This window comes from Bacteroides sp. D55t1_190419_B8, assembly GCF_015558905.1.
GTDB classification, from domain to species: Bacteria; Bacteroidota; Bacteroidia; order Bacteroidales; family Bacteroidaceae; genus Bacteroides; species Bacteroides vicugnae.
Map to the genome: position 1 here is coordinate 1 of NZ_JADMOU010000029.1, position 57,671 is coordinate 57,671.

55 protein-coding genes, 1 tRNA gene and 1 pseudogene (1 of these 57 running past the window's edge) are annotated in these 57,671 nt (G+C 39.6%); 37 read left to right on the forward strand and 20 right to left on the reverse strand.

Annotated elements, in window-relative coordinates; genetic code table 11:
• Positions 1 to 92 precede the first annotated feature (92 nt).
• Positions 93 to 854, forward strand: a complete 762-nt coding sequence (locus I2I13_RS19555) for a DUF4396 domain-containing protein (RefSeq protein WP_195650278.1) — start codon at positions 93 to 95, stop codon at positions 852 to 854.
• Between the two features lie 110 nt (positions 855 to 964).
• Here the strand turns inward: I2I13_RS19555 and sucD are convergent, their stop codons facing one another.
• The 4 genes from sucD to thiD form a co-directional block, all read right to left on the reverse strand.
• Positions 965 to 1,825 carry a succinate--CoA ligase subunit alpha gene (gene sucD, locus I2I13_RS19560; protein WP_195650279.1) on the reverse strand — a complete coding sequence of 287 codons (861 nt, stop codon included), beginning with the start codon at positions 1,823 to 1,825 and terminating at the stop codon, positions 965 to 967.
• 33 nt (positions 1,826 to 1,858) lie between these two features.
• Entirely contained in the window at positions 1,859 to 2,989 is a 1,131-nt protein-coding gene (gene sucC / locus I2I13_RS19565) for an ADP-forming succinate--CoA ligase subunit beta (RefSeq protein WP_195650280.1), read from the reverse strand.
• Positions 2,990 to 3,188: 199 nt separating this feature from the next.
• On the reverse strand, positions 3,189 to 4,076 hold the full coding sequence (gene fabD / locus I2I13_RS19570) for an ACP S-malonyltransferase (protein WP_148366631.1): 888 nt from the start codon (positions 4,074 to 4,076) through the stop codon (positions 3,189 to 3,191).
• A 50-nt stretch (positions 4,077 to 4,126) separates the two neighbouring features.
• Positions 4,127 to 4,963 carry a bifunctional hydroxymethylpyrimidine kinase/phosphomethylpyrimidine kinase gene (thiD, locus tag I2I13_RS19575; RefSeq protein ID WP_004295872.1) on the reverse strand — a complete coding sequence of 279 codons (837 nt, stop codon included), beginning with the start codon at positions 4,961 to 4,963 and terminating at the stop codon, positions 4,127 to 4,129.
• 341 nt (positions 4,964 to 5,304) lie between these two features.
• On the opposite strand from thiD, the gene I2I13_RS19580 reads away from it, so the two are divergent.
• From I2I13_RS19580 to I2I13_RS19615, 8 genes are all read left to right on the forward strand, one after another.
• Entirely contained in the window at positions 5,305 to 6,036 is a 732-nt protein-coding gene (locus tag I2I13_RS19580; RefSeq protein WP_117513002.1) for an NUDIX domain-containing protein, read from the forward strand.
• A 126-nt stretch (positions 6,037 to 6,162) separates the two neighbouring features.
• The gene (locus tag I2I13_RS19585) at positions 6,163 to 7,686 is read left to right on the forward strand and encodes a xylulokinase (protein ID WP_148366632.1); all 1,524 of its coding nucleotides are present in this window, start codon (positions 6,163 to 6,165) and stop codon (positions 7,684 to 7,686) included.
• Between the two features lie 40 nt (positions 7,687 to 7,726).
• Positions 7,727 to 9,043 carry a xylose isomerase gene (gene xylA / locus I2I13_RS19590; RefSeq protein WP_148366633.1) on the forward strand — a complete coding sequence of 439 codons (1,317 nt, stop codon included), beginning with the start codon at positions 7,727 to 7,729 and terminating at the stop codon, positions 9,041 to 9,043.
• 136 nt (positions 9,044 to 9,179) lie between these two features.
• On the forward strand, positions 9,180 to 10,634 hold the full coding sequence (gene xylE / locus I2I13_RS19595) for a D-xylose transporter XylE (protein WP_148366634.1): 1,455 nt from the start codon (positions 9,180 to 9,182) through the stop codon (positions 10,632 to 10,634).
• Between the two features lie 242 nt (positions 10,635 to 10,876).
• Positions 10,877 to 11,773, forward strand: coding sequence for an agmatine deiminase family protein (locus I2I13_RS19600; RefSeq protein WP_195650281.1), 897 nt, complete (start codon positions 10,877 to 10,879; stop codon positions 11,771 to 11,773).
• A 150-nt stretch (positions 11,774 to 11,923) separates the two neighbouring features.
• Entirely contained in the window at positions 11,924 to 12,307 is a 384-nt protein-coding gene (locus tag I2I13_RS19605; protein WP_195650282.1) for a hypothetical protein, read from the forward strand.
• Positions 12,308 to 12,312: 5 nt separating this feature from the next.
• Positions 12,313 to 12,783 carry a hypothetical protein gene (locus tag I2I13_RS19610; protein WP_195359008.1) on the forward strand — a complete coding sequence of 157 codons (471 nt, stop codon included), beginning with the start codon at positions 12,313 to 12,315 and terminating at the stop codon, positions 12,781 to 12,783.
• An 84-nt stretch (positions 12,784 to 12,867) separates the two neighbouring features.
• The gene (locus I2I13_RS19615) at positions 12,868 to 13,605 is read left to right on the forward strand and encodes a hypothetical protein (protein WP_195650283.1); all 738 of its coding nucleotides are present in this window, start codon (positions 12,868 to 12,870) and stop codon (positions 13,603 to 13,605) included.
• Between the two features lie 46 nt (positions 13,606 to 13,651).
• On the opposite strand, the gene I2I13_RS19620 is transcribed toward I2I13_RS19615, so the two are convergent.
• Positions 13,652 to 14,482 carry a GyrI-like domain-containing protein gene (locus I2I13_RS19620; RefSeq protein ID WP_229128674.1) on the reverse strand — a complete coding sequence of 277 codons (831 nt, stop codon included), beginning with the start codon at positions 14,480 to 14,482 and terminating at the stop codon, positions 13,652 to 13,654.
• A 603-nt stretch (positions 14,483 to 15,085) separates the two neighbouring features.
• On the opposite strand from I2I13_RS19620, the gene I2I13_RS19625 reads away from it, so the two are divergent.
• Positions 15,086 to 16,624 (forward strand): carbon-nitrogen hydrolase family protein, encoded by a 1,539-nt coding sequence (locus I2I13_RS19625; RefSeq protein ID WP_195650285.1) that lies wholly within the window; start codon positions 15,086 to 15,088, stop codon positions 16,622 to 16,624.
• Between the two features lie 96 nt (positions 16,625 to 16,720).
• On the opposite strand, the gene I2I13_RS19630 is transcribed toward I2I13_RS19625, so the two are convergent.
• Entirely contained in the window at positions 16,721 to 17,770 is a 1,050-nt protein-coding gene (locus I2I13_RS19630; protein ID WP_195650286.1) for a DUF2776 domain-containing protein, read from the reverse strand.
• A 209-nt stretch (positions 17,771 to 17,979) separates the two neighbouring features.
• Between I2I13_RS19630 and ileS the strand changes: the two genes are divergently transcribed.
• From ileS to I2I13_RS19655, 5 genes are all read left to right on the forward strand, one after another.
• Positions 17,980 to 21,468, forward strand: a complete 3,489-nt coding sequence (gene ileS / locus I2I13_RS19635; RefSeq protein ID WP_195650287.1) for an isoleucine--tRNA ligase — start codon at positions 17,980 to 17,982, stop codon at positions 21,466 to 21,468.
• 35 nt (positions 21,469 to 21,503) lie between these two features.
• Positions 21,504 to 21,884, forward strand: coding sequence for a TraR/DksA C4-type zinc finger protein (locus I2I13_RS19640; protein ID WP_004295883.1), 381 nt, complete (start codon positions 21,504 to 21,506; stop codon positions 21,882 to 21,884).
• A 96-nt stretch (positions 21,885 to 21,980) separates the two neighbouring features.
• Positions 21,981 to 22,637 carry a lipoprotein signal peptidase gene (locus tag I2I13_RS19645; RefSeq protein ID WP_148366639.1) on the forward strand — a complete coding sequence of 219 codons (657 nt, stop codon included), beginning with the start codon at positions 21,981 to 21,983 and terminating at the stop codon, positions 22,635 to 22,637.
• Positions 22,627 to 23,703 (forward strand): DUF4296 domain-containing protein, encoded by a 1,077-nt coding sequence (locus tag I2I13_RS19650; protein ID WP_148366640.1) that lies wholly within the window; start codon positions 22,627 to 22,629, stop codon positions 23,701 to 23,703. The genes I2I13_RS19645 and I2I13_RS19650 overlap by 11 nt, the downstream gene beginning before the upstream one ends.
• A gap of 5 nt (positions 23,704 to 23,708) precedes the next feature.
• Complete coding sequence (locus I2I13_RS19655; RefSeq protein ID WP_148366641.1) at positions 23,709 to 24,095, forward strand: hypothetical protein; 387 nt, start codon at positions 23,709 to 23,711, stop codon at positions 24,093 to 24,095.
• On the opposite strand, the gene I2I13_RS19660 is transcribed toward I2I13_RS19655, so the two are convergent.
• Positions 24,046 to 24,810 (reverse strand): RNA methyltransferase, encoded by a 765-nt coding sequence (locus I2I13_RS19660; protein ID WP_148366642.1) that lies wholly within the window; start codon positions 24,808 to 24,810, stop codon positions 24,046 to 24,048. The two genes, I2I13_RS19655 and I2I13_RS19660, sit on opposite strands and share 50 nt — an antisense overlap.
• A gap of 142 nt (positions 24,811 to 24,952) precedes the next feature.
• Between I2I13_RS19660 and I2I13_RS19665 the strand changes: the two genes are divergently transcribed.
• Positions 24,953 to 27,262, forward strand: a complete 2,310-nt coding sequence (locus I2I13_RS19665) for a BamA/TamA family outer membrane protein (RefSeq protein WP_148366643.1) — start codon at positions 24,953 to 24,955, stop codon at positions 27,260 to 27,262.
• Here the strand turns inward: I2I13_RS19665 and I2I13_RS19670 are convergent.
• The 4 genes from I2I13_RS19670 to I2I13_RS19685 form a co-directional block, all read right to left on the reverse strand.
• Entirely contained in the window at positions 27,216 to 27,668 is a 453-nt protein-coding gene (locus I2I13_RS19670; RefSeq protein ID WP_195650288.1) for a hypothetical protein, read from the reverse strand. The genes I2I13_RS19665 and I2I13_RS19670 overlap by 47 nt on opposite strands.
• 93 nt (positions 27,669 to 27,761) lie before the next feature.
• Positions 27,762 to 28,313: a DUF3332 domain-containing protein gene (locus I2I13_RS19675; protein WP_195650289.1), complete on the reverse strand. Its 552-nt coding sequence runs from the start codon at positions 28,311 to 28,313 to the stop codon at positions 27,762 to 27,764.
• A 93-nt stretch (positions 28,314 to 28,406) separates the two neighbouring features.
• The gene (locus I2I13_RS19680; protein WP_004303298.1) at positions 28,407 to 28,856 is read right to left on the reverse strand and encodes a DoxX family protein; all 450 of its coding nucleotides are present in this window, start codon (positions 28,854 to 28,856) and stop codon (positions 28,407 to 28,409) included.
• Between the two features lie 90 nt (positions 28,857 to 28,946).
• On the reverse strand, positions 28,947 to 29,381 hold the full coding sequence (locus tag I2I13_RS19685) for a copper resistance protein NlpE (protein ID WP_148366646.1): 435 nt from the start codon (positions 29,379 to 29,381) through the stop codon (positions 28,947 to 28,949).
• Positions 29,382 to 29,525: 144 nt separating this feature from the next.
• Here I2I13_RS19685 and I2I13_RS19690 point away from each other — a divergent pair, with 144 nt between their 5' ends.
• Positions 29,526 to 29,774, forward strand: a complete 249-nt coding sequence (locus I2I13_RS19690) for a hypothetical protein (RefSeq protein WP_004295894.1) — start codon at positions 29,526 to 29,528, stop codon at positions 29,772 to 29,774.
• 111 nt (positions 29,775 to 29,885) lie between these two features.
• Here I2I13_RS19690 and I2I13_RS19695 read toward each other — a convergent pair whose 3' ends face one another.
• Entirely contained in the window at positions 29,886 to 30,308 is a 423-nt protein-coding gene (locus tag I2I13_RS19695; RefSeq protein ID WP_195650290.1) for a BT0820 family HAD-type phosphatase, read from the reverse strand.
• A gap of 96 nt (positions 30,309 to 30,404) precedes the next feature.
• On the opposite strand from I2I13_RS19695, the gene I2I13_RS19700 reads away from it, so the two are divergent.
• The 3 genes from I2I13_RS19700 (at position 30,405) to I2I13_RS19710 (ending at position 32,841) form a co-directional block, all read left to right on the forward strand.
• Positions 30,405 to 31,793: a peptide MFS transporter gene (locus I2I13_RS19700; protein ID WP_004295896.1), complete on the forward strand. Its 1,389-nt coding sequence runs from the start codon at positions 30,405 to 30,407 to the stop codon at positions 31,791 to 31,793.
• A gap of 82 nt (positions 31,794 to 31,875) precedes the next feature.
• Complete coding sequence (locus tag I2I13_RS19705; RefSeq protein WP_148366649.1) at positions 31,876 to 32,679, forward strand: MBL fold metallo-hydrolase; 804 nt, start codon at positions 31,876 to 31,878, stop codon at positions 32,677 to 32,679.
• Positions 32,680 to 32,768: 89 nt separating this feature from the next.
• Positions 32,769 to 32,841: transfer RNA gene (locus I2I13_RS19710), tRNA-Lys, on the forward strand.
• Between the two features lie 174 nt (positions 32,842 to 33,015).
• On the opposite strand, the gene uxaC is transcribed toward I2I13_RS19710, so the two are convergent.
• Entirely contained in the window at positions 33,016 to 34,422 is a 1,407-nt protein-coding gene (uxaC, locus tag I2I13_RS19715; protein WP_148366650.1) for a glucuronate isomerase, read from the reverse strand.
• A gap of 198 nt (positions 34,423 to 34,620) precedes the next feature.
• Between uxaC and I2I13_RS19720 the strand changes: the two genes are divergently transcribed.
• The 12 genes and pseudogenes from I2I13_RS19720 (at position 34,621) to I2I13_RS19775 (ending at position 45,384) form a co-directional block, all read left to right on the forward strand.
• Entirely contained in the window at positions 34,621 to 35,688 is a 1,068-nt protein-coding gene (locus tag I2I13_RS19720; RefSeq protein ID WP_195650291.1) for a substrate-binding domain-containing protein, read from the forward strand.
• 26 nt (positions 35,689 to 35,714) lie between these two features.
• Positions 35,715 to 37,154, forward strand: a complete 1,440-nt coding sequence (locus tag I2I13_RS19725; protein WP_122137190.1) for a tagaturonate reductase — start codon at positions 35,715 to 35,717, stop codon at positions 37,152 to 37,154.
• 453 nt (positions 37,155 to 37,607) lie between these two features.
• The gene (locus tag I2I13_RS19730; protein ID WP_004316197.1) at positions 37,608 to 38,093 is read left to right on the forward strand and encodes an HU family DNA-binding protein; all 486 of its coding nucleotides are present in this window, start codon (positions 37,608 to 37,610) and stop codon (positions 38,091 to 38,093) included.
• Positions 38,094 to 38,742: 649 nt separating this feature from the next.
• The gene (locus I2I13_RS19735) at positions 38,743 to 39,156 is read left to right on the forward strand and encodes a hypothetical protein (protein ID WP_195650292.1); all 414 of its coding nucleotides are present in this window, start codon (positions 38,743 to 38,745) and stop codon (positions 39,154 to 39,156) included.
• Positions 39,108 to 40,145 carry a hypothetical protein gene (locus I2I13_RS19740; RefSeq protein ID WP_195650293.1) on the forward strand — a complete coding sequence of 346 codons (1,038 nt, stop codon included), beginning with the start codon at positions 39,108 to 39,110 and terminating at the stop codon, positions 40,143 to 40,145. Before I2I13_RS19735 ends, I2I13_RS19740 begins: the two co-directional genes overlap by 49 nt.
• A gap of 47 nt (positions 40,146 to 40,192) precedes the next feature.
• Positions 40,193 to 40,396, forward strand: a complete 204-nt coding sequence (locus I2I13_RS19745) for a TM2 domain-containing protein (protein ID WP_229128675.1) — start codon at positions 40,193 to 40,195, stop codon at positions 40,394 to 40,396.
• A 29-nt stretch (positions 40,397 to 40,425) separates the two neighbouring features.
• Positions 40,426 to 42,645 (forward strand): hypothetical protein, encoded by a 2,220-nt coding sequence (locus I2I13_RS19750; protein ID WP_195650294.1) that lies wholly within the window; start codon positions 40,426 to 40,428, stop codon positions 42,643 to 42,645.
• Positions 42,642 to 43,013, forward strand: coding sequence for a hypothetical protein (locus I2I13_RS19755; protein WP_229128676.1), 372 nt, complete (start codon positions 42,642 to 42,644; stop codon positions 43,011 to 43,013). Before I2I13_RS19750 ends, I2I13_RS19755 begins: the two co-directional genes overlap by 4 nt.
• A 267-nt stretch (positions 43,014 to 43,280) precedes the next feature.
• Complete coding sequence (locus I2I13_RS19760) at positions 43,281 to 44,450, forward strand: hypothetical protein (RefSeq protein WP_195650295.1); 1,170 nt, start codon at positions 43,281 to 43,283, stop codon at positions 44,448 to 44,450.
• A gap of 14 nt (positions 44,451 to 44,464) precedes the next feature.
• On the forward strand, positions 44,465 to 44,746 hold the full coding sequence (locus tag I2I13_RS19765; RefSeq protein WP_148366656.1) for an SHOCT domain-containing protein: 282 nt from the start codon (positions 44,465 to 44,467) through the stop codon (positions 44,744 to 44,746).
• A gap of 172 nt (positions 44,747 to 44,918) precedes the next feature.
• Positions 44,919 to 45,158, forward strand: a pseudogene (locus tag I2I13_RS19770) (DUF3990 domain-containing protein); the annotation flags it as partial.
• Positions 45,133 to 45,384 (forward strand): hypothetical protein, encoded by a 252-nt coding sequence (locus I2I13_RS19775; RefSeq protein WP_195650296.1) that lies wholly within the window; start codon positions 45,133 to 45,135, stop codon positions 45,382 to 45,384. The pseudogene I2I13_RS19770 and the gene I2I13_RS19775, both read left to right, overlap by 26 nt.
• A 2-nt stretch (positions 45,385 to 45,386) precedes the next feature.
• Here the strand turns inward: I2I13_RS19775 and I2I13_RS19780 are convergent, their stop codons facing one another.
• Positions 45,387 to 45,914, reverse strand: coding sequence for an FHA domain-containing protein (locus I2I13_RS19780; protein WP_117937916.1), 528 nt, complete (start codon positions 45,912 to 45,914; stop codon positions 45,387 to 45,389).
• An 18-nt stretch (positions 45,915 to 45,932) separates the two neighbouring features.
• Positions 45,933 to 47,027: an SPOR domain-containing protein gene (locus tag I2I13_RS19785; RefSeq protein ID WP_195650297.1), complete on the reverse strand. Its 1,095-nt coding sequence runs from the start codon at positions 47,025 to 47,027 to the stop codon at positions 45,933 to 45,935.
• A gap of 90 nt (positions 47,028 to 47,117) precedes the next feature.
• Between I2I13_RS19785 and rfbC the strand changes: the two genes are divergently transcribed.
• Genes rfbC through I2I13_RS19800 form a run of 3 tightly spaced genes read left to right on the forward strand, consistent with a single transcriptional unit; the run spans position 47,118 to position 49,839 of the window.
• Positions 47,118 to 47,666 (forward strand): dTDP-4-dehydrorhamnose 3,5-epimerase, encoded by a 549-nt coding sequence (rfbC, locus tag I2I13_RS19790; RefSeq protein WP_004303149.1) that lies wholly within the window; start codon positions 47,118 to 47,120, stop codon positions 47,664 to 47,666.
• A gap of 26 nt (positions 47,667 to 47,692) precedes the next feature.
• Entirely contained in the window at positions 47,693 to 49,006 is a 1,314-nt protein-coding gene (locus I2I13_RS19795; protein ID WP_148366658.1) for a UDP-glucose/GDP-mannose dehydrogenase family protein, read from the forward strand.
• A gap of 35 nt (positions 49,007 to 49,041) precedes the next feature.
• The gene (locus tag I2I13_RS19800; protein ID WP_148366659.1) at positions 49,042 to 49,839 is read left to right on the forward strand and encodes a DUF4738 domain-containing protein; all 798 of its coding nucleotides are present in this window, start codon (positions 49,042 to 49,044) and stop codon (positions 49,837 to 49,839) included.
• Between the two features lie 51 nt (positions 49,840 to 49,890).
• On the opposite strand, the gene I2I13_RS19805 is transcribed toward I2I13_RS19800, so the two are convergent.
• Positions 49,891 to 51,159, reverse strand: coding sequence for a DEAD/DEAH box helicase (locus I2I13_RS19805; RefSeq protein ID WP_195650298.1), 1,269 nt, complete (start codon positions 51,157 to 51,159; stop codon positions 49,891 to 49,893).
• 46 nt (positions 51,160 to 51,205) lie between these two features.
• Positions 51,206 to 52,435 carry a phosphoserine phosphatase SerB gene (gene serB / locus I2I13_RS19810; RefSeq protein WP_004311666.1) on the reverse strand — a complete coding sequence of 410 codons (1,230 nt, stop codon included), beginning with the start codon at positions 52,433 to 52,435 and terminating at the stop codon, positions 51,206 to 51,208.
• 266 nt (positions 52,436 to 52,701) lie between these two features.
• Between serB and I2I13_RS19815 the strand changes: the two genes are divergently transcribed.
• Together I2I13_RS19815 and I2I13_RS19820 are read left to right on the forward strand one after the other, a co-directional pair.
• On the forward strand, positions 52,702 to 53,205 hold the full coding sequence (locus I2I13_RS19815; protein ID WP_148366661.1) for a thioredoxin-like domain-containing protein: 504 nt from the start codon (positions 52,702 to 52,704) through the stop codon (positions 53,203 to 53,205).
• Positions 53,206 to 53,623: 418 nt separating this feature from the next.
• A complete protein-coding gene (locus I2I13_RS19820) occupies positions 53,624 to 54,226 on the forward strand; it encodes a sugar O-acetyltransferase (RefSeq protein ID WP_195650299.1) in 603 nt (200 codons plus the stop codon).
• Positions 54,227 to 54,308: 82 nt separating this feature from the next.
• On the opposite strand, the gene I2I13_RS19825 is transcribed toward I2I13_RS19820, so the two are convergent.
• The 3 genes in view from I2I13_RS19825 to lon are tightly spaced (at most 3 nt apart) and all read right to left on the reverse strand, a layout consistent with a single transcriptional unit that may run on beyond the window.
• Positions 54,309 to 55,406 (reverse strand): LptF/LptG family permease, encoded by a 1,098-nt coding sequence (locus I2I13_RS19825; protein WP_195650300.1) that lies wholly within the window; start codon positions 55,404 to 55,406, stop codon positions 54,309 to 54,311.
• A 3-nt stretch (positions 55,407 to 55,409) separates the two neighbouring features.
• Complete coding sequence (gene tgt / locus I2I13_RS19830) at positions 55,410 to 56,540, reverse strand: tRNA guanosine(34) transglycosylase Tgt (RefSeq protein WP_004295910.1); 1,131 nt, start codon at positions 56,538 to 56,540, stop codon at positions 55,410 to 55,412.
• Positions 56,537 to 57,671: the final stretch of an endopeptidase La gene (gene lon, locus I2I13_RS19835; protein WP_195650301.1), read on the reverse strand. Its footprint extends 1,331 nt past the window's final position; only the last 1,135 of its 2,466 coding nucleotides appear in the window; its start codon lies off the right edge, out of view — the gene reads right to left on this strand; the stop codon is at positions 56,537 to 56,539. Before lon ends, tgt begins: the two co-directional genes overlap by 4 nt.

The window sequence follows — 57,671 nt, forward strand, 5'->3', positions numbered from 1 at the left end:
TGTTGTCGATTTTTAAGTTCGACACAAAGGTAAAAGAGATTAGAGGTTGGGACAAGAGCCATACAGTGAGTGCTTACAAAAAACATACAGTCATGCTCAATTTAATAGCCGTTTTCTTAGTATGTTCAGGTATCGGAATTGCAGTACATATTGCCATAGACCTGACACATCGTCCGCAATCAATGAAGATAATGAATGCAGTCTGGATATTATCTGCATTATGGGGAAGTTATTTAGCTTTATGGGCGTATAATAAGTTTGGACGGAGTGGTTCGATGAAAGTTGAGGATGATGGGATGAAAATGGATATGTCTGATATGAAGGGAATGGATATGTCCGGTATGAAAGATAATATGGCGATGGATATGGCCATGCCGGGAGAAATGTCGATGCAAGGAATGCAACGTCCTTATTGGCAATCGGTAGCTTTGTCAGCGCTTCATTGTGGTGCAGGATGTACATTGGCAGATATCATAGGAGAGTGGTTTACAAACTATGTTCCTGTAACTGTGGCAGGAAGTCAGCTCTTTGGTAATTGGGTACTTGACTTTATCCTGGCTTTGATGATTGGTGTTTATTTCCAATTCTATGCTATTAGGGAGATGGAAAAAATATCGGTAGGTAATGCCTTGGCTCGTGCTTTCAAAGCGGATTTCTTTTCTCTTTTATCCTGGCAGGTCGGAATGTATGGCTGGATGGCGATTGTCTATTTTGTATTGTTCATCAATGAACCGTTACCCAAAGACACATGGATGTTCTGGTTTATGATGCAGTTAGCTATGCTTTTCGGCTTCTTCTGTGCATATCCTATGAATGCTCTTCTTATAAAATTAGGTATAAAGAAAGGTATGTAAAATAAATGCAGATTTACTCTAAACGATAAGTATGTAATTACTTATTTGAGGGAGTGAATCTGCATCTATTATGATATGACTACTTTTGTCTTTTATTTCTCTTTTGGATTTTATCTTTTCAATAGCTTCGGTATATCCGAAGGCTCTTGTGCCACCCGGATACCGGCAGCTTTTAAAGATTCAATCTTCTCTTTTGCCGAACCGGAACTTCCTGAAATGATAGCTCCTGCATGTCCCATCTGCTTCCCCGGAGGAGCTGATTGCCCCGCAATAAATGCCACTACAGGTTTGGTTACATTATTGCGGATATATTCAGCCGCTTGTTCTTCTGCGTTTCCTCCAATCTCTCCAATCAGGACGATCGCTTCTGTTTCCGAATCATTTTGAAACATCTCCAGCAGTTGACGGAAATGAAGACCTACAACAGGATCACCTCCGATGCCGATAGCAGTGGATTGTCCCATGCCATTCGCCGTTAAGTGATACACAATTTCGTAAGTAAGTGTTCCGCTACGGCTGATAACTCCGACATTTCCTTCTAAAAAGACCTGTTCCGGTAAAATGCCTATCATGCTTTTTCCCGGAGAGATCAGTCCCGGACAGTTGGGGCCGATCAGCATAGCACCTTTTTGTTCGACAAACTGGTGCGCCTTAATCACATCCAGCGTGGGGATTCCTTCAGCAATGCAGGCAATTAACCGGATGCCCGCATCTGCTGCCTCCATAATGGCATCTGCCGCAAAACGTGCCGGAACAAAAATGATAGAAGTATTGGCTTTCGTTTGTTCAACCGCGTTATACATAGTGTTGAATACGGGGATGCCGTCTACATCTGTTCCTCCTTTGCCCGGAGAAGTTCCTCCAACAACATGGGTTCCGTATTCTTTCATCTTCTTGGCATGGAAAAGTCCGTCTCTCCCAGTAATTCCCTGTACAATCAGGCGGGTGGATTTATCTATTAATATGCTCATAATTGCTTTATTTATTAATGATTTGGGTACTTATTACGCTTTCAGAGCCATAAGGGCAGCTTCTTTCATCGTTGTGGCTATTTGGAAACGGCTGTAATTCCGTAACAGTTCCCGTCCGATATGCTCATTAGTGCCTGTAAGCCGTACGATAACAGGTACATTACTGTTTATCTGCTCGAATGCTTGAAGAAGCCCCATTGCTACATCATCACAGCGGGTGATTCCTCCGAAAATATTAATCAGGACCACTTTCACTTTTTCATCCTGCAATAAAAGTTTCATGGCTTCAATTACCTTGACAGGATTGGAACTACCACCAATGTCGAGAAAATTGGCTGGCTGACCTCCATAAAGTTTAATCATGTCCATAGTAGCCATAGCGAGTCCGGCACCATTTACCATACAGCCGATGTTACCATCCATGTGGACATAGCTGAATCCTTTATCCTTAGCGTCTGCTTCTATTTTTTCTTCCTCCGTCGGATCAAATAAAGCATGTACCTCCGGATGGCGATAGAGCGCATTGTCATCAAAAACAATCTTTGCGTCAATAGCCATCAACGTACCTTTCTTGGTTAGTGCCAGCGGATTTACTTCTACTAATGATGCATCATTTTCCATGAAGATCTTATAAAGTTCCTGAAGGATGGCCGCCATTTTACCCGCCTGCTCCATTTGAGGAAAGAGGGAGAAAGCAAAACGCCTTGCCAGATAGTCGGGAAGACCAATAAATGGATGGATTGAATATCGGATGATTTTTTCCGGTGTTTGACGGGCTACCTCTTCGATATCCATACCACCGGATGCACTCATCATCAGAACGACAGAACGTGTATTCCGGTCGATGGTGTAACTGACATAATATTCGGCAGCAATATCTACCGCCTCACTAACCAGTACTTGATTGACCGGAAGACCTTTAATACTCATTCCGAGAATATTCTTAGCTTCCTGATAAGCGTCTTCCGTATTATTTACCAGTTTCACTCCTCCGGCTTTTCCCCGTCCTCCGGTTAATACCTGTGCTTTTATAACCACTCTGTCTGTTCCCATCCTCCGGTAAGCGGCTATGACACCTGCGGCTGTACGGCATAAAGTGTGCCTCTCGACAGGTATTCCGTACTTGGAGAAAATCTCTTTCGCTTGATATTCATGTATTTTCATGGCTCATAAATTTGAGTAAATGATTCCTGTAATAAAAACAATAGCAAGATACGGAAAGTTTGCCGGAAAAGAAAAGTAACGGGGTGTTATACAACATGTTAGTCCGTATGCTATGAATAGGCTTAATATAAAAAAGCGTGTTGGCAATAGTTACCAACACGCTTCATATATTTAAAGATAAACTCTTTCTTACGGATGCTTATGCAATACCGTGAGCGTTGACAGTACCGTCAATTTTCTTAATCAGTCCTTGAAGTACTGCACCCGGGCCACATTCTGTAAAATCAGTAGCACCGTCGGCAACCATATTCTTAACAGACTGTGTCCAGCGTACGGAAGCAGTCAGCTGGGCAACCAGGTTCTTTTTGATTTCTGCAGGATCAGTGTGAGGAAGTGCGTCTACATTCTGATATACCGGACATTTAGGAGTATGAATTTCCGTAGCCTTGATAGCAGCTTCCAACTCAACTTTAGCAGGGTCCATCAATGGAGAATGGAAAGCACCACCTACTTTCAGCGGAAGGGCACGTTTAGCTCCGGCAGCTTTCATCAGTTCGCAAGCTTTTTCGATACCTGGTACAGAACCGGAGATAACGATTTGTCCCGGGCAGTTGTAGTTAGCCGGTACGCAAACTTCACCTTCGGCATTTACTGCTGCGCAGATTTCTTCTACTTTCTCATCAGGTAATGCAATAATGGCGGCCATTGTGGAAGGAGTAACTTCACAAGCTTTCTGCATAGCCATTGCACGAGCATAAACAAGTTTCAGTCCATCTTCAAAACTCAATGCACCGGCAGCTACCAATGCAGAGAACTCACCGAGTGAGTGGCCGGCTGTCATTTCCGGTTTGAAATCATCGCCCATGCAAAGAGCGGAGATAACAGAATGAAGGAATACGGCAGGTTGGGTAACCTTTGTCTGACGGAGGTCTTCATCTGTGCCATCGAACATGATATCTGTAATGCGATATCCGAGGATATCATTTGCTTTTTCAAACAATTCTTTTGCTAAAGCTGAGTTTTCATACAGGTCTTTACCCATTCCTACAAATTGAGCGCCTTGACCGGGAAATACAAATGCTTTCATATTTTTATTATTTAATTGATTTTTAATTGCGGGTGCAAAGTTACGTATTTTTATGATACAACCGCACAAAATGTACACATTTGTGCAACGGAGTCCGGAAAATGCCATAAAGGGCCGTTGCCGTGTCCGACATTCAATTCTTTTCCTGCGATAATAGCTTGCGTGATATACGTTTTAGCGTGCTGGATGGATTCTCTCATGGGGTATCCTTTGGCCAGGTAAGTAGCAATGGCAGAGGAGAGGGTACACCCCGTTCCATGCAGGTTATGGCTTTCTATCTTTTTCTCCTCATATATATGGTAGATAGATTCGGACGTGTGCAAAAGGTCGCACATATTGTCTCCCTCCAGATGTCCGCCTTTTAACAAGATGCTAGTATGATAATCGTCCGTTAGCATTTTGGCAGCCGCCTGCATGTCCTGAATGTTGTGAATACTTTTGCCTGTAAGCACCTTCGCTTCGTCGATGTTGGGAGTGATTAATGTCACAAGCGGCAAAAGTTCTTTTTTTATTTCTTCTATAGCTTCATCTGTCATGAGTTTCTTTCCGCTGGTAGACACCATTACTGGATCGTAGACGACGTATGCAGGTGAATATTTTTGTAAACAGTCGGAAATCACACGAACAATCTGAATATCATTTACCATTCCTATTTTGATGGCAACCGGTTGCAGGTCGTCCATCACTGCTTCTATTTGTCCACGAACAATATCAGGGGCGATAGACTGTACGGCACGTACTCCCAGTGTATTTTGTATGGTGATGGCAGTAATAGCCGATGCCGCATAGCCACCTAGAGCGGAGATTGTTTTTATGTCTGCCTGAATACCTGCGCCTCCCGAACAATCGGAGCCGGCAATGGATAAAATGACTGGATGACGTTCCATTTTAGTTTTTTTAATATATACCCGACAAAGATAGAATAAAAAACGATAAGGTACAAAATGACATATCGTTTAAAATACAATAAGTACCTTTGCCGGTATCTGATGAAGATGATATGAAAAGTACTGATAATAAAGCGTCCATCTAGTTTTTGTACTTTGTACAATTACTCACTCGCGGAAATACTAAAATACATATTGTAATTCGTAAGATAACACTAACTATTCATATTGTAGAATGTATGATATGTATTTATGTGAAAAACAATGTTTTATAGCATGGTTCTTATTATTGTTTTGATGAGTTTTAGCCTCTATATTTGCACCGTATTAAAGAAATGGATATGCAAAATTTACAGAAAAATACACCTTTAGCAAACAATCATATATCAGTGGACTGTGTAGTGATTGGTTTTGACGGAGAACAACTGAAAGTGTTGCTTGTAAAACGTGCAGGTGAAGATAATGGAGAAGTATATCACGATATGAAACTTCCCGGAAGTCTTATATATATGGATGAAGACCTGGATGAAGCAGCGCAACGAGTTTTGTATGAACTGACAGGACTTAAAAATGTGAATCTGATGCAGTTTAAAGCATTCGGTTCTAAAAACAGGACAAGTAATCCGAAAGATGTACGTTGGCTGGAAAGAGCTATGCAGTCAAGAGTGGAACGCATTGTAACTATTGCGTATCTGTCGATGGTGAAGATTGACCGCACACTGGATAAGAATCTGGACGATCATCAGGCTTGTTGGATTGCTTTGAAAGATGTGAAAACATTGGCTTTCGACCATAATCTGATTATTAAGGAAGCTATGACTTATATTCGTCAGTTTGTAGAATTTAATCCTTCCATGTTGTTCGAACTGCTTCCGCGCAAATTTACAGCTGCACAATTAAGAACCCTTTTTGAATTAGTATACGACAAAGCTGTGGATGTACGCAACTTCCATAAGAAAATAGCCATGATGGAATATGTAGTTCCTCTGGAAGAAAAACAACAAGGAGTGGCTCACCGTGCTGCCCGTTATTATAAATTTGATAAGAAGATATATAATAAGGTGAGAAGGTAGACCTTATTCAAGTATTAAGTATCAAGTATTAGGTATTAAGTATTAGGCGTTGAATGTTATAGCATTAATTATCGGACATTGAGCGTTAAATCGTAAATAGTAAATCGTTTAATCGTAAATAAAATTATGTTTCTATTAGGTTATGACATAGGTAGCTCGTCTGTAAAAGCGAGTTTGGTGAATGCTGAAACAGGCAAATGTGTATCATCGGCATTTTTTCCGAAAACAGAAGCGAATATTATTGCAGTGAATCCCGGATGGGCGGAACAAGATCCGGAAAGTTGGTGGGAAAACTTAAAGTTGGCTACACAGGCTATTATGACCGAATCCGGAGTGAGTGCTGCTGAAATAAAAGCCATCGGTATCTCTTATCAGATGCACGGATTGGTATGTGTCGATAAGAGTCAGCGTGTATTGCGTCCTGCTATTATCTGGTGTGACTCCCGTGCTGTGCCATACGGTCAGAAAGCATTTGAAACAATCGGAGAGGAGAGATGTCTTTCTCATTTGTTGAACTCACCGGGAAACTTTACAGCTTCCAAGTTGGCATGGATTAAAGAAAACGAACCTGCCATCTATGAGCAGATTTACAAGATAATGTTGCCGGGTGATTATATTGCCATGAAGTTGAGTGGAGAGATTTGCACAACCGTTTCCGGACTTTCGGAAGGTATGTTCTGGGATTTTAAGAACAACCGGGTGGCTGATTTTCTGATGGATTATTACGGATTCGACTCTTCTTTGATTGCAGATATTAAACCGACTTTCGCAGAACAAGGACGCGTCAGTGCAATGACTGCCAAAGAACTTGGATTGAAAGAAGGAACACCCATTACTTATCGTGCAGGTGACCAGCCTAACAATGCTCTCTCTCTGAACGTGTTCAACCCGGGCGAAATTGCTTCTACGGCGGGAACATCAGGAGTGGTTTATGGTGTGAACGGTGAAGTGAACTATGATCCGCAGTCACGTGTCAATACCTTTGCCCATGTCAATCATACAATAGACCAGACACGTCTGGGAGTATTGCTTTGCATCAACGGAACAGGTATTCTTAATTCATGGGTAAAACGCAACATTGCTCCCGAAGGAATATCTTATAATGAAATGAATGTGTTGGCTTCCAAAGCTCCTATCGGTAGTGCGGGAATCAGTATTCTACCTTTTGGTAACGGTGCCGAACGCATGCTGAACAATAAAGAAATCGGTTGCAGCATCCGTGGACTGGACTTCAATGCACATGGCAAACACCACATAATTCGTGCCGCTCAAGAAGGTATCGTATTCTCTTTTAAATATGGCATTGATATCATGGAGCAGATGGGAATTCCCGTAAAGATGATCCATGCCGGACACGCTAATATGTTCTTGAGTTCTATCTTCCGCGATACGTTGGCGGGAGTTACAGGAGCCACTATCGAGCTTTATGATACAGACGGTTCAGTAGGAGCCGCGAAAGGTGCAGGTATCGGTGCAGGCATCTATAAAGATAACAATGAAGCATTTGCTACGCTTGACAAACTGGATGTGATCGAGCCTAATGTGGCGAAACGTCAGGAATATGCTGATGCCTATGCAAAATGGAAATACCGCCTTGAAAAGTCGATGACTGGTAACATACCGGCTCCGGCTCTTTCTTCAGATAAATAATTAACAATCTAAATAATAACCATTTAAAAATAAAAGAATTATGGCAACAAAAGAATTTTTCCCGGGAATTGAAAAGATTAAGTTCGAAGGTAAAGATAGTAAGAATCCGATGGCATTCCGTTACTACGATGCTGAAAAGGTAATCAACGGTAAGAAGATGAAAGATTGGTTGAGATTTTCTATGGCATGGTGGCATACTTTGTGTGCTGAAGGCGGTGACCAATTCGGTGGCGGAACAAAACAATTCCCTTGGAATAGTAATGCTGACGCTATACAAGCTGCAAAAGATAAAATGGATGCAGGTTTCGAATTCATGCAGAAAATGGGTATCGAGTACTACTGTTTCCACGATGTAGACTTGGTTTCTGAAGGTGCAAGCATCGAAGAATACGAAGCTAATCTGAAAGAAATCGTAGCTTATGCAAAACAGAAACAAGCTGAAACAGGCATCAAACTGTTGTGGGGTACTGCCAACGTATTTGGTCATGCACGTTATATGAACGGTGCTGCTACTAATCCTGATTTTGACGTAGTAGCTCGTGCTGCTGTTCAGATCAAGAATGCAATCGACGCAACGATCGAACTGGGTGGCCAGAACTATGTATTCTGGGGTGGCCGTGAAGGCTATATGTCTCTTCTGAATACAGATCAGAAACGTGAAAAAGAACACTTGGCAAAAATGCTGACTATGGCTCGTGATTATGCTCGTGCTCGTGGCTTCAAAGGTACTTTCCTGATCGAACCGAAACCGATGGAACCAACTAAACACCAGTATGATGTAGATACAGAAACTGTAATCGGCTTCCTGAAAGCTCATGGCTTGGATAAAGATTTCAAAGTGAATATTGAAGTAAACCATGCAACCTTGGCTGGCCATACTTTCGAACACGAATTGGCAGTAGCAGTAGACAACGGTATGTTGGGCTCTATCGACGCTAACCGTGGTGATTATCAGAATGGTTGGGATACAGACCAGTTCCCGATTGATAACTACGAACTGACACAAGCTATGATGCAAATTATCCGTAATGGTGGCTTGGGTAACGGTGGAACAAACTTCGACGCTAAAACTCGTCGTAACTCTACTGACCTGGAAGATATCTTCATCGCTCATATCGCAGGTATGGATGCTATGGCTCGTGCATTGGAAAGTGCAGCTGCTCTGTTGAACGAATCTCCATATAAGAAAATGTTGTCTGACCGTTACGCTTCATTCGATGCTGGTAAAGGTAAGGAATTTGAAGATGGCAAGTTGACTTTGGAAGACGTAGTTGCTTATGCTAAAGCAAACGGCGAACCGAAGCAGACTAGCGGTAAACAAGAACTTTATGAAGCAATTCTGAATATGTATTGCTAATAATTAATTCACCACAGAGTAGCACAGGGTCTCGCAGAGTTCATTTTCATTTAATATTGTATTTCTCTGTGAAACTCTGTGTCACTCTGTGGTGAGATTTCCAACTACTACAACACTACTTTATCTACTTATAACCATGATTAATACAACGAACGAGGGTAGTAAACTCTACCTATATTCGATCACCTCTGTCGCCATTTTGGGAGGACTGCTTTTCGGATACGATACAGCCGTTATTTCGGGCGCAGAGAAAGGTTTGGAGGCATTTTTCCTTTCGGCCTCTGATTTTCAATATAATAAAGTAATGCATGGAATCACTTCTTCCAGTGCATTAATTGGCTGTGTACTGGGTGGTGCGATCTCCGGTATATTTGCTTCCCGTTTGGGACGTCGTAATTCCTTAAGGCTTGCTGCCGTACTCTTTTTCCTTTCAGCATTAGGTTCCTATTATCCGGAATTCTTATTTTTCGAATATGGAAAGCCGAACATGGATTTGCTGATTGCTTTTAATCTGTATCGTGTTTTGGGTGGTATCGGAGTAGGACTGGCTTCTGCCGTCTGTCCGATGTATATTGCTGAAATAGCCCCTTCCAATATTCGTGGAACGCTTGTATCATGTAACCAGTTTGCTATCATCTTTGGTATGTTGGTAGTGTACTTCGTGAATTTCCTGATTATGGGCGGTCATCAGAATCCTGTTATTTTGAAAGATGCGGCCGGTGTACTGTCTGTTAGTTCTGAATCTGATATGTGGACTGTGTATGAAGGATGGCGTTACATGTTTGGTTCGGAAGCTTTCCCTGCCGCTTTCTTTGGCCTGTTGTTGTTCTTTGTTCCGAAGACCCCACGTTATCTTGTATTGATACAGCAGGATGAAAAGGCTTACTCAATTCTGGAAAAGATCAATGGTAAGACAAAAGCACAGGAAATCCTTAATGATATTAAAGCTACTGCTCATGAGAAGACGGAGAAAATCTTTACTTATGGAGTGGCAGTAATTGTGATCGGTATTTTGCTTTCTGTATTCCAGCAAGCTATCGGTATTAATGCGGTACTATATTATGCTCCTCGTATTTTTGAAAATGCAGGTGCAGAAGGAGGTGGCATGATGCAAACTGTGATTATGGGTATTGTAAACATTATCTTTACACTGGTTGCTATCTTCACTGTAGACCGTTTCGGACGTAAACCGTTGTTGATAATCGGTTCTATTGGTATGGCTGTTGGTGCATTTGCAGTAGCAATGTGTGACAGCATGGCAATAAAGGGTATCCTTCCGGTACTTTCAGTGATTGTATATGCAGCATTTTTCATGATGTCCTGGGGACCGATTTGCTGGGTGTTGATCTCGGAAATCTTCCCAAATACCATCCGTGGTAAAGCAGTGGCAATCGCCGTAGCTTTCCAATGGATATTCAACTATATTGTATCTTCTACTTTCCCGGCATTGTACGATTTCAGCCCGATGTTTGCGTATAGTTTATATGGCATTATCTGCGTAGCTGCTGCCATCTTCGTTTGGCGTTGGGTACCTGAAACGAAGGGCAAGACACTGGAAGATATGAGCAAACTTTGGAAGAAAGACAAATAAATTAGGTTAGTGTAATTTCATCATGTCATTATGACTTCGGCCTCCTGACATGATTCTGTTGAGATTATGACATCGTACCAATGGTATGGTGTCATAATTGTTTATATACATATCATTCAGTAAATCAATCTTTTATTTTGCATTAATTGTTTTATCGTTGGTGTTACAATTAATGTTTTTGCATTTTTGAGTAAATATGTTCTCCAATGATACGCTTATCTTTGCGTTATAAAAATTGAAGTATGATAACAGAGCAATATAAAGATACCGTTTATTTCTCGAACCTTTTTGTACGTCACTACCCTAAAGTTTATGAAGAATTATCTAATATTCTTTCTCGCCATCATATAGCACATAGGACTTTGATGCACACTAAAGATTATTGGTGCCGAGATTATATGCCAATACAGTGGGGAGCTAATACTTATATTCAATTCCGCTATGAACCTGATTATTTGACGGATAAACCACAGTATAAAACTAATATTGTTCCCGTACTTAAAACCATGAGTAGCAAGATGGATATTATTCAATCGCCACTTATAGTTGATGGAGGGAATGTTGTTGTGTGTGAGGGAAATTCTAAGTGGATGGGATCATGTATAAGAAAGCGGAAACCAATTATTATCATGACAGAAAAAGTGTTCCAAGAAAATTCGCAGATCGATCAGGGAGAAGTACTGGCAATATTAAAGGCAAACTTTCATGGAGCAGATATTATATTTCTACCATGGGATAGATACGATATCTGTGGTCATACAGATGGGATTGTTCACAATATTGGCGATGGTAAGATTTTGGTCAACTTGAAAGTATATCCTCAAAAGATAGAACGGGAGATGAGACGTAGATTGAATGACATTTTTGTAGTTGTGGATTTAAAACTTAGTAAGTATTATGAGAATAGTTGGGCATACATAAATATGCTTCAGACACGTGATATAATCATTGTCCCCGGACTTGGATTACCTACAGATGGAGAGGCTTTAGAACAGATAAAAAAGTTATATCCTTTCTATGAGGGACGAATTTACCAAGTTAATATAGCTCCGATTGTAGAGAGATGGGGAGGTGCGTTGAATTGTTTGTCTTGGACTATGAGTAATTATGTATCTAGTTTATTTTCAAATATAATTTAAAAAGTAGAAAAATATGGAATTAATTATTGGGTTTGTAATATTATTTTAGATTGGTGTAAAGCTTAACCGATGGATAAATGGTAGCAGTAAAATTACGAGTAATCAAAAAAAGATCATTGAAGAATTAAGAAAGCAAAATCAAGTAAAGAAATGAGTATGATTAATCCTTATCCTAGCTTTGTGATATATATAGAGGAATCTCTTTTAGTGAAGGCTTTGGAAACAAGAGAAAATAGAATTCGAGATTTATTAAATTCTAGCTGCTTCGATTTTAGAGATTTATCATCAGGCTATTGGGAATGGAATGGACGCTTATTGCAGAAAGAAAATAATGAATGCATTGGAATATATGAGGTTAATCTAATTGTTTTTGGTACAAAACGATTTCCGAATTGGTTGTCTATTAGGCGCTATTTATTTAGTTTGCGAGGTGAATGGTATTCTAATTACCAATATACTAAAGAACCTGCTTTTTTTATCTGTTCAAAAGAATGGCTATTATTGCAAAAAAAATCATTTAATCCAAAATTTTAAATATTATGATATCAACATTATCGACTTCCAAACCTATCCTTTATATTGATATGGATAATGTTCTAGTTGATTTTCAATCAGGTATTAACAAGTTGAGTGAATACGAAAAGAGAGAATATGAAGGACGATATGATGAGGTACCTGATATTTTTGCAAGAATGGGTCCGTATGAAGGAGCAATTAATGCCTACCATCATTTAGCACGTTTTTATGATGTATATATTCTTTCCACGGCACCTTGGAATAATCCTTCTGCCTGGTCAGATAAACTAATATGGGTGAGAAAATGGTTAGGTACTGATGGTTATAAACGATTAATTCTTAGTCATCATAAAAATTTGAACAAAGGAGACTTTTTGATAGATGATCGCCTCAAAAATGGTGCTGAAAATTTTAGTGGTGAATTAATCTTATTTGGCTCGGAACAGTATCCGAATTGGGACTCTGTTGTTGACTATTTGATATCATCTAAGTGAGAAGTAAAAAAGTTGATATATTCGGTACAACTCTTTACTAAAAAGATTATCTTTACTCAAAGAAATATTAATATGATAATAATTATGGATACTTTGAAAAAGGAAATTGCAGTTTTAATGCAATGCAGTGATTTTAACGAGATAGAGAAACAGCTTCAAGTAATTAATAAGTTAATAGTCACAAACTATATGTTTGAACTAAGTAATGGGCTACGGATTTACCCTATTGAAGTAGAAGCTTATTTTAAAGATGCAAAATTTAATGATGAGTTTGTGCATGGAAATGAACTGCAAAAAAAAAATTATGGAAGATTTTATGTTCATCGCACAGGTATAACAAAGAATTCAAAATTTAAAGGTGGAACAAGAGGAGGCATTGATATTTGTTTATCTGATAATGCTAATGCATATTATGGTATTCTAATTAGAAGCGCTAAGTTTGATGATGGCACAATTAAATTTGGACCGAATAACGTTTTAAAATTTATTGTTGAGGATAAGAATGTAGATTATGATACTTTGGAAAAAGAATCTGTTTTAAAAGAAGCTGTTGAAGATTGCCGTGATAGAGAAAATAGATCAACCATCTTGCATTCTACACGTGTTGGTCTAAGTGACAAGCAAAGTGACGATTTTAAAAACTTGCAATTACGAACGATCGTAGGGCCGCTGCTTTCATCTTATGCATATAAAGAAAAGGAAAATGTATTTAGGAACTATATCGTTAATGATAACATCTCAAAAGAAGAAGCCGAGAAAATTTCTATTGACATCCTCGGATATTGTCCTAAGTCTTTGATAGAAAGTGTATATCAGGTATGATAGCTACTAGTTTTGTATAAGGGTGAAATATCGCCCTTATACAAAATTATTTAACGATTGGAATCCAAACTTCAGTAAGAAGCTCTTTCACATCTGTGTCGGTGGGAGAGTTCAAGTAATGTTCCAGGATTGGAGTTTCTCCTAAGCTATAAAATTGCGGTAATTGTTTCAATATTGTCTCATAAAAGGCATCTAACAATGCATAATCTCCTTGATGGACATAAACTGCGTATGTACCTTGAGGTAAATCCATGTGTTTTATTGGACTAGTAAGAGGGGGATTGGATCCTATTCCTTTTTGAATAGCTATACAAGCGTAGAAACGGCATTTTTCTAATGAGGTAATGTCCGTGTCATCATAAGCTATCCCCCAATAATCTTCCTTATCAGGTAATAAAGAGTTTTCTTGTGCATATTCATATAGGCAATCCCAAGTGTATGTCTCAAAAGCAACTGTGCTACAAGTGTCATAATTGCCAATATAAGATAAAAATAAAACAGGTATTGTTTCTGATTTCACTATGCGGTAAGGAGAAATATATGAAGGATAAGTATGACTTGTTTCCAATAATTTTTTTTGTAGTTCTCGAGGAGTGAGATTGTATTTTTTTTGAAGTGTATTATTTAAAGCTGACTGGTTAGCAAATCCAATATATTCATATATTTCAGCTATACTTTTTTTATTATCTTTGAGTAATTGCTGGGCATATTCCATGCGTGTACGAATGATATATTGATGTAATGTTTCGCTAGTGTAAGCTTTAAACATCAGCTGAAGATTACGAACAGACATGCATGCCATTTTAGCTAATTCAGGTATAGATATCAAGCGATTGAACTCATCGGCAGTTTTGCCTGTCCAATTCTTTTGTATCATGGAATTTAGATAATGAAGAATTGTCTTGATTTGTCCTTGATAGGAGAGTTTGTTGGAATTCATATCTTTTCTTTACCTTTTGGGGTACTCTTTTATTTATGATTGATATTCGCAAAGATAGTATTTATATACGCATCCTATATGAAAATGATTCAAAAGTTGATTCCAAGACTTCTCATATCCGTTTCTAGCTTGAAAAAATCCTTTGGAAAATCTAATTGTTTTGTCTTTAGAATTTTCCAGACTAGAGAGAAGAGGATAGAAGAAGCAGAATCAAATAAAAGCAGCTCTTTTCCGCAGCTAAAGCATTGCTCTAGCCTACTTAAAGCGCCGCTTTCCTTCTCTTAAAACACTGCTTTTTTCTCTTTCTGTTTAAGCAGCATTCTCTATATATAAGAAACATTTTTTTATCTACCCCTTCATCTTTCTTCTGAATTACCTGTGAATAAGAATTTTGTGGGTGAAGGAGTGCTTTTTCACATTTGGAATTTGCAGAAAAAGAGTGCATAAAATAGATAGTATTGTTAATTATTTCTTGGTTTGAAAACACAATTAAAGGAATAGCTATACCTTTGCACTATCTTTTATAAAACACATATTGTTATGGAACAACATCCGATAAAAATTAATAAAGTGCAGATACGCAATCTGCAAATAGAAGATTATGTACAGTTATCTCAGTCGTTTACCCGCGTTTATTCAGATGGTAGCGATGTGTTTTGGACCCGTGAGCAGATCCAGAAGTTAATTAAGATTTTTCCGGAAGGTCAGATTGTTACAGTAGTCGATGATAAAATAGTTGGTTGTGCTCTTTCTATCATTGTTGATTATGATAAAGTAAAGAACGATCATACGTATGCACAAGTGACAGGGAAGGAAACATTCAATACGCATAATCCCAAAGGAAATATCTTGTATGGCATTGAAGTATTCATCCACCCGAGCTATCGTGGTTTGCGTCTCGCACGTCGTATGTATGAATATCGTAAGGAGCTTTGCGAAACATTGAACCTGAAAGCTATCATGTTTGGCGGACGTATCCCGAATTATCATAAATATGCTGACAAAATGCGTCCGAAAGAATATATCGAGCGAGTGCGTCAACGCGAGATTTATGATCCGGTACTAACTTTCCAGCTATCGAATGATTTTCACGTGCGAAAGGTGATGACCAATTATCTGCCGAATGACGAAGAATCGAAACATTACGCCTGTTTGCTTCAATGGGATAATATCTATTATCAGCCACCTACGCAAGAATATATCAGTCCTAAAACTACGGTTCGTGTAGGATTAGTGCAATGGCAGATGCGTAGCTATAAAACGTTGGACGACCTGTTCGAACAAGTAGAATTCTTCGTGGACGCAGTATCCGATTATAAAAGTGATTTTGTTCTTTTCCCGGAATATTTCAATGCTCCTTTGATGTCGAAGTATAATGATAAAGGAGAATCACAGGCTATTCGCGGATTGGCAAAGTATACCGATGAGATTCGGGAACGGTTTATGAATCTGGCTATTAGCTATAATATCAACATTATAACCGGAAGTATGCCATACGTAAAAGAGGACGGACTGCTTTATAATGTAGGTTTCCTTTGCCGACGGGATGGAACCTATGAAATGTACGAGAAATTGCACGTCACCCCCGATGAAATAAAAAGCTGGGGACTGAACGGTGGTAAACTTCTGAACACTTTTGATACGGATTGTGCAAAGATCGGAGTTTTAATCTGCTATGATGTGGAATTCCCCGAACTTTCCCGCCTGATGGCAGATCAGGGAATGCAGATATTATTTGTTCCTTTCCTGACAGATACCCAGAATGCCTACTCCCGTGTTCGTGTTTGTGCGCAGGCGCGTGCTATTGAGAATGAATGTTTTGTAGTCATTGCCGGAAGTGTCGGAAACCTTCCCCGTGTGCACAATATGGATATTCAATATGCTCAATCGGGTGTGTTTACCCCATGCGATTTTGCTTTTCCAACGGACGGAAAGAGGGCGGAGGCAACTCCTAACACAGAAATGATTTTGGTATCGGATGTTGATCTGGATTTGCTGAACGAACTGCATACGTATGGTAGTGTACGTAACTTGAAAGACCGCAGGAATGACCTGTATGAGGTTAGATTCAAAAAATAAAAGAGTGACGCTATACTGTCAAGATAGCGTCACTATGTGCCCTGGATAGCGTCACTATCCGGGGCATATAGTGACGCCCTTTTTATAGAATATTTTTTATTTGGAAGACGTGCCGCTCTCCAATATACTAACGATAGAAAACAGCGTAAAGCATATCGCTCCAAGCCCTGATAAAACACGTGCCGGAATGAAGTAATCTGTATTTACAGTGGCAAGCTCGAATACAAAAGCCGCCAAAAACAGACAAGCCAATGCTGTGAATACCGGAATTAAAGGAATACGGTTGGCGAGTTTGAACTCATGCCGCCAAATTTTAGCCAAAAGAATGACTTTACTGGAAATACTGTAACAGACTAAACCTAGTCCAAGCATGATATATCCGGTAGTACCGTTGGCACTGCCTGAATCGGCTAAGATTATAAAAAATCCCCAGATAAAAGAAATGGATCCCATCAATAAAACGAGTTTGGGCCATTGTGAACGTTCTTTTTCCGAATATACATTGCGTATCTGACGGGCTATGGTAGCTACCAATGCGATCAGACTGGTACAAATGCAGGCAAGCCCTGCCATTACATGACCAGCTACAAAATATGCCGGATGCACATGACTGTTAGCCAATAAAACAAACGCCCATATCCATGCGATAAGAGAAATGAGAATGACAATGATTTCCAATGCCCGTTCCTGACCTAAAGTAAATGCTCCTTCAGGAACTTCATTACCCGTGCCTCTGGAGTTTCCCGGAATCAAAGAAAAACGGGTAGAGGAGGTGGCAGCAGTGGCTACACAACCTGTAATAAAACCTACGCCGGTTATTACATGGCCTGCCACAAAAGCTGAAGTACCGTCTGCATTACTGAAAACACAGATACCTCCGATTATAGTCACTATAGCTGCCAGATAGCCGAGTATTGGTAAACCGTACTTCACAGCTTGATTATATGTATGTATGATTTGCCGGATAATAGTGGCAGCCGTGCAGAACAGCGCAATGCATATCATACCTAATGAGAATATCACAGGGCCTGCTACAACACGACCGCCGGCATCTCCATAATCATAAATGAACGCTCCGTATCCGAAGCAAAAAACAGCCATCAACAAAGGGATTGCCCTGAATAAAATACTAATTCCATAATTCATAAGTTAAGTGTTTTTAGGTTTCCCACTAAAACAAGGAGATACCTGTTTTGTTTAGGCTGTAGGTGGTTTATAATCGTTAACTTCACACGAATCCGATTAAAAGTCTTAGCTTTTTGCTCAACTAAACAAATGTTTTTGTAAATTTGCACCCTTAAAAATGGGGATACCCCTCAAATTGTAAATTGTAAATAGTAAAATCGTAGACAGCTATGGGTAAGAGATTTACTGAATATTCGCAGTTTGACCTTTCGCAGGTGAACAAAGATGTGCTGAAGAAATGGGACGAGAACCAGGTTTTCGCCAAGAGTATGACAGAACGTGATGGCTGTCCTTCGTTCGTGTTTTTCGAAGGACCTCCCTCGGCTAATGGTATGCCGGGCATTCACCATGTAATGGCTCGTACCATTAAGGACATTTTCTGCCGCTACAAAACGATGAAGGGTTATCAGGTGAAGCGTAAAGCCGGATGGGATACGCACGGACTGCCTGTGGAACTAAGTGTAGAAAAAGCATTAGGTATCACAAAAGAAGATATTGGTAAGAAAATCTCTGTTGCCGACTACAATGCGGCTTGCCGGAAGGACGTGATGAAATATACCAAGGAGTGGGAAGACCTGACTCATCAGATGGGATATTGGGTGGACATGAAGCATCCTTATATCACGTATGACAATCGTTATATTGAAACACTGTGGTGGCTATTGAAGCAACTGCATAAAAAGGGATTATTATATAAAGGATATACGATCCAACCGTATTCACCGGCTGCAGGAACAGGATTGAGCTCACACGAGTTGAATCAGCCGGGCTGTTACCGAGATGTAAAAGATACAACGGCCGTTGCCCAATTTAAAATGAAGAATCCTAAACCGGAAATGACGGAATGGGGAACTCCTTATTTTATTGCCTGGACAACTACTCCGTGGACATTGCCCTCAAATACGGCACTCTGCGTAGGACCGAAGATCGATTATGTGGCTGTACAGTCTTACAACGCCTATACCGGAGAACCTATTACTGTTGTTCTGGCTAAAGCTTTATTGAATGTACACTTCAATGCAAAAGCGGCGGATTTGAAGTTGGAGGATTATAAAGCCGGAGATAAACTTGTGCCGTTTAAAGTGATTGCCGAATATAAAGGCACTGATCTTATCGGTATGGAATATGAGCAGTTGATTCCTTGGGTAAAACCTGTCGAAGTATCTGAAGACGGTACTTGGAAAGCTAGTGATAAAGCTTTCCGTATAATACCGGGTGATTATGTAACTACAGAAGATGGTACGGGTATCGTTCACATTGCACCGACATTTGGTGCGGACGATGCGAATGTGGCACGTGCTGCAGGAATTCCGTCACTATTCATGATCAATAAGAAAGGTGAAACTCGTCCGATGGTGGACCTGACCGGTAAATTCTATCTGTTGGATGAGCTGGATGCTACTTTCGTAAAAGAATGTGTGGATGTAGACAAATACAAGGACTATCAGGGCGCATGGGTGAAAAATGCCTATGATCCTCAATTCATGGTAGATGGAAAATATGATGAGAAAGCTGCGCAGGCTGCCGAATCTTTGGATATTGTCATTGCCATGATGATGAAAGCAGACAACAAGGCTTTCAAAATAGAGAAACATGTCCACAACTACCCACATTGCTGGCGTACAGACAAACCGGTACTTTATTATCCGTTGGATAGCTGGTTTATCCGTTCTACCGCTTGTAAGGAACGTATGATAGAACTGAACAAGACTATCAACTGGAAACCGGAATCTACCGGAACCGGCCGTTTCGGTAAGTGGCTGGAAAATCTGAATGACTGGAACCTTAGCCGTTCCCGTTATTGGGGTACTCCGTTGCCTATCTGGCGTACGGAAGATAATACGGATGAGATATGTATCGAATCTGTAGAAGAGCTTTATAATGAAATCGAGAAATCGGTAGCTGCCGGATTTATGAAATCCAATCCATACAAGGATAAAGGTTTCGTTCCGGGCGAATACACCGAAGGAAATTATGATAAGATTGATCTTCACCGTCCTTATGTAGACGACATCATATTGGTATCAAAAGATGGTCAGCCGATGAAGCGTGAATCAGACTTGATTGATGTATGGTTCGATTCGGGTGCTATGCCTTATGCGCAGATACATTATCCGTTCGAAAATAAGGAACTGTTGGATAGCCGTCAGGTATATCCGGCCGACTTTATCGCAGAAGGGGTAGACCAGACACGTGGTTGGTTCTTTACCTTACATGCTATCGCTACGATGGTATTTGACAGTGTGTCATACAAAGCTGTTATTTCTAACGGTTTGGTGCTCGATAAGAACGGTAACAAGATGTCTAAACGTCTGAATAATGCTGTCGATCCGTTTACTACGATTGAAAAGTATGGTTCCGACCCGTTGCGTTGGTACATGATAACCAATTCTTCTCCGTGGGATAACCTGAAATTTGACGTTGAAGGAGTGGAAGAAGTTCGTCGTAAATTCTTCGGCACTTTATATAATACGTATTCATTCTTTGCACTTTATGCAAATGTAGACGGATTTGAATATAAAGAAGCGGATGTGCCGATGGCAGAACGTCCGGAGATTGACCGTTGGATCTTATCTGTATTGAATACATTGATAAAAGAGGTAGATACTTGCTATAATGAATATGAACCGACAAAGGCAGGACGTCTGATTTCTGATTTTGTGAATGATAATTTGTCCAACTGGTATGTTCGCCTGAATCGTAAACGTTTCTGGGGTGGTGAATTTACACAGGATAAATTGTCTGCTTATCAGACATTGTATACTTGTCTCGAAACAGTTGCTAAATTGATGGCTCCTATATCTCCGTTCTATGCAGACCGGTTATATACGGACTTGATTACAGCAACAGGTCGTGACAGTGTCGTTTCTGTCCACCTTGCCGAATTCCCGAAATATCAGGAAGAAATGATAGACAAGGAATTGGAAGCCCGTATGCAAATGGCACAGGATGTTACATCCATGGTGTTGGCATTGCGTCGTAAGGTGAATATCAAGGTGCGCCAACCGCTGCAGTGTATCATGGTTCCGGTGGTGGATGAGGAGCAGAAAGCTCATATCGAAGCTGTGAAGAACCTGATTATGAACGAAGTGAACGTGAAAGAAGTCAGATTCGTTGATGGCGCGGCCGGTGTATTGGTGAAGAAAGTGAAATGTGACTTTAAGAAACTGGGTCCGAAGTTCGGCAAGCAGATGAAAGCGGTGGCCGCTGCGGTTGCAGAAATGTCACAGGAAGCAATCGGTGAATTGGAGAAGAACGGAAAGTATACGTTAAATCTGGATGGTGCAGAAGCTGTTATCGAAGCATCAGACGTTGAGATCTTTAGTGAGGATATTCCGGGATGGTTGGTTGCCAATGAAGGTAAACTGACTGTAGCACTTGAAGTTACTATTACCGAAGAGTTGCGTCGTGAGGGTATTGCCCGTGAATTGGTGAACCGTATTCAGAATATACGTAAGTCAAGCGGCTTTGAGATTACAGACAAAATAAAAATAACAATCTCGAAAAATACGCAAACAGATGATGCGGTAAATGAATATAATACTTATATTTGTAACCAAGTTTTAGGCACATCTCTGGAACTTGTAGATGAAGTGAAAGACGGAACAATGCTGGAGTTTGATGACTTCTCGCTGTTTGTGAATGTGATAAAAGACTAATACTATATTGATTAACCTTTTTAAATTGTAAAATTATGGCAGAAAAGACTAGATATTCGGATGCGGAACTCGAGGAATTCCGTGCCATTATTATGGAGAAACTGGAATTGGCACAACGTGACTATGAACAGTTGAAAAAAAGTTTGATGGGACTGGACGGTAATGATACCGATGATACATCTCCTACATATAAAGTATTGGAAGAAGGAGCTAACACGCTCTCCAAGGAAGAAACAACCCGCCTGGCACAACGTCAGCTGAAGTTTATCCAAGGATTACAAGCTGCTTTGGTACGTATTGAGAATAAAACGTATGGCATCTGCCGTGAAACCGGAAAGCTGATTCCGGCAGAGCGTTTGCGTGCTGTTCCTCACGCTACGTTAAGCATTGAAGCAAAGAACAGTGGTAAAAAATAACAGATAGCAATAGGCTACAGGTAACGGGCTACAAGTAGCTGCGCAAAATTTACGCACGGCACTTGTAGCTCGTTATGTTTAATTTATAATAAACACATGAAGAAACTATTCACAAAGGGAAGAATTGCCCTGTTCGTTATCTTTTCCGTATTGATTATTGACCAGATTATCAAAATCTGGATTAAAACTCACATGTACTGGCATGAAAGCATACGTGTGACAGATTGGTTTTATATCTATTTCACCGAAAATAACGGAATGGCTTTCGGTATGGAAATTTTCGGCAAGCTGTTCCTGACAACATTCCGTATTGTTGCGGTGGCATTGATAGGATGGTATCTTTATAAAATAATAAAGAAAGGGTTCAAAACAGGCTACATTGTTTGTGTGGCTCTTATTCTGACCGGTGCTTTAGGAAATATCATAGACAGTGTGTTCTATGGAGTTTTCTTCAATGAAAGCACTCATTCACAGATTGCCAGCTTTATGCCCGAAGGCGGTGGATATTCTACCTGGTTTTATGGAAAAGTAGTGGATATGTTTTACTTTCCGATTATAGATACAAACTGGCCTACATGGATGCCGTTTGTGGGCGGAGAGCATTTTATATTCTTTAGTCCGATCTTTAATTTTGCAGATGCCGCTATCAGTTGTGGTATCATTGCCCTGTTACTTTTTTATAGTAAATATTTGAATGAGTCATATCATTCGTTGGATAAAGATAAAAAGGAAGCTACAGATCATGAAAAGTAAATTTCGGTTTCATCTGTGTCTCATCTGCATGTTCGCTTTTGCAGTAGCCGGGTGTAAAGTGAAAAGACCCAGTGATGTAATCTCGGAATCGAAGATGGAGAATTTGCTGTATGATTATCATGTGGCAAAGTCTATGGGAGATAATTTGCCTTATAGTGAGAACTATAAGAAAGCATTGTATATCGACGCCGTTTTTAAGAAATACGGGACTACGCAGGCTGCATTTGACTCGTCTATGGTTTGGTATACACGTAACACTGAGATTTTATCGAAAATTTATGATAAGGTGAAGAAGCGTTTGAAAGATGAACAGGAACTTGTGGGTGACTTGATAGCCAAACGTGATAAGAAACCGAAAATGACTAAGCAGGGTGACAGTATTGATGTCTGGCCGTGGCAGCGTATGATTCGTTTGACCGGTGAAATGATGAATAATCAATATGTATTTACTTTGCCGACCGACTCTAACTACAAAGACCGTGATACGCTGGTATGGGAAGTACGCTATCGATTCCTCGAACCGATGCTTGCCGACTCTTTAAGAGGCGTTACGATGGCCATGCAGGTGATTTATGAGAAAGATACGATCAATCATTGGAAAACGGTGACTGAACCGGGTGTGCAACAGATTCGTTTGTTTGCAGATACATTAGGTCCAATGAAAGAAATAAAAGGCTTCATTTATTATCCGGGAGATAGTCTGGAAAAGGGAGGAGCATTATTGGCTGACCGTTTCATGATGACTCGTTATCATTGTACGGACACAGTTTCGTTTGCTGTCCGCGATTCTTTGAACAAGATAAAAGCTTTGAAAGCGGATTCTTTGAAGAAGATATCTGCTAAAGAAAATGCCGACTCTTTGCATAAGATCATAGACAAGGAGAAAGATGACATGCAGCGTCTGACACCGGAAGAAATGAACCGTCGTCGTACGGGAACTCATCGCGAGAAGAAACCGGAACAGATTGAAGTGGAACAACATATCCAGAAGGAAAGAATGGAGCAAAGAAAGGAGCGTCAGATGAATCAACGCAGGCAGCAACAACAAAGACGCCAAAATCGCTGATCGTAATGAAACGTTTTGCTTCTCATTATTTGCTGATACCTGCTGTAGGATTTATGAAGCAGCAGGTGGTGGAGATCACCGGTGAGGGAATTGTTCGAGATGTATTTCCACTGACTGAAGAGATTGAGTCGGTCGAATGGATGCCGGGAGTGATTGCCCTGCTTTCTGAAAACCAAATGGAAGAAATAAAAAACACTGGGATGATTTTTAAAAACATCCCAGTGTTTTCATCCAATCTTCCCAATGTTCCGAATCAATCTTCCCAATGTTTGATGGAGTATCTGCATGAAGCGGAAAAGAAGGGGGAAGCCCTATTTCCTTATTTATTTTATCCTTTTGATTTTACTTCCATGCAGCCTGTCGACGGAACTCGGCACAGATTACTGCGGTAGCGATGGCTACATTAAGAGACTCGGATGTCTCCTGACCTTCCGGATAATTGGGAATATATAATTTTCTGTTAATCAATGCAGCGACTTCTTTTCCTATACCATTCCCTTCATTTCCCATTACTATCAGGCCATTGGCAGATAATGGTTGCTCATACATATTTTTTCCGTCCAGAAAAGTTCCGAATATAGGAGTGTCTCCGAGTGAACGGATAAAATCGGGGAGGGAAGTATAGTGCACTTTCACGCGGGTAATTCCTCCCATTGTGGCTTGTATGGTTTTAGGGTTATATACGTCTACCGTATTCTGTGAGCAGATAATATGTTCGATGCCAAACCAATCGGCCAAACGGATAATAGTACCGAGGTTTCCGGGATCTTGCACATCATCCAATGCAAGGCAAAGTGATTGGCGCACGACTTCCGGATTCAACGTATAGGATGGTTGTTCGAAAATGGCAAGTACCTGTTGGGGAGTTTTCAATAAACTGGCCCGTGAAAGATCTTCCTGTGAAACTTCTACCAGTTCACTTGCATCTATATCGGGATGTTTTTGAAGCCACGAGGAAGTGGCTGCTAAAAAACGACAAGGAAAATGTCCGAGTAAATCACCTACCAATTTAGGACCTTCAGCCAGAAATACTCCCTCTTCTTTGCGTATTTTCTTCAGTTCCAGCGAGTGGATATACTTTATTTTGTTTTTACTTAGTGATGCCATAAATTTGATATTCTTTTGCAAAGCTATAAAGATATTTCCAATCTATCCTTACTTTCCTCTCTTTTTCTTAATTTATTTTTCCCGTCAGAAAATATAATTTATCTTTGTAAGCGCATTTTTTATGCTATCGATGTAAAACCGTATGAGGAGAAATTTTCTTTATTTACTTGCTTCTGCTGCTGTCTTGTCACTTGCTTCGTGTACTACCACTAAGTTTGTGCCGGATGGTTCTTATTTGCTGGATGAAGTTAAAATTCGTACGGACCAGAAAAACATACGGCCTTCTTCCTTACGTATGTATGTTCGGCAAAATCCTAATGCCAAGTGGTTCAGCCTGATAAAGACTCAACTTTATGTCTACAATCTGTCGGGACGTGATTCAACCAAATGGGGAAACAAATTTTTAAGAAGGATAGGGGATGCTCCTGTAATATATAGCGAGGACGAAGCGAAACGCTCTGAAGAAGAGATCACTAAGGCGGTGCATAATATGGGATATATGGCGGCAACCGTGAAGCGTTCGACCAAAATAAAAAAGAAAAAGATTAAGCTGTATTATGATGTAACGGCAGGCAAACCCTACGTTGTTCAATCTATCAAATATGATATTTATGATCCTAAAATAGCCTCTCTTCTCAAACAGGATTCTGCCAGAAGCTTGCTGAAGGAAGGAATGTATTTGGATGTGAATGTATTGGATGCGGACAGGCAACGCATCACGAATAAGTTGCTTCGGAATGGCTACTATAAATTTAATAAGGATTATATCGGATATACGGCCGATACGGTTCGTAATACTTATAATGTAGATTTGACTCAACATTTGCAGATGTATAAAGTGCATGCGAGTGATTCGGCAAGGGCACATCAGCAATATTGGATCAATAAGATTAATTTTATTACGGATTATGACGTTTTGCAGTCTTCTGCTTTGAGTAGTGTGGATATTAATGATTCGGTTCATTATAAGGGATATCCGATTTACTATAAGGATAAGCTCTATTTACGTCCTAAAGTGCTTACGGATAACCTCCGGTTTGCTTCCGGCGATTTGTTTAATGAGCGTGATGTGCAACAAACCTATTCCAGTTTCGGGCGTTTGTCTGCATTGAAATATACGAATATCCGTTTTATCGAGACTCAAGTTGGAGATTCAACAATGCTCGATTGTTATGTGATGTTGACTAAGAGCAAACATAAATCGGTATCTTTCGAGGTAGAGGGAACCAATTCTGCCGGTGACTTGGGAGCAGCGGCTTCCGTTTCTTTCCAGAATAGGAATCTCTTTCGCGGATCGGAAACGTTTATGATAAAATTCCGTGGAGCGTATGAGGTTATTTCCGGGCTTCAAGCTGGTTATTCAAATAATAACTATACGGAGTATGGGGTGGAAACGAGTATCAACTTTCCTAATTTCCTGTTCCCATTCATTTCCTCTGATTTTAAACGGAAAATCAGGGCTACAACAGAGTTTGGTTTACAGTATAATTATCAGTTGCGACCGGAGTTCTTGCGCACGATGGCTTCTGCTAACTGGAGTTACAAGTGGACGCAGCGTCAGAAGATACAACACCGTATTGATTTGATAAATATTGCTTTCCTTTATTTGCCCCGTATCTCTGAAAGGTTTAAGGAAGACTATATAAATAAGGGACAGAACCATATATTCCAGTATAATTATCAGGATCGGCTGATTATAAATATGGGATATAGCTATAATTATAATAGTGTAGGAGGATCGATTATCAATAATACGATTGCTTCTAATTCATATTCCATCCGTTTTAATTTCGAATCGGCGGGAAATGTAATGTATGCTCTGTCAAAGGCTGCAAACATCCGGAAGAACAGTGATGGTGAATATGCTATTCTAGGGATTCCATATGCTCAATATCTGAAGGGGGAGTTTGATTTTGCTAAGAATATCAGAATTGATTATCGTAACTCTTTTGCGTTTCATGCCGGTGTGGGAATAGCTGTACCTTATGGAAATGCGAAGACTATTCCGTTTGAGAAACAATATTTCTCCGGTGGAGCCAATAGTGTCCGCGGATGGAGTGTTCGCGATTTGGGACCGGGCTCTTTTGCAGGAAATGGGAATTTACTCGATCAATCCGGAGATATTAAACTGGATGCCAGTATTGAATACCGAAGCAAGTTATTCTGGAAGTTTCAGGGGGCGGTATTTATTGATGCCGGTAATATCTGGACCATCCGGAGTTATGCCAATCAACCTGGAGGGGTTTTCAAGTTTGATAAGTTTTATAAGCAAATAGCAGTGGCCTACGGATTGGGTCTTCGCTTGGATTTAGATTTCTTTATTCTGCGCTTTGACGGAGGTATGAAAGCTGTCAACCCCGCCTATGAAACGAGGAAAGAGCATTTCCCCATCATCCATCCTAAATTCAGTCGTGACTTTGCTTTCCATTTTGCTGTGGGATATCCTTTCTAATCAGCCATTTATTATTTACTCTTACTAACTCGAGCGTATCTTGCAGGGAACTTACGTATTCTATTTTTCCTCCGATAGGATGAATGACGAATGCATTTTTGATTTGGCAGACAACTGACGCTTCTTCTAAATTAGCATCTACCTCACTTGAAATAACAGAAACTTTTGCAGCGCCTCGTGTCTTGAGTTGCTCCAGATGGGGTTGACCGACATTGGATGCCAAGAAACTAAGATAAGATTGGGAAGAAGGCGTGCTCCATTCTTTGGCGACCGGATAATTGAAATTATAAAAGGCTTCGCAGAAATCAATGGCTGTCTGTTCTATTTGAGTTTGAGGAGTTTGTTGCTGACAAGATAGGCAGGTGAAGATTAGAACAGAATAGATAAGTGTATGTAGTTTATTCATAGTACAAAAGATTCTTGATAGAAGAAGATAAGATTGAAAAAGGAGATGAAACTCCCGTATGATGTTTCATCTCCTTCGTATTTGTTTTTATTTTTAGCGGGCGGCAAACATAAGATTGCTCATTGTAGCCTGGCGTGCTGCCAGCATGCCTTGAGCATCCAACGTTACATTCATCTTTTCGCCATTTGGCAAGAACAAATCAGCAGTGCCATCATTGTTCATTTTTACTAATTCAGCGCTTTCACCGTTTGCAACGACATTCCATGTATTGGCTTCTTTGTTGTAGATCAGGTCCATTGAAGCAGTTTCGCCCTCTTTAGTAATGGAATATCCATTCTCAAGAGTTTTCACCATGTAGTTGCCGTTTTCTCCTTTTACTTTCTTTACATCACCTACATTAGCCATCGGATTGGAGCCACTCCAGAATTCGATTGAGTTGATAACTAAAGCATCAGCCAGGTAAGCTACACCATAAACCGGAATAATGTTGAAAGCAAGGAATACGAGTTCGTTTACAAACTTGTTTCCAACTGATTGATTCCAGGAAGACAGGCGGTTGAATAAACCGAATGATCCTACACAAGAACTGAATAATAAGCTACCGCTAAGTACTACTGCGACTAAAGTCAGTTTCCCTTTTTTCATGTTAAAATGTTTTTGATTAATAAAAAATATTGATAATTTCTCTCTTATGTGTATGCAAATATAATATTTTTTAATTAATCGGGACTATTATTTCTAATTTTTGTATGCTCTTGACTTCCGCCGTGACAATTCGTTTCCTATGATATGGTCTATTGAAAATTTACCGGGACCGGCAATATACATCAATATAAATACGACCAAATAGATGAAAGCTAGCTCTTTAACTGCAAAAACGTCATTTGCATGAACTACAAAGAAGGCTACTATCATTGTGAAAATCATCGGGATCATTGCCAAGCGATACAGGAATCCGATGATAAATGCCATCGAACATACGAGTTCGCCAAAAATTGCTAATCCGAGAGATAGGGGACTTCCTATTCCAAGCGGATCAGGAAACACTGCTGACATCTCCTGGAAGTTACTCCATTTCTGGATACCATGGTTCATTAATAATATACCGAAGATGATCCGGACAGCCAATAGCAACAAAGACACCTTCGTTGTATTCGATTTTGTGGGAAATAAAAAACTATAAATCATAAGTTGTTCTATTTTTAAGTTTATATCTATTTATATAAACATAAAAAATCTTGAATTTGTTCTTTATTGATAGCAAAATTTGTTTGGACCTTATTCCTTATTTAAAACATAATGGTCTGCAAGTTCTCCGGTTATTTCTTGTTTATCCATTGTTAGCTTGCGTAAATGATTTTCTCCCACTTTATAATAAGAAAGTTCTCCGCCTTCTTCTTTAAGAGTCAACAGATTGTCTTTTAAAATATATGTACCTTTCTCGTCAAATGAGCTGTCTCTATCGATATATACGGAATGGAGGCTGAATGTTTTGTCCGGATTTAATGTCAGGGTTATTTCAATGCCCGGACAATCGGCAGCAGGGAAAACTCCTTTATAAGTCCCTTCGTAATCAAGTGAATTTTCCGCATTATGGATATCGGTTGCTTCGATTGAGGTGCTGTCTGCACCGGCACTCTTGTTTGTTTTCGCGCTATTGTTGCAGGCTGCCAAAAGAGCACATGAACATACTAAAATGAAAAATTTCTTCATAATTATTGCTTCTATTAGTTAGTCTAATTGAGTATATTGGACGTAAAGGTATAAATTTAAAATGGAATCTTTATAGTAAAAAGAAACGAACAACTTTATTTATGAATAAATAAACTTTGTATCTTTGCGGAAAATTCTAAAGAGATGGCACAACATACTTATGACAATGAAGCTGTTCAGGAATTATTGAACTGGGCAAAAAAGATGATTGAGACAAAGAATTATCCAACAGAAAGATATCAGGTCAATAAATGTACTACCATTATTGATGGTAAATCGTATTTGGAATCTTTGATTGCAATGATTTCGAGAAACTGGGAGAATCCGACTTTTCATCCTACTATTGAGCAATTATGGGAGTTTAGGGAAAAGTGGGAAAATAAAGAAGCATAGTAAATTGCGATTCAATGTTGAATGATAAATCATTTATGAATATGAAGATGCACTCTTATCTGACATGATTAGAGTGCATTTTTATTTATTAGTTTGATATTTATCAGCTTCCTAGAAAGGCAGCCACCTTTTCTTCTTTTTTAGGGATGTTTTTTCTTCTTCTCCGCTTTGGCTATAGACATCTGCAAACGTCTTTTTCTCTTTGATCATTTCGTAAATGACTCCCCAGTCCGGCAAACCACCCAGGTTTCGGTCGTCAATGAACATATCGGCTTTCAACTTTCGAGAGAATCCCTGATGGTCTTTCTGCTCTTCAGGATAGTCCTTATTAACGGCATAAAATTCTAAACCTCTGGCTTTACACCATTCGACAGCTTCGTCCAAAAGTGCTCCTTCACGCACACTCCATAGTATTAAACGATGCTTTTCTTGTTGCAATAACTTCAATGTGTCAACAGCGAATGGAATCTCTTCACCAATGCGTGGATAACGATGTTCTACAATCGTTCCGTCAAAATCAACAGCTATAATCATAGTTTTTAATTACCTAATTTGGAACAAAGATACGGACAGTAAGCCAAAAAAACGTATCTTTGTCTCAAATTAACATTTTAATAAAAATATAAATACATGAACAATTCCCCTCAGCGTGCTGCTAAAGGCTTTACGAGAGCATTTTGGGTCAGCAACACAGTCGAACTGTTTGAGCGTATGGCATATTATGCCGTTTTTATCGTTCTCACTATTTATTTATCTTCCATTTTAGGTTTTAATGATTTCGAAGCAAGTATGATTTCCGGGCTTTTTTCCGGTGGATTGTATCTGCTTCCTATTTTTTCCGGTGCGTATGCTGACAAGATCGGTTTCCGGAAATCAATGATTATAGCATTTTCCTTATTATCCATCGGATATTTAGGGTTGGGTGTACTGCCCACTTTGCTGGAAGCTGCCGGTTTGGTTAGCTATGGTGCCACTACTCAATTTAATGGTTTGCCTGATAGCTATACCCGGTGGATTATTGTGCCGGTTTTGTTTGTACTTATGGTGGGAGGTTCTTTCATTAAGTCCATTATCTCTGCTTCTGTGGCTAAAGAAACAACGGAAGCAACTCGTGCCCGTGGTTATTCCATATTTTATATGATGGTAAATGTGGGGGCTTTCACCGGTAAAACGATTATCGATCCTTTGCGTAATGTCATTGGTGAGCAAGCGTATATCTATATTAATTATTTCTCCGGTGCGATGACAATAGTTGCTTTACTTGCTGTTATTCTTCTTTATAAATCGACGCATACGGCAGGTGAAGGAAAAAGCCTCCATGAGATTGGACAGGGATTTATGCGAATCATTACAAACTGGCGTTTATTGATTCTTATTTTGATTGTTACTGGTTTCTGGATGGTGCAGCAGCAGCTTTATGCCACTATGCCTAAATATGTGATTCGTATGGCTGGCGAGACGGCAAAACCGGGTTGGATTGCCAATGTGAATCCGTTTGTGGTGGTTTGTTGCGTTAGTTTTATCACCCGTTTGATGGCCAAACGCAGTGCGATTACTTCGATGAATGTGGGAATGTTTTTGATTCCTATTTCGGCATTACTGATGGCATGTGGAAATCTGCTGGGTAATGATCTTATTACAGGCATGAGTAATATTACTCTGATGATGATTGCGGGTATAGTTGTACAGGCGCTTGCCGAATGTTTCATTTCACCGCGTTATCTGGAATATTTCTCTTTACAGGCTCCTAAAGGAGAAGAAGGAATGTATTTAGGATTCAGTCATTTGCATTCATTCCTTTCCTCCATTTTCGGTTTTGGTCTGGCGGGAATTCTGCTCACTAAATATTGTCCGGATCCGGCTTTGTTCGAGACGAGGGAAGCATGGGAGGCAGCTAGTGGAAATGCCCATTATATATGGTATTACTTTGCTGCTATAGGTCTGATTGCCGCTGTAGCGCTACTATTATTTGCAAAAATCACCGAATCCATCGACAAAAAGAAGGAAGCTTCTCGGTAATTCTCTGCTTTTTTATGTATATTTGCCGTCACTTTGCTGTAAAAGTTGACGGCATTTTGCATTTTAATAAAGAGGATAAAACATGAAAGTAAAATTTATAAGCCTGGCGAGTGGCAGTAGTGGGAACTGTTATTATCTGGGCACTGAAACCTATGGGATACTGATAGATGCCGGAATCGGCATACGTACTATCAAAAAATCACTGAAAGATTATAATATCTTGATGGATAGTATTCGTGCGGTATTTATAACGCACGATCATGCCGACCATATTAAAGCAGTGGGTAATCTGGGAGAAAAAATGAATATTCCTGTTTATACAACTGCACGTATTCATGCTGGAATCAATCGTAGCTATTGTATGACGGAGAAACTTAGCTCGTCAGTTCGGTATCTGGAAAAGCAAGAGCCTATGACGCTGGAAGATTTTCACATCGAATCTTTTGAAGTGCCACACGATGGAACGGACAATGTGGGATATTGCATTGAAATTGACGGCAAAGTCTTTTCTTTCTTAACCGACCTTGGAGAAATTACTCCTACAGCTGCTTATTATATCAGTAAAGCCCATTATCTGATACTTGAAGCTAACTATGATGAGGAAATGCTCAAAATGGGCCCTTATCCTCAATATCTGAAGGAACGGATTGCAAGTAAAACCGGACACATGAGTAACTCTGATACTGCAGAGTTTCTGGCGGAAAATATCACTGAACATTTGCGATATATCTGGTTATGCCATTTAAGTAAAGACAATAATCACCCGGAGTTGGCTTATAAAACGGTGGAGTGGAAATTAAAGAACAAAGGTGTTATTGTAGGCAAAGATGTGCAACTGCTTGCTTTAAAGCGAAATACGCCTTCCGAGCTTTATGTGTTCGAATAAAGACGAAAAAAAGATAGTAAAAAAGCTGCATGATTGTTTGGTCAAATAAAATAAAAGACCTACTTTTGCAACCGCAAACGAGGAATTAAGCACTCTTAGCTCAGTTGGTAGAGCAACTGACTCTTAATCAGTGGGTCCAGGGTTCGAATCCCTGAGGGTGTACAAAGATTATTAAAAGGAGAACTTAAAAAGTTCTCCTTTTTTGTTTTGTTGAGAGTCTTTTGTTGTTACAGTTCAGTTGTGGGAATAAAAAATGGGACAGTCCGAAAAAATACCGCTACTCAAAGCTATATTCGGCTTTGGGCAGCGGTATTTTTATAGTGTAACTACTGTCTGTTAGAACTTGAAGAAGTTCTTGGCATTGTTGTAGCTGATATCTTCAATCATTTGGTTTACACGATCCATTTCAGATGCCGGAATTTCTCCGTTTTCTACGTCGCGTCCTACCAGGTTACACAATGTACGGCGGAAATATTCATGACGCGGGTAGGATAGGAAGGAACGAGAGTCTGTCAACATACCTACGAAGCGGCTCAAAAGACCGAGTACTGACAAAGCATTCATTTGTTTTTCCATACCATCTTTTTGGTCAAGGAACCACCATCCGGAACCAAATTGGATTTTTCCCGGGATAGAACCATCCTGGAAGTTACCCAGCATTGTTGCAATCACTTCGTTAGCGCATGGGTTCAAGTTGTAGAGGATTGTTTTAGTCAATTTGCCATTAGTGTTCAGGCGATCAAGGAATTTAGCCATTGCTTTGGCAGTTGTGAATTCACCGATAGAATCGAAACCTGTATCAGCACCCAGTAATTTAAACATCTTCGTGTTATTGTTACGAATAGCGCCGTAATGGAATTGTTGAGTCCATCCTTTTTCCCAGTCCATTTCACCGAAGATCACAAGCATTGCCGATTTGAATTTCAGAATTTCTTCCTTGGTCAATTCTGCACCACCATATACCTTATTAAAGATGGCTTTGATTTCAGCATCTGTGTAATCTTCTGCGTAGAATTCTTCAATACCATGGTCAGACAGACGGCAGCCTTGTTCTGCGAAGAAGTCATGACGTTTGCGCAAAGCAGCGATCATGTCATCAAAGTTAGAGATGGTAACACCGCTTACCTCTGCCAGTTTTTCTACATAACTGCGGAAATCTGCAGGAACTTCTACAGCCATAGCCTTATCAGGACGCCATGTTGGTAACATCTTGATTTCAAATCCGCTTTCGCGTGTTTTGATATGATATTCCAATGAATCGATAGGATCATCCGTTGTGCAAACAGTTTCTACATGATAACGACGCATCATTCCACGAGCTGAATATTCGGGTTGAGCCAGTTTCTCGTTACATTCATCGTAAATTTCACGTGCGGTTTGTGGATTCAATATTTTATTGATACCAAATGCAGTTTTCAGTTCGAGATGAGTCCAGTGGTACAATGGATTGCGGAAAGTGTAAGGTACTGTTTCCGCCCATTTTTCAAATTTTTCCCAGTCTGTGGTATCTTTTCCCGTACAGAAACGTTCGTCTACACCGTTTGTACGCATTGCACGCCATTTGTAGTGGTCACCGCCCAGCCAGATTTCAGTCAGTGATTTAAACTTGTAGTCGTCAGCTACCATTTGAGGGATAAGGTGACAGTGATAGTCGATGATCGGCATTTTAGCCGCATGCTCGTGATACAACTTTTGCGCAGTTTCTGTTTGCAGCAAGAAGTTTTCGTCCATGAAGTTCTTCATTATTACTGTGTTTTAAGTATATAAAATTATTACTTTCTGTATTTATACCTATATAGTATTGATTTTAAAGCTAATAGGCGTAAATCTCGTTTTAGTTTTATTAACCGTTATCGAACACAAAAATAGAAAATTTACTTGGAGTAACAAAATAATTCGTATATTTGCAGCGATTATTTATAATATTTAAGTTTTAGCACTATGGAGGACCAGAACTATACCATTAAAGACATTGCCCGTATGGCCGGTGTTTCCGCCGGAACGGTTGACAGGGTGTTGCACAATCGCGGTGACGTGTCTCCCAAAAGCAAAGCCAAAGTACAAAAGGTGTTGGATGAGATTCATTATCAGCCCAATGTGTTTGCTATCGGTTTGGCTGCTAAAAAGAAATATTCTTTCCTCTGTTTGATACCTTATTATATAGAGCATGATTATTGGCATTCGGTAGTAGGGGGGATTGAGCGTGCCCGGCAAGAGTTGCGTCCTTTTAATGTGAGTATAGATTATCTGTGCTATCACCATGGGGATGAGAAGAGTTATCAGGAAGCCTGCCTTTCCATAAAAGAAAAGAATGTGGATGCGGTATTGATTTCTCCGAATTTTCGGGAAGAGACACTGGCGCTGACAGCCTATTTACAGGAAAATAAGATTGCTTATGCTTTTGTCGATTTCAATATGGAAGAAGCGAAAGCATTGACATATATCGGGCAGGATTCATATAAGAGCGGATATATCGCAGCGAAAATATTGATGCGCAATTATTCGGCAGGAGAAGGCCAGGAGTTGGTTTTGTTTTTAAGTAACAATAAAGATAATCCGGCTGAAATACAGATGCAACGTCGCTTGAACGGTTTTATGAGTTACATTGCCGAAGAATATAATAACTTGGTAATCCACGAGGTAGTACTCAATAAATCCGATCAGGAAAGTAACCAACAGACATTAGATGAGTTTTTTGAGGCACATCCAAAGGCTTTACTGGGAGTTGTATTTAATTCCAGAGTGTATCAGTTGGGAGAGTATCTTCGTCATGCGGGACGTAGCATGAAAGGACTGATAGGATATGACCTTCTGAAAGCAAACGTAGATTTATTAAAATCCGGTGATGTGCATTATTTAATCGGGCAACGTCCGGGTTTGCAAGGATATTGCGGGGTGAAGGCTTTGTGCGACCATGTCGTGTTTAAGAAGTCTGTTGAACCTGTAAAATATATGCCTATTGATATCCTGATAAAGGAAAACATTGATTTTTATTTTGAATTTGTATAATATCAACTTTATAAATTACAACTAACATGAAAGCATTAAACAAAGAAACTGCTCCTAAAACACAACGTCCGGAGCGTATTATCCAATTTGGCGAAGGTAACTTTTTGCGTGCATTTGTAGATTGGATTATTTATAACATGAACCAGAAAGCTGATTTCAACAGCAGTGTAGTAGTGGTTCAACCGATTGATAAAGGGATGGTCGATATGCTGAATGCACAAGATGATCTTTATCATGTAAACCTTCAAGGATTGGATAAAGGAGAGGCGGTTAACAGTTTGACAATGATTGATGTAATCAGCCGCGCTTTAAACCCATATACTCAAAATGACGAGTTTATGAAGTTAGCAGAGCAACCTGAAATGCGTTTTGTTATTTCAAACACTACAGAGGCTGGCATTGCTTTTGATCCGGCTTGTAAACTTGAAGATGCTCCTGCTTCATCTTATCCGGGTAAGCTGACTCAATTACTGTATCATCGTTTTAAAACATTCAATGGTGATAAGACAAAAGGTTTGATTATTTTCCCTTGCGAGCTTATTTTCCTGAATGGTCATAAGTTGAAAGAAACAATTTATCAATATATTGAATTGTGGAACCTGGGTAATGAGTTTAAAACTTGGTTTGAAGAAGCTTGTGGTGTATATGCAACATTGGTAGACCGTATTGTTCCGGGATTCCCACGCAAGGATATTGCTGCTATCAAAGAAAAACTGCAATATGATGATAATCTGGTTGTTCAGGCTGAAATTTTCCATTTGTGGGTGATTGAAGCTCCGCAGGAAGTTGCCAAAGAGTTCCCGGCTGACAAGGCAGGCTTGAATGTATTGTTTGTACCGTCAGAAGCTCCTTATCACGAACGTAAGGTTACTTTGTTGAATGGCCCGCATACAGTTCTTTCTCCGGTTGCTTATCTCTCGGGAGTGAATATTGTGCGTGATGCTTGCCAGCACGAAGTGATTGGTAAATATATCCACAAGGTAATGTTTGACGAACTGATGGAAACTTTGAACTTGCCGAAGGATGAGTTGGAGAAATTTGCAAATGATGTATTGGAACGCTTCAACAATCCGTTCGTGGATCATGCAGTAACCAGTATCATGCTGAATTCTTTCCCTAAATACGAAACTCGTGATTTGCCGGGATTGAAGACTTATCTGGAACGTAAAGGTGAACTTCCTAAAGGACTGGTGCTTGGATTAGCTGCTATCATTACTTATTATAAAGGTGGTGTACGTGCTGATGGTGCTGAAATTGTTCCGAATGATGCTCCTGAAATCATGAACCTGCTGAAAGAACTTTGGGCAACAGGTTGCACAAAGAAAGTTGCCGAAGGTGTTCTGGCTGCAGATTTTATCTGGGGAGAAGATTTGAATAAGATTCCGGGATTGACAGAAGCCGTAAAAGCTGATTTGGATTCTATCCAGGAAAAAGGAATGCTTGAGACCGTTAAAGGTATTCTGTAAGATATAAGATATAACCTAAGGTTGATAAAAGTAGAGGGCATTTTGGTAGAGTATACAACTATCAAAATGCCCTTAACTGTTAGATAATTAAGAGACGGTAAGTTATTAATTGTTAAAGATCAAATTTGCATTCTTCGTATTTTTTATTTCCATAACCTTCTTTTTCTTCGTTTTCACGGTTTGAAAAGATTCAAATCCTTAATGACCAATTTTGTCTCTTTTTATATGAATTATTATTCTACTTTTTTGTTTTATAAATGCTTGGTTTATAAGGAGAAAACGAATTTGACATGATGAATATTGCATAAAAAAGTCATCTGTAAAATACAATGAATCAAGACCTTTTTTACCATGGTAATCTTGCTTGTAAATCTCGTAATGTGTTCATACCTTTGTTGCGAAGTCAATAGTGTGGCTTCCTAATATTGTTTAACTTTTTAATCTTAGGCGTATATGGCTATCAGATATAAAAAGAAAAAAATCACCTTATGTTTCGATAAGGAAAATAAGGTAGAAAAGTATGTTGCAGCAAACGTTCTAGTTGGGAGCATCAACTATAACAAGTTATGTGATGAAGTAAATCAGCGGACAGGCGTTCATCGGGCTATGGTGGATGTGGTACTGAAAGGAGTGCAAGATACTATGGTGTCATTTTTAGAAGAAGGATTCTCTGTAAAGTTGGGAGAGTTCGGTTCATTTCGTCCAGCTATTAATGCCGAGAGCCAAGATAAAGCTGAAGACGTGAGTGTTAATACCATTATTAGGAGGAAGATAGTCTTTACTCCGGGAGGTGCATTCAAGGAAATGCTTGGATCAGCTAGTATAGAACTGTTTGGAGATAATGTAACCAATCCTAACGGGGATAACGGTGGAGAACCTAGCGAAGGAGGTGGCTCTTCTGGAGGAGATTCAGGAGAAGCTCCGGATCCGGCAGCTTAATTCTTACTAAAAAATAACTTTAGATAGGGAAGGTTCTTTCAGGAGCTTTCCCTATTTTTTTGATATTTCGGGTAGAAATGCTCTAATTCGCCGTTGGGCAATGGTGAATTTGTGGTTGCCTAACGACATTTTTGCCGTTGCCCAACGATAAATTAATGAAAAGCCGATAATGATAATAATGTTTTTGAACATTCTTTTCATGAGAAAAAATAAAAGTACTGACATATTTCTATTATTACATTTTTTTGTATATATTTGCTGCGTTTCCTACGCCGATGCCTCATGTCGTGAGGTTAGGGTGGTGTGGGAAATATGTTTATATAAAGAAAGACGTTTACTTGACGTTTTGTCTTTGGCTCTTTAAAACTTCGCAACTTTTAACCACAGTCAAAAACAAAGCAGCTGTAGATGTCTACGGGATATGTTTATGCCCTAGGTGTAACTTTGATATAAAAATACACTTAGTTTGTTATACATATCGGCGTGGGCTTCTGCGTTGCTCGTTCAGACTGTGGTGGGCAATGCGAAGGCCTTAAAGAGCGGGACGAGTGACAGGTACAGATTCCCGCGCTTTTTTTATGTAGAAGTTACTTTTCTAATTAATGAACCATCCGGTTCCGGGGAGTCTACTGGGGAAAATAAAAAAGCGATGAGACAAATTTGTCCGAAATGTAATAATTGGGTAGCAGGTATCCCCCATACCTCTATGCAAGATAGATTAGGAAAAGCTGCAATAAGGAAAGGAGGCGCACAAGTAGTAGGTGGAGCAGTTGGGCTTGTGTTTGGACCGTTGGGGTCATTTGCAGGTAGTATTGTTGGTGGTGTGATAGCTGATAATTATTCAGGGAAAATCATTCAAACGAAAGAATATGATTTTATCTGTCCTGGATGTGGGTATCAATGGGCGGCAGAAGATGACAAAGTGACCGATCAGTTGTTAGATGGAAACGTAGAAATCACAAGATGTAAATGCTGTCATTCGATAAATGCAAAAGGTGCAAAAGTCTGTGCGTCATGTGGAATACCTATTATAGAAGATGGCATATATCATTGTCGGATATAATTGGGGCACTAAATGAGAAATCGAATGCAGTATCAAAACAAACTCAAAGTCTTGTTATATGCCAATTGTTGGTGATTGGATTTATGCAAGAAAATACTTCGGACAGCCTTGAAGCCAGTTATGTAAAGCAATTCTTTTCTTCAGTTACAAAAGTGTTATCTGCATATGATAGGACGGATTTTGAGACATGTAAACAAACACTAAATCGAATGTTGCAGACCATAGTGACAGCTAAGTACGCTAAAATGCTGTATCAGAAAAAGAAAGAAAGGATTCCATCTGATATAAATGAAAGTTTACAACTGTTGAAAGAAACTGTTGCATTTGTTTTTCAAGTCATAGAGAAAGAAACCGGCGAAAAAATCAATTGGATTGATAAGGATTTGAAATCGGTATATAGTACAATACAGGCAGGAAATGAATTATTGTTTGGCTCTAATCCATTTCATCGTTCAGACGAGTATAATCCATCTTCTCAAAAAGCTATTATCTTGATGGAAAAATTTCTATTATCATTAAGACAACCAATGAAAGAATGTGGATTATCCTTGGAACAATATAGAGAACGATATTTTAGAATGCTATATCAGACGCAGGAGCGAAGCTTGCCTATGGCTCCTAAGCAGAAGATACCTAATAAACAGCGTGATATTGGTTTGCTCTGTTTTGCTACACTTGCTTCTCCTCTTTGGTTTTATTGTGTTTTGTGGGTATTACATATGCTAGCTTATGTAATTCATTATATGACTTTTACGCTTTTTGATCCTCAGGTAGTGACAGGTGTTTGGGTTGATTCTTTTTCTAATTATTGGTTTGTTTTATCTTTTTTGTTAGCGGGAATAGGTGGTATCATCTTGCATACAAAATGGAATAAAATGAAAAAGAAGAATGTGGAAATTCAGCAGAAATATGATCAAGAACTTATATCAATAAACGGTTATAATGATGAGTTAAAGAAAAGAATTCAAGAAGAAATGGATAGTTTCTAATTGTAATAGATCAATACATAAAATAGTAACATGTAAAATTAATAATTATGAAAAGTAGACTTTTAGCAGCTGTGTTGGCAATCTTTTTAGGTGGATTAGGCATTCACAAATTTTATATGGGAAAAGTGGGATGGGGCATTGCTTATCTGCTTTTTTGTTGGACGGGTGTTTCTGCCATTGTGGCTTTAGTGGAAGGAATTATCTATTTATTCTCTGATGATACTACATTTAACAGTAAGTATTGCAAATAGAGAACATCTACATTAAAATTATAACAACCATGATGAAAAAAAAGATTATTGTTACATTGCTGATATTGGGTAGTATAGTGGCTGGATGTGGTAAAAAAGCTAATCCGGAATTGCAAATAGAAAACTACCAACCAGTAGAGGAATTTCAGGCAGCTTATGAAGCTTTAAAAGAGCGGAAAGCGGATATAAATAAAGAATATGATATCGAAGAAACGGTTCGGATTTTGAATGGGTTGGAAATGGCACAAGCAAAATCGGATGATTTCTATAGTTTTTTGGAATATATGGCAAAGCAGGATTATAGTATGGTCGCTTCAGATGTAATTGATGCCAAAATAAAAATTCTTCCTCTTTTACAACAAATGTTTAAGTTGCAAAAGCAGTATAAGGAGTTTTCAACTATATGGATGTTGGTTCGTAGTGCAGCGGCAGGTGCGAAGACATTAGCAAAAGAGTCAAGTACCACAGGAGCAGGCATGGCTGCAATGAAAGCAATGGCGGGGGAGGGGCCTTTAGCTATTGTCGATATGTCTGAAAATCTGAGTATTGATGCAGCTAAGAATGCGGCATTCGATCACTATGAGGAAGAGATGGATTTAAAATCGAAGTTGGAAGATGAAATAGAAGAATTGAAAATGGCTTATATAGACTATCTGTCAGGTTTTGTACCTGTTTATACAAAATACATGAAAGAATGGGACAGGCTTTGTATTAATAAAGATAAGGCGTATTTTGATGTTTATTCAGGTAGAATGGTGGATGCTTATAACTCAACTTCTAAAATTTTGCAGCAATATCCTCGGAACCGAGAAGCTTTACTTTTGAAATCCTTGTCGCTGATTAATATCGGTTCGGGAGAAATGAATACTATGCCTGATAGCCCTGAAGTACTTTCTATCGTTAAGGAAATGCAATTACCAGATTCCATGAAGTGTGAATGGAACGACTTTTTTGTAGAGGCTGATATAACTTTGGATAATTATATCGAGTTGTACCCTGAGCGTTCGGCTCCTGCTTTAGTACTGAAAGGGTTATTAAATTATCGGATTGGAAAAGAACAGCAAGCTTTGTCCTATTTAGATCAGGCTGCTATGGAATATCCTCGTCAAGCAGAGAGGTTGACTGATCTTTTGGATTCATATAGGAGTCGTACTTATTTGAATAAAACACCGGAGGGGCAGTATTTGCTTCGACTCTACCGTTCTACAATGGAAGGATATGGTATGTTTAGCCCTAATTTTTTAAAATCCAAATATTATGTACAAAAAGGAATGATGGAGGAAAGCAAAAATGAAATCTTTAATCATTTCTTTCGTAGGGGAAACCAAGGCATTTACGATTGTTTGCTGTCGGATATGCAATTTTGTGAAGATTATTTATACAGCAGTTTTAAGCAGCTGTTAATGGAACATTCTTTCATCGATGTAGCCATTACTCCTACTACTGATTGGAAATTCTCAGATAAAGATGACGAAATTAGGGTCTCGATTAATAATCGTTCGGATATTGACCTGGAAAATGTTCGCATTTTTCTCTGTATTCATTATACGGATATGTATAAGAATGAGTATGATGTAGTGAAAGTACCTACAACTAAAAATATAATCAAACATCATGAAATATCTGATTTAGGAACGATGAAATTAGCATATGCTGATAAGAAATATCAGGATATTACCCGTGTCCGTGCTATTGCAATGACTGATGATAAAATATGTTGGATTGATAAAGCGGATTATAAGGAAAGCCATGCTTCTACTTTGCTGAATACTAGTCAATATGGAAAAGAAATTTTGTTGGATAAAATAAAGAAACATTTCTTGACGGATTACTCTTTGGATGCTGATGCATTACAGAAACTTCTTGAGATGGAGATAAGTGTTAATGGTGGAGCTCCTATACAAAAAATGGAAAACAGTACTTGGCTTTCATGGGGAAAAGTTAAAGAAATATCTTCTACGGTTACAGAATTATGGAGTAAGCCGGATAAGAAGCTGAAACTGGAAATCCCAAGAGTCTTGACTTTAATTGATCCTGTATTTTCTATTTATCAGTTACAAGATAAAGATAAAGTAATGTTACCTCAAGAAAATTTCTTAGCAGGTTCCAGCATTAGGCTAAAATTCGACTACGAACTTAAAGATGGGGACTTGTTGCCATTATATATTTATAGTGATTTTGTCAATTTTAGAGTGGATATAGAATATAAAGAAGGAGAAAGTAAAGTTAAGAATGTTGTTTTGATATGATGACGAAATTAGTATTTGTAATTTTTATTTTCCTCTTGACTAGCTGTTGGGGAGAAACTTCTACGGTGGTAACCGCAAGCAACGATAGTTACCCAAGCCATGAAATAAAAGAAAGCAATGTAGAAAATAGAATATACTTTTGCGAGTATTGTGGAAAGAAATTTCATTCGATTAAAGATTTGGCTACAAATTTGTGTAAACGACATCCTGATGGAGCTTATAACGGAAGGCATAAACTTTATGAAGGTCGTACTAAAAAGTTTTATGAGTGCGTATATTGCGGGAAAGATGCAAAGAGTATTGCTGATCTGACTGCCAATAAGTGTAAATATTCTCCTATTGGAGGAAGTCATAGGCCAAGATTATGAAAAAAGTATTGATTTGGCTTTTCTATTTATTGTTTGCTATCATAACGATTTGGCTTTTCTATTGTTTGATAGTAAATAGTTATTTTGTGGCTTCGATGAAGAATCTAATTATTGAAAACTAGTAGGGCAATCAAATATTAGAGACATAATTTGATATTTTTCAAACTATGGGGTGGAGTATAGCGACTGTGTGGGTGTAGGAACTTTCTATGTTTGAAGAACTGTAGAAAGAGAGATATTTGTTAAATAGAAAAGAGATAGAAAAACATGAAAAAAATAAATTTTATATTTTTAATATTATTGTTATTCCAAGGATGTGGAAGGAATGTCCAAAAAGACTTGGAAAATATAATTGCAGATTATCAACAACAGGGTAAAAGGATTGTAATGACTTCCAAAGAAAAACATTTTGTTATTTATCAAAATGAGAATGCTCTTTGGATAAATAATTTGGATGAACCCGAACGAATTCTATTGTCGTCAGATTCTATTATGACAAAAATCACATTTACAATGGGGTTCAGTAAAAATGGAATGCCTAGTATTGAGCAAAGCTATGATCAGATAAAATTAGAAAAATATGTATTCCAAGATCACATGACTTCTAATTTTAGATTATTGGATGATAATACTATAGCTTTCACACATCAATATAGTGAGCCAAATCCTTGGGATCCTGATGGTGAAGATGAAATTGTTTGGAAAGATGAATATGTATATTATCTGTCTAAACCTGATACTGTATTCTTTTCCAGAATATCACCTAAAATTGATATACTACAGAATACTCGACAGGATAAAGTGGGATTATACGTTAATTACCTAGCACAGGCAATTGATGGAAGTTTTTCATATGGTTCTGTTGATGGTGGAATTTTCGAGTGGAATTTTGATATAAATGAATATGGGCAAATAGTTCAAACAAATGAAATAGAATATCATAATGAGGAGACTGATGTATCTATGAATTTCTATTTGTCAGATTTCTCTTCAAAGATACAAGCGCAAAATGTATTAACAAAGATTGAGAAGGCTTTGGATATTAGCTTTAGAAAGAAAATAGAGGAAGAAAGGAAGGAACAAATAAATAGTCTTATTGAAGAAAGTTTAACACTTGAGGAGTTGAGTGAAATATTCGCTAATCCTATAAAAGCTAAGAAAGAGTATATTGGAAAGACTATTACAATTAGCTGTAAGTTAGAAGCCATCAAAGAGGCAAATGGCTTTTTTGATAAAAATGGATATAAATATAAGATTTGCTGCTTTGCTCTTGAAGCATTTGGAGAATGGATCGATGGGTACGATTTGGTTGGATATACAAATGATGAAAATTTCGTAGATCTATCATATCCCAAAAAAGTTGTTGTAAAGGCAATACTTACATCTGGTACTCGTAGGAAATTTGAATTTAAAGATTGTGAATTATTGGCTTGGTAAAATATTGAACTATTATGATTAAAATTTTTAGATTACTATTAGGTGCATTTCTAGGTGGGATCTTTGCATTAGGTATTGGATTGATGTTCCATTTATCTTTTTTAGTTTGGTTTCTTTTTATACCTGGTATGATTTTAGGCGTTTTTGTTGCTAATAGTATAGGTAACGATGGTAAGGCGAAGGGTACTTCAGCTAATATAGCAGATGAGTTGTTTAAGTTAAAGTCGTTGCAAGACAAAGGAGTTATAACACAAGATGAATTTGAAGAACAAAAAACTAGATTGTTGAAAAGGTAATTCCGCTAATTTAATTGTTTGTTTAAGGGTAGTATTTGAAATTTATACTACCTTTAAACAATGTAGAGCAATAAAAAGTAAGATTACATTCAGCAGCATATAACGTTGATTACTAGCCTTATTTTTTTTGCACAACTCTTTCAGAACAATTAAAATATATTTTTCCGGTAGTCAACTTATTATTGCTAGTCGTCGTGGACTGAATCCAGTGGCAAATTATGATTATATAGAGGGAGGTGTCGCGAATGACCGGGTAATTGATACGGTAAATTTATATATGTCTGGTTTGATGAGTGCTGATGTGGCATTACAGCGTCTTGCTCAACACCAACCAAATAATCAGATTTGTTTGTTAAACCAAAATATTACGAAAAAATACCTTACTAATGATGGAACAGAACTGGCAGAATGACCCTGTAAAGTCTCCTGAAATTCAAGAGATAATATTAAGTAATCGTATCGGTATCATTGCTGCCGAACTTTCAAAACGCTTGGAAATTGCTCCAGTCAGAGCATTGCAATTGTTTTATGAAAGCAAGACTTGCGCTGACTTGCATGACAAGGAAACAGGGCTTTATCTCTATGGTAATCTCTATATCGCTGATGAATTCATGCGAGAGTATCAAAATAAGTTATAAGTTCATTCAGCCGTATGCAAAATAAATGTAGTAGCTCCAATTGTCACAATAGCGCCATCTTCAATGCGTACACGGTCTTTATCTCCCAGAATTTCATTCATAAGGAAAGTACCTGTGAGACTAGGAGCATCTCGTAATGTGTAGACTAGCTTTCCTTGCTTATTACGCTTTATATTAATGATGCAATGGCGTCGATCCATGCTCATATCACCGCTTTCAATGGGAGTATTAATGTTTGTTCCTACGCAACGGCGGCCTATGACATTGTCACCTTCCTGCAAGGGAAGTAACTGTTTAAAACCAAATACATTTTCGATTACAGTGATATATCCGAACTCTTCTTTATGAGATTCAGCTTCTTCTTCCAGGTTTTCTTCCTTTCTAAGAGCCTTAACTTTACTTTTTCCTAACCGGATACTGAATTGCTTGCCACAATGTTCGCATTCAAATACCAGCGATTGGCCTTCACTATACTTGGTTTCATCAAAATAAAGATAATTCTCACATTTGGGACAAAGAACTCGTTTCATGCTTTTTAAAAGGGATTTTTATTTAGCCAGTAACCAGGCATTCTTATAAGTTTCGTTTTTTCTTAGCTCAAGTAATTGCTTGGTCGCTTCATCACGGTTGTTGAATGAACTGATACTGACACGTACTTTGCCATCAGTGTTCAGAGCTTTTGCATCTGTAAATCCTTTTGATTTTAATTGGTTCGCAATAACTTCTGCATCTTTCAGGCTGATTCCTCCTGCCACTATGATATGAAAAGGATGATTTACACTTTCTTGAGATTTCACTGCAGGAGCAGGAGCCGCTGTTTCCTGTTTTACCACTTTCACTTCTCTTACTGCGATCGGTTTGGAAGTCTTGGCTTTATCCGTTGTATGCTTTTTAGCAGAAGAAGTTTTGGTTGAAGCGGAAGAAGCGGAAGAAGCAGAAAGCTTCTTTGCTTGTTGCGCAGCATCGTTCTTAACATAAACAGGAGTTACTGCAACCGATTGCTTTTCTATTTGCTCAAAAAGCTCGCTGGGCAATAACTGTGCATAATTGTTCTTTTGAACGTCGGTATTCTCTACCGGAGTTGAAAAGGCAAAGAACAGTACGATGGCAGCAATCATTGCTGCAGCATTGCGGAGATACGCGCGGTTGATACTAATTTCAAAAGTCTTCTTTTCCTTTTCCTGATAAGTCGGTACCAATACTTTTTCTTTCTGCTGCAGAGCCGAAAGTTCATGTATTTCAAAAGAGTCGAGACCATATAATGAAGGAGTTGTTATCTTATAATCATAAGGAACGAACTCGTAGATACCATAAATATTATAATGAATCTCGCCTATATTATCCAGATGGGCTTTCCCTTCTTCATGAAGGAGACCGATAAATTCGTTTACTTCTTTTTCTACTATACGGCTGGCGTCAGCAAAACTTGTGTCGTATACTGACATATAAGATTGCACCAATACACCGTCATTTAGTTTTAATTGAGGATTAAAACCGATTGTACGGGTAGGAGGTAAAAATCTATTTTCTCCCTTTGCGCGGGTTGCAGGCGAATAATGTGCTACAAAACCACCAAATCCCGGAACAATGACGCAGTCGTTTTCCAGTAGTAAAGTCTCTATATGTTGTGCCAATTCAATCATGTCTGCAAAATTAAGAGATAAATTGAATATATCCCAGAAAACTTCGAAAAATTCACTACTTTTGCATCGTTTTATTTATCACTATCAATAATGAACTATATACAGACAGAAATAGACGGAGTATGGCTGATTGAGCCTAGAGTTTTCTCCGATGAACGGGGCTATTTTATGGAAGCCTATAAGAAAGAAGAGTTTGAAGCCAATATTGGTCCCGTAAACTTTATACAGGACAACGAGTCGAAATCGTCTTTTGGTGTATTGCGCGGATTGCACTATCAAAAAGGAGAACATAGTCAGGCGAAATTGGTTCGTGTTCTTAAAGGAGAAGTGCTGGACGTTGCCGTTGATTTGCGTAAATCATCGCCTACGTTTGGAAAGCATGTTTGTGTATTGCTTAGTGAAGAAAACAAGAGACAATTTTTTATTCCCCGCGGTTTTGCTCATGGATTTGCAGTTTTGAGTGAAGAAGCTGTTTTTACATATAAGGTAGATAACAAGTATGCTCCGCAGGCAGAAGCCTCTATTTTATATAATGACGAAACATTGGGGATTGACTGGCCGTTGGCAGAGTCGCAAATGTTACTATCTGCGAAAGACAGAGAGGGAACTGCTTTCAAAGACGCCGTTTATTTTGAATGAATTTCTAAACAAACAATAGATTAAGTATGAAAATTGCAATCGTGGGAACAGGGTATGTGGGGCTGGTGTCAGGCACATGTTTTGCCGAAATTGGCGTGAATGTAACGTGCGTAGACACGAACAAAGAGAAAATTGAATCTTTGCAAAAGGGGAACATCCCAATTTATGAAAATGGATTGGAAGAGATGGTACTCCGTAATATGAAGGCAAAGCGATTGAAGTTTACTACCTCATTGGAAAGTTGTTTGGATGAAGTGGAAGTTATATTCAGTGCAGTTGGGACTCCTCCGGATGAAGATGGCAGCGCTGATTTGAAATACGTATTGGAGGTGGCCCGTACCATTGGTCGCAACATGAAACAGTATAAATTGGTAGTTACCAAAAGTACCGTTCCGGTAGGCACTGCCAGTAAGGTTCGTGCGGTTATTCAGGAAGAACTGGATAAGAGAGGCGTGAAGGTTGATTTTGATGTGGCTTCTAATCCGGAATTCCTTAAAGAAGGAAATGCTATCAGTGACTTTATGAGCCCGGACCGCGTGGTAGTGGGAGTGGAGTCGGCACGTGCGGAGAAATTGATGTCCAAACTATATAAACCATTCTTATTGAATAATTTCCGTGTGATTTTCATGGATATTCCGTCTGCGGAAATGACTAAATATGCGGCAAATTCGATGCTGGCAACCCGTATAAGCTTTATGAATGATATTGCAAACTTGTGCGAGATTGTTGGTGCGGATGTGAATATGGTGCGTAGCGGAATAGGTTCGGATACCCGTATCGGACGTAAGTTTCTGTATCCGGGCATCGGATATGGTGGTTCTTGTTTCCCAAAAGATGTGAAGGCATTGATTAAAACGGCAGAACAGAATGGTTATACCATGCGGGTACTTACAGCTGTGGAAGAAGTGAATGAGAACCAAAAAAGCGTCTTGTTCGAAAAGCTAGTGAAGCAGTTTAATGGTGATTTGCAAGGTAAGACAGTTGCTTTGTGGGGATTGGCATTTAAACCGGAAACGGATGATATGCGTGAGGCTCCGGCATTAGTCCTGATTGATAGATTGCTCAAAGCTGGTTGTAAAGTACGTGCATACGATCCGGCTGCCACGCAAGAATGTAAGCGTAGGATTGGCGACACCATCTATTATGCTTGCGATATGTACGATGCCGTACTGGATGCTGATGTGTTGATGCTGGTTACCGAATGGAAAGAATTCCGTCTGCCTTCATGGGCCGTTATCAAGAAAACGATGTCCCGGCAGATTGTGTTGGACGGGCGTAATATATATGATAAAAAAGAGATGGAAGAACTCGGATTTATTTATCACTGTATTGGTAAATAAAAAAATAAGAGTATCTTTATACAAAACTAAAATAGATGATGAAAAATGTGGCTGTATCGTTAATGGCAATCTTTTTCGCGGCATGTAGCGGCAATAAGAATCCCCATTCTCTTCAACAAGAGAAGGAGGATCTTAGTGCAAAAGGGCTACTGCAGGGAATTTGGCTGGACGATGAAACGGAGAGCCCGTTGATGCGTGTAGAAGGAGATACGATCTACTATGCAGATGTGCAAAGTACTCCCATTGCATTTAAAATAATACGGGATACTCTTTATACTTATGGAAATGATACTACTTATTACAAGATTGATAAGCAGGCAGAACATATATTCTGGTTTCATTCCATAACGGATGATGTGATTAAGCTACATAAATCCGAAGATGCCAATGATTCAATCTATTTTGTCCGTCAGGAATTAGTAATTCCGGCATATACGGAAGTAACCAAACGTGATAGTGTGGTGACTTATAATGGCACTCGCTATCGTGCATACGTATATATTAATCCTTCTAAAATGAGAGTCATCAAGACGACTTATTCCGAAGACGGGATTAGCATGGATAATGTATACTATGATAATGTGATGCACATTTGTGTGTATGAAGGTAAAAAGAGCCTGTTTGCCAGCGATGTTACCAAACAGATGTTTGACAAAGTACTTCCTGTCGATTTTCTGGAGCAATCCATCCTGTCAGATACAAAGTTTGTGAAAGTAGACCGGAACGGTTTTCATTATCAGGCTGTCTTGGCCATTCCGGAAACTTCCATATATAGCATTGTAAATATGGAAGTAAGTTTTAAAGGAGATTTGACTATCATTTCATCCAAATAAAAAAAGCACCATACATTCAGATCGTATAGTGCCGGATTAAAAAGCCTTGCTTTAATTTTGTCTGGGGGGAGACGGACGGTTATTTCTCTTTCCTCCGTTATTATTATTCCTTTTTCCCCGGAAATCTTTTCTTTTGTAGTTGCCCCCCTTGCCCTTGCTAAAAGAACGTGGCTTGTATTCCGGAGCTTCTCCCAATTCTTCAGGAATAGGAATTTTATAAATCTCTTTTTCCAGAAAGTTCTCAATACTTTTGAAGTTGCTTTGCTCTTTCTCGCTGATAAACGTAAGTGCTACGCCATCGTTATTGGCACGTGCCGTACGTCCGATGCGGTGTACATAATCCTCGCTATCGTGAGGCACGTCGAAGTTGATAACCAGTCGAATATCATCAATGTCGATACCACGTGCAACGATATCCGTAGCTACCAATATATTGATTCGTCCGGCTTTAAACTCGTGCATAACAGTTTCCCGTTGAGCCTGTTCCAGATCCGAATGCATTTCCCCTACATTCAGTTTCATGGACTTCAAGGCCTTAGCCACTTCTTTGACTTTGATTTTGGAAGAAGCAAAGACGATCACACGCTCCGGAACTTCATCCATAAAAAGACTGCGTATAATTCCCAACTTTTGATTCTCGTAACAAACATATGCCGCCTGAATAATCTTTTCTGCAGGTTTAGAAACTGCAAGCTTTATCTCTGACGGATTATTTAAGATTGTGTTTGCCAATTGCTGAATCTTTGCAGGCATTGTTGCAGAAAACATGATTGTCTGTCGTTCCTTCGGCAGATATTTCGCAATTTGCATGATATCTTCATAAAATCCCATGTCGAGCATCCGGTCTGCTTCATCCAGAATAAAATAAGAAACCTTGGAAAGATCTACATATCCAAGGCTTAAATGGGCGATCAGACGTCCGGGAGTAGCAATAACAACATCAGCTCCTAAAGTGAGTCCTTTTTTCTGTTGTTCGAACAATACTCCATCATTTCCACCGTATACGGCAACACTCGATACCGGCATGAAATAAGAAAACCCTTCCATTTGCTGGTCAATCTGTTGGGCCAATTCCCGGGTAGGAGACATGATGACACAATTAATCGCATCTTCCAGATGTTTACCTTCAGATAATTTATTCAATACAGGCAGTAGAAATGCGGCCGTTTTGCCTGTTCCTGTCTGTGCTACTGCGATCAAATCTTTACCCTCAAGTATGATTGGAATTGCCTGCTCCTGTATAGGCGTACATTCGTCAAATCGCATGGCATCAAGCGCCTCAAGCACATTTGCATTTAATTGTAGTTCGGAAAACTTCATTCTTTTATTTAATTTGTCAGCAAAGATAATCTATTTTTTTGTCTAATTACATATTCAAGTAAGAATCTTTGAATCCGAGGAAATAGAGCACCCCATCCAGTCCGATGGTGTTGATCGATTGCTTGGCATTTGCCACCACTTTAGGCTTTGCGTGGAAGGCAATTCCCAGTCCGGCAACCCCTAGCATAGGGAGGTCGTTAGCTCCGTCTCCTACGGCGATGGTCTGTGCAATATCCACCTTTTCCACTTGTGCAATGAGGCGGAGCAATTCAGCTTTCCGTTTTCCGTCTACTACATCTCCCAGGTAACGTCCGGTCAGTTTGCCATCAATAATTTCCAGTTCGTTGGCATAGACGTAATCTATACCGTATTTTTTTTGCAGGTATTGACCGAAATAAGTGAATCCTCCCGAAAGGATGGCGATTTTGTAACCGTACTTCTTCAATACATACATCAGCCGCTCTACACCCTCTGTGATAGGCAAGCTCTCGGCTATTTCCTGCATTACCGATTCGTCTAGCCCTTTCAATAGTGCTACACGGCGGGTAAAGCTCTCTGTAAAGTCTATTTCTCCACGCATGGCGCTTTCTGTGATGGCCTTTACTTCGTCGCCTACACCGGCACGGATAGCCAGTTCGTCAATCACCTCTGTTTCGATTAATGTAGAGTCCATATCAAAACAGATTAGACGGCGCATACGACGGTACATATTATCCTGTTGGAAAGAAAAGTCCATTTCCAATTCGCTGGCCAACTTCATCAGCTTCTCCTGCATCGCAATGCGATCTTTCGGAGTACCTCTCACTGAAAACTCAATGCAAGCCCTGGTACGTGTATCTGCCTGACATTCATCCAACGGGATACGACCTGTCAGACGTTTAATAGCGTCGATATTCATGCCCTGCTCGGCTAAGATGCTTGTAGCGGCAGAAATCTGTCGGGCGGAAAGCTTGCGTCCCAGAACCGTCAGGATATAACGGTTTTTCCCTTGCATACCTACCCAGTTTTCATATTGCTCGGTGGTGATAGGTTCAAACCGGATGGTCACTCCCAGAGAAGAAGCCTTGAACAACAGTTCCTTCATAATGAATCCGGAATGTCTTTCTTCACTCTTGAACAGGATACCCAGCGATAATGTATTATGAATATCTGCCTGGCCGATATCGAGAATCGTGGCATCATATTTGGCAAGGATTTCGGTCACGGAAGCAGTCAGTCCCGGGCGATCTTCGCCGGTAACTCGAATCAGAATCAATTCAGTATTTGATGGTTGCATAAAAAATAGACTTTAACTCTGCAAAAGTAGAGAAAAAAGTTCGTTTTTATGCTAAATAACATAAAAAGTTATACCCCAAAAGTGAGATTTTTGCTTATTTGCTTGGAAGTTAATTTAATATTTACTTACCTTTGCACCCGGTTTCAAAAATAAAGGCTCTGATAATCAGCGGATTCCTCTTCGCCTGATGCCTGAAAAGACAACGTTTCGGGAAGAAACCACTGTTTAAGGACAGGCCCGGATAGTATTAACTAAAACCTAATTACATGAAGCATGTAAAATGGATTTTTGTTGTATTACTGATTTGTTCCTTGACCGCTTTCGTTGAGAAAGACAAACCTACCGGAGGTTTGAGTGAGGGTGACGTAGCCCCTGATTTTAAAATCGAATCTACGTCAGACGGGCAACCCGCCTTTAAATTGGGAAATTTGAAAGGTAAATATGTGTTGCTAAGTTTTTGGGCAAGTTATGACGCGCAGTCCCGGATGCAAAATGTAAGTTTGAGCAATGCGCTTCGTTCTTCTCATAATGTGGAAATGGTTTCTATTTCATTTGACGAATATCAGTCAATATTTAAGGAAACCGTTCGTAAGGATCAAATAGTTACGCCCACTTGTTTCGTGGAAACAGAAGGCGAGGATTCCGGCTTATTTAAGAAGTACCGTTTAAACCGGGGATTCACTAACTATTTATTGGATGGAAATGGTGTAATTATAGCCAAAAACATCTCTGCTGCAGATCTTTCTGCTTATGTAAAAGAAGTCGGTTAACGATTTTAAGAATGTAAGGAGAAAGAGGGATTTTCCAAATCACCGTCAGGTGAAAATAATGGAGAATAGACAAAAGAGGAAATGGATACAACAAAAAAGTTCCGCCTGCACTTGCATTAGCAAGAATAGGCGGAACTTCTCTTTTATACTTTTCGTTTATCCGGTGCATCCAAAACACTAAGATCTTGTATCTTAAAATACTATTTCTTAAATGAAAAAGCCGTGGGTAAGGAATCAGAAAACTTACAGAAATTATCTGCCAAACAAAATATTTCAATAACTTTGCATTCTGTAAATATAGTGATAAAGGTTTGGTATGTGTTTATAATTAGACACTATAAATATGCTACTTTTATTGTTATTCTCCAAATAATCAAATAATTATAATTCGTCGAACTGACGTTATATACGAAAAGGTATGAAATCTAATGACTCCACTCTCTCTGCATGGGAAAAGATGCAACTTGACATGATTTACGATGACTTCGATGAAGATTTGTTTAAACGCCGTGTAGAGGCAAAAAACATCTTCAAGAAGTTCAATCAAACAACTGATGAACAACCCGAAGAGCGTAAGCAGCTGTTGAAAGAGCTATTTGGTAGTATTGGAGAAAATGTGTATATTGAGCCAAACTTTATTTGTGAGTTTGGTAAGAACATTTACATCGGCAATGACGTTTACATCAACTTCGGTGCTGTGTTACTTGATTGCTCACGTATCACCATCGGCAACCATGTTCTCATAGGTCCTAATGTAGGTATGTACAGTGCCAACCACAGTCTTGATCCCGAGGAGCGTGCTCTGGGAGCACTCATAGGCGGTCGCATCACCATTGGTGACAAGGTGTGGATAGCCGGCAATGTAAAAATCATGGCAGGTGTAACTATAGGCGAAGGAGCCGTCATCGGTTGTGGAAGCATCGTCACGCATGATATTCCTCCCCGTACCCTTGCTGCAGGCAATCCTTGTCGTATCATCAAGCAAATAACCGAAGCGGACAAGGTTGGATTCGTGAAATAACGTTCATAAGAAGAAACTGAATGCACCAGATGATAAAGTAAAGGCACGAATCCGTGAAGACTGTGGAAGGCTTGCCTACCTTTTATTTAGGCGCCTTCTGGTACAAGAAGAATGCGATACCCGCATAAAGGATATTAGGAATCCAGACTGCAATGGCAGGCGGCACATTTCCGTTCACGGCAAAGGTAGAAGTAATCGTCTGGAACAGAATATAAGAGAAACTTAATCCTAATCCGATACCCAGATGAAGCCCCATACCACCTTTCGTTTTTCGGGACGAAAGCGATACACCGATGATGGTAAGGATGAAAGAGGCGAACGACATGGCAATTCGTTTGTGATATTCGATCTCAAATTCCTTGATGTTGGCAAATCCTCTTCGTTTCTGTTTGGCGATATAATCGCTTAATTCGGGACTGGTCAGCATTTCCTGCTGATTTTTCATGATGAGAAAGTCAGAAGGTTCCATGTTGATGATAGAGTCTATCCGGTCTCCCTTAGTGATTTTTTCCTTTAAACCATCCAGTTCGCGTACCATATAATCGTGGATCGTCCATTTATGAACGGTGGTGGTGTCGTAGGTAATCCGTCGTGCAGTTAAATGCGAAACTAATTTTTTATCCACAAATTTATCCAATGAAAAGCGGTTACCGGTTTTCATTGCGTTGTTATAGTTGTCGATATATGCAATCACTCCGCTATCCACTTCCAGCTGCACATTGCTTACCGAGTTTTGTTTCTTTGGTTTGATATACCGGTCTTCAAAATTCAGACGCGTAACACTTCCTTTCGGAATCACATACGAACTTAGTGTGAAGGTGACCAATGCGATGATAGCGGCAGAAATCATATAAGGGCGCATCATCCTTTTAAAGCTCATGCCGGTGGAGAACATCGCGATAATTTCGGAGTTTTCTGCCAGTTTGGAGGTAAAGAAAATAACAGCAATGAATACGAACAATGGACTGAACAGATTGGAGAAATAGGGGATAAAGTTCATGTAGTATTCAAAGATGATTTTATCCCATGGAGCTTCATGCTCCATTAGTTTGTCCATCTTTTCGTTGAAGTCGAATACCACTGCAATAGAAATGATTAGTGCAATAGCAAATACGTATGTCCCCAAGAACTTCTTGATGATATACCAGTCCAGCCGTTTTATAAATCGATTGCTTTTCATTTCTTATAATCTAGTTGATACTCTTTTAACCATCATCGGCTTCCAGGTCGAGAAATCTCCGGCAATAATGTGCTTTCTTGCTTCCCCTGCCAGCCACAGATAGAATGCCAGATTGTGTATGGAAGCGATTTGCATAGCCAGTAGCTCTTGTGCATGGAAAAGATGGCGCAAATAAGCCTTGCTGTACAATGTATCCACGCAAGAGGCTCCGTCGGCTTCAATAGGAGAGAAGTCTGTTTCCCATTTTTTGTTCCGCATATTGATAATGCCATCTTTGGTGAACAACATGCCATTTCGTCCGTTTCTTGTAGGCATAACGCAGTCGAACATATCCACGCCGCGTTCTATTCCTTCAAGAATGTTGACAGGAGTTCCGACCCCCATCAGGTAACGGGGTTTGTCTTTGGGAAGTATTTCATTGACAATCTCGATCATTTCATACATCTTGTCTACCGGTTCACCTACCGCCAAACCGCCGATAGCATTCCCGTCAGCACCTTTGGACGCTACAAACTCTGCAGATTGCTTGCGCAGGTCAGGATAAACGCATCCCTGGACGATGGGGAAGAGAGACTGGTTGTAACCGTATTTAGGTTCTGTCTCATTAAAACGTTGTATACAACGGTCGAGCCACCTGTGGGTTAATCCTAATGACTTTTTGGCATACTCGTAATCCGAGTCGCCCGGAGGACATTCGTCAAAAGCCATCATAATATCCGCACCGATAGTCCGTTCAATGTCCATCACCTTCTCCGGAGTGAAGATGTGCTTGCTTCCGTCGATATGCGAACGAAATTCAGCTCCTTCTTCACGCAGCTTTCTGATTCCGGCTAATGAGAATACCTGAAAACCACCGCTGTCAGTCAGCATGGGGCGGTCGAAACCGTTAAAGCGGTGCAGTCCGCCTGCTTTCTCGATCACGTCCAATCCCGGACGCAAATAGAGGTGATAGGTATTACCCAGAATAATCTGTGCCTGAATGTCTTCTTTTAATTCGGTCAGATGTACTCCCTTCACAGTGCCCAGTGTGCCCACCGGCATGAAGATAGGTGTTTGTATCTGCCCGTGGTCTGTTGTTATCAGACCGGCACGGGCATTACTTTTAGTGTCTGTATATTGTAACTCAAATGTCATTCCTGGCTGGGTTTCTTAACAGATAAATCAATAGGATCCGTTACTTTTTCGTTGGTCAATGCAATAGCGAATACCTCTTTTATATCGTTTACATAGTGGAAAGTCAGTCCTTTCAAATAAATATCCTGAATTTCATCTATGTTCTTTTTGTTCTCGGCACTCATGATGATTTCCTTGATTCCGGCACGTTTGGCTGCCAATATCTTCTCCTTGATGCCACCCACAGGAAGCACTTTGCCGCGAAGAGTGATTTCTCCCGTCATGGCAATGTTGGCTTTCACTTTTCTTTGAGTCAGGGCAGAAGCCAGTGAAGTGGCCATCGTGATACCTGCTGATGGACCGTCTTTCGGAATAGCCCCTTCAGGAACGTGGATATGGATATTCCAGTTGTCAAAGATCTCTTCGTCCAGACTAAGGACAGAAGCATGCGCCTTGATATATTCAAGTGCCAGCATGGCAGATTCTTTCATCACATCTCCCAAGTTACCGGTCAATGTAAGACGTCCGCCCTTGCCGCGGCTCAAACTGGTTTCTACAAATAAGATTTCGCCTCCGACAGCTGTCCATGCCAATCCGGTGACTACACCTGCGTAATCATTTCCCTGATACTTGTCGCGTGTATATTCGGGTGCTCCGAGGAAATCATACAAATCTGTCGGTTTGATTTCCGTCTTAGCGAAATAACCGTCCGTAGCATATTGGCGAGCCGATTTGCGAAGAATCTTACCGATCTTCTTTTCCAGTTCGCGAACGCCGCTTTCACGGGTATATGACTCGATTATAGCTTCCAGCGTATCTTTAGGAAGCTTGATATCCGTTTTTTTGAGTCCGTTGGCTTCCAATTCTTTGGGTAGCAGATGCTTGCGGGCAATCTCGACTTTCTCTTCCGTGATATATCCGCTTACTTCAATCAATTCCATACGGTCCAGCAACGGACCGGGGATTGTGTTCAGGTTGTTGGCTGTTGCAATAAACAATACCTTGGAGAGATCGTAGTCTACATCTAGGAAGTTATCATGGAAAGAAGTATTCTGTTCCGGGTCGAGCACTTCCAGCAATGCAGAAGAAGGGTCCCCCTGACGGTCGGCACTGACCTTGTCTATTTCATCCAAGATGAAAACAGGATTGGAA

Bases quoted from the DNA above. Each gene is read 5' to 3' on its own strand.
- I2I13_RS19760 (WP_195650295.1), top strand. From the start codon at position 43,281: ATGAAAAAAATAAATTTTATATTTTTAATATTATTGTTATTCCAAGGA.
- ileS (WP_195650287.1), top strand. From the start codon at position 17,980: ATGGGTAAGAGATTTACTGAATATTCGCAGTTTGACCTTTCGCAGGTG.
- I2I13_RS19825 (WP_195650300.1), bottom strand. From the start codon at position 55,406: ATGAAAAGCAATCGATTTATAAAACGGCTGGACTGGTATATCATCAAG.
- I2I13_RS19800 (WP_148366659.1), top strand. From the start codon at position 49,042: ATGATGAAAAATGTGGCTGTATCGTTAATGGCAATCTTTTTCGCGGCA.
- I2I13_RS19670 (WP_195650288.1), bottom strand. From the start codon at position 27,668: ATGAATAAACTACATACACTTATCTATTCTGTTCTAATCTTCACCTGC.
- I2I13_RS19605 (WP_195650282.1), top strand. From the start codon at position 11,924: ATGAGTATGATTAATCCTTATCCTAGCTTTGTGATATATATAGAGGAA.
- sucC (WP_195650280.1), bottom strand. From the start codon at position 2,989: ATGAAAATACATGAATATCAAGCGAAAGAGATTTTCTCCAAGTACGGA.
- I2I13_RS19780 (WP_117937916.1), bottom strand. From the start codon at position 45,914: ATGAAACGAGTTCTTTGTCCCAAATGTGAGAATTATCTTTATTTTGAT.
- I2I13_RS19815 (WP_148366661.1), top strand. From the start codon at position 52,702: ATGAAGCATGTAAAATGGATTTTTGTTGTATTACTGATTTGTTCCTTG.
- I2I13_RS19645 (WP_148366639.1), top strand. From the start codon at position 21,981: ATGAAGAAACTATTCACAAAGGGAAGAATTGCCCTGTTCGTTATCTTT.
- rfbC (WP_004303149.1), top strand. From the start codon at position 47,118: ATGAACTATATACAGACAGAAATAGACGGAGTATGGCTGATTGAGCCT.
- I2I13_RS19690 (WP_004295894.1), top strand. From the start codon at position 29,526: ATGGCACAACATACTTATGACAATGAAGCTGTTCAGGAATTATTGAAC.
- I2I13_RS19650 (WP_148366640.1), top strand. From the start codon at position 22,627: ATGAAAAGTAAATTTCGGTTTCATCTGTGTCTCATCTGCATGTTCGCT.
- I2I13_RS19660 (WP_148366642.1), bottom strand. From the start codon at position 24,810: ATGGCATCACTAAGTAAAAACAAAATAAAGTATATCCACTCGCTGGAA.
- xylE (WP_148366634.1), top strand. From the start codon at position 9,180: ATGATTAATACAACGAACGAGGGTAGTAAACTCTACCTATATTCGATC.
- thiD (WP_004295872.1), bottom strand. From the start codon at position 4,963: ATGGAACGTCATCCAGTCATTTTATCCATTGCCGGCTCCGATTGTTCG.
- I2I13_RS19555 (WP_195650278.1), top strand. From the start codon at position 93: ATGCTCAATTTAATAGCCGTTTTCTTAGTATGTTCAGGTATCGGAATT.
- uxaC (WP_148366650.1), bottom strand. From the start codon at position 34,422: ATGAAGAACTTCATGGACGAAAACTTCTTGCTGCAAACAGAAACTGCG.
- I2I13_RS19580 (WP_117513002.1), top strand. From the start codon at position 5,305: ATGCAAAATTTACAGAAAAATACACCTTTAGCAAACAATCATATATCA.
- I2I13_RS19630 (WP_195650286.1), bottom strand. From the start codon at position 17,770: ATGAATTATGGAATTAGTATTTTATTCAGGGCAATCCCTTTGTTGATG.
- I2I13_RS19750 (WP_195650294.1), top strand. From the start codon at position 40,426: ATGATGAAAAAAAAGATTATTGTTACATTGCTGATATTGGGTAGTATA.
- I2I13_RS19720 (WP_195650291.1), top strand. From the start codon at position 34,621: ATGGAGGACCAGAACTATACCATTAAAGACATTGCCCGTATGGCCGGT.
- I2I13_RS19785 (WP_195650297.1), bottom strand. From the start codon at position 47,027: ATGATTGAATTGGCACAACATATAGAGACTTTACTACTGGAAAACGAC.
- I2I13_RS19775 (WP_195650296.1), top strand. From the start codon at position 45,133: ATGATGGAACAGAACTGGCAGAATGACCCTGTAAAGTCTCCTGAAATT.
- I2I13_RS19745 (WP_229128675.1), top strand. From the start codon at position 40,193: ATGAAAAGTAGACTTTTAGCAGCTGTGTTGGCAATCTTTTTAGGTGGA.
- I2I13_RS19755 (WP_229128676.1), top strand. From the start codon at position 42,642: ATGATGACGAAATTAGTATTTGTAATTTTTATTTTCCTCTTGACTAGC.
- I2I13_RS19675 (WP_195650289.1), bottom strand. From the start codon at position 28,313: ATGAAAAAAGGGAAACTGACTTTAGTCGCAGTAGTACTTAGCGGTAGC.
- I2I13_RS19740 (WP_195650293.1), top strand. From the start codon at position 39,108: ATGTGGAATACCTATTATAGAAGATGGCATATATCATTGTCGGATATA.
- I2I13_RS19620 (WP_229128674.1), bottom strand. From the start codon at position 14,482: ATGATACAAAAGAATTGGACAGGCAAAACTGCCGATGAGTTCAATCGC.
- fabD (WP_148366631.1), bottom strand. From the start codon at position 4,076: ATGAAAGCATTTGTATTTCCCGGTCAAGGCGCTCAATTTGTAGGAATG.
- I2I13_RS19765 (WP_148366656.1), top strand. From the start codon at position 44,465: ATGATTAAAATTTTTAGATTACTATTAGGTGCATTTCTAGGTGGGATC.
- I2I13_RS19695 (WP_195650290.1), bottom strand. From the start codon at position 30,308: ATGATTATAGCTGTTGATTTTGACGGAACGATTGTAGAACATCGTTAT.
- I2I13_RS19610 (WP_195359008.1), top strand. From the start codon at position 12,313: ATGATATCAACATTATCGACTTCCAAACCTATCCTTTATATTGATATG.
- I2I13_RS19615 (WP_195650283.1), top strand. From the start codon at position 12,868: ATGGATACTTTGAAAAAGGAAATTGCAGTTTTAATGCAATGCAGTGAT.
- I2I13_RS19705 (WP_148366649.1), top strand. From the start codon at position 31,876: ATGAAAGTAAAATTTATAAGCCTGGCGAGTGGCAGTAGTGGGAACTGT.
- I2I13_RS19700 (WP_004295896.1), top strand. From the start codon at position 30,405: ATGAACAATTCCCCTCAGCGTGCTGCTAAAGGCTTTACGAGAGCATTT.
- I2I13_RS19680 (WP_004303298.1), bottom strand. From the start codon at position 28,856: ATGATTTATAGTTTTTTATTTCCCACAAAATCGAATACAACGAAGGTG.
- I2I13_RS19725 (WP_122137190.1), top strand. From the start codon at position 35,715: ATGAAAGCATTAAACAAAGAAACTGCTCCTAAAACACAACGTCCGGAG.
- I2I13_RS19625 (WP_195650285.1), top strand. From the start codon at position 15,086: ATGGAACAACATCCGATAAAAATTAATAAAGTGCAGATACGCAATCTG.
- I2I13_RS19820 (WP_195650299.1), top strand. From the start codon at position 53,624: ATGAAATCTAATGACTCCACTCTCTCTGCATGGGAAAAGATGCAACTT.
- I2I13_RS19795 (WP_148366658.1), top strand. From the start codon at position 47,693: ATGAAAATTGCAATCGTGGGAACAGGGTATGTGGGGCTGGTGTCAGGC.
- I2I13_RS19735 (WP_195650292.1), top strand. From the start codon at position 38,743: ATGAGACAAATTTGTCCGAAATGTAATAATTGGGTAGCAGGTATCCCC.
- I2I13_RS19585 (WP_148366632.1), top strand. From the start codon at position 6,163: ATGTTTCTATTAGGTTATGACATAGGTAGCTCGTCTGTAAAAGCGAGT.
- xylA (WP_148366633.1), top strand. From the start codon at position 7,727: ATGGCAACAAAAGAATTTTTCCCGGGAATTGAAAAGATTAAGTTCGAA.
- serB (WP_004311666.1), bottom strand. From the start codon at position 52,435: ATGCAACCATCAAATACTGAATTGATTCTGATTCGAGTTACCGGCGAA.
- I2I13_RS19655 (WP_148366641.1), top strand. From the start codon at position 23,709: ATGAAACGTTTTGCTTCTCATTATTTGCTGATACCTGCTGTAGGATTT.
- I2I13_RS19685 (WP_148366646.1), bottom strand. From the start codon at position 29,381: ATGAAGAAATTTTTCATTTTAGTATGTTCATGTGCTCTTTTGGCAGCC.
- I2I13_RS19805 (WP_195650298.1), bottom strand. From the start codon at position 51,159: ATGAAGTTTTCCGAACTACAATTAAATGCAAATGTGCTTGAGGCGCTT.
- I2I13_RS19600 (WP_195650281.1), top strand. From the start codon at position 10,877: ATGATAACAGAGCAATATAAAGATACCGTTTATTTCTCGAACCTTTTT.
- sucD (WP_195650279.1), bottom strand. From the start codon at position 1,825: ATGAGCATATTAATAGATAAATCCACCCGCCTGATTGTACAGGGAATT.
- tgt (WP_004295910.1), bottom strand. From the start codon at position 56,540: ATGACATTTGAGTTACAATATACAGACACTAAAAGTAATGCCCGTGCC.
- I2I13_RS19665 (WP_148366643.1), top strand. From the start codon at position 24,953: ATGAGGAGAAATTTTCTTTATTTACTTGCTTCTGCTGCTGTCTTGTCA.
- I2I13_RS19640 (WP_004295883.1), top strand. From the start codon at position 21,504: ATGGCAGAAAAGACTAGATATTCGGATGCGGAACTCGAGGAATTCCGT.
- I2I13_RS19730 (WP_004316197.1), top strand. From the start codon at position 37,608: ATGGCTATCAGATATAAAAAGAAAAAAATCACCTTATGTTTCGATAAG.